The sequence below is a fragment of the Phycicoccus sp. Soil803 genome, from assembly GCF_001429685.1.
Taxonomy (GTDB): Bacteria; Actinomycetota; Actinomycetes; order Actinomycetales; family Dermatophilaceae; genus Pedococcus.
In genome coordinates this window covers 3533834-3590497 of the sequence record NZ_LMST01000001.1, presented here as the reverse complement: position 1 = coordinate 3590497, position 56664 = coordinate 3533834, and the positions used below count along the sequence as shown (strand labels likewise).

Annotated in this window: 59 protein-coding genes, 3 tRNA genes and 1 pseudogene (2 of these 63 only partly in view); 56 read left to right on the top strand and 7 right to left on the bottom strand. The window is 69.4% G+C overall.

The window, feature by feature from the left end:
• From ASG95_RS16720 to ASG95_RS16680, 9 genes are all read left to right on the top strand, one after another.
• On the top strand, positions 1-767 hold the 3' portion of the coding sequence (locus ASG95_RS16720) for an SRPBCC family protein (protein WP_057378167.1). The gene continues 31 nt to the left of window position 1, outside the view; the window shows 767 of its 798 coding nt (coding positions 32-798); its start codon lies off the left edge, out of view; its stop codon occupies positions 765-767.
• Between the two features lie 189 nt (positions 768-956).
• Positions 957-1406: a type II 3-dehydroquinate dehydratase gene (gene aroQ / locus ASG95_RS16715; RefSeq protein WP_056924032.1), complete on the top strand. Its 450-nt coding sequence runs from the start codon at positions 957-959 to the stop codon at positions 1404-1406.
• Positions 1407-1442: 36 nt separating this feature from the next.
• Positions 1443-2633, top strand: a complete 1191-nt coding sequence (locus tag ASG95_RS16710) for an acyl-CoA dehydrogenase family protein (RefSeq protein WP_056924031.1) — start codon at positions 1443-1445, stop codon at positions 2631-2633.
• Positions 2634-2783: 150 nt separating this feature from the next.
• Positions 2784-2856: transfer RNA gene (locus tag ASG95_RS16705), tRNA-Thr, on the top strand.
• A 32-nt stretch (positions 2857-2888) separates the two neighbouring features.
• A tRNA-Met gene (locus ASG95_RS16700) sits at positions 2889-2962 on the top strand.
• Between the two features lie 112 nt (positions 2963-3074).
• Positions 3075-3245, top strand: a complete 171-nt coding sequence (gene rpmG / locus ASG95_RS16695) for a 50S ribosomal protein L33 (RefSeq protein WP_056882210.1) — start codon at positions 3075-3077, stop codon at positions 3243-3245.
• Between the two features lie 84 nt (positions 3246-3329).
• Positions 3330-3776: a MaoC family dehydratase N-terminal domain-containing protein gene (locus ASG95_RS16690; RefSeq protein WP_057378166.1), complete on the top strand. Its 447-nt coding sequence runs from the start codon at positions 3330-3332 to the stop codon at positions 3774-3776.
• Positions 3777-3778: 2 nt separating this feature from the next.
• Positions 3779-4201: a MaoC family dehydratase gene (locus ASG95_RS16685; RefSeq protein ID WP_057378959.1), complete on the top strand. Its 423-nt coding sequence runs from the start codon at positions 3779-3781 to the stop codon at positions 4199-4201.
• Between the two features lie 11 nt (positions 4202-4212).
• The gene (locus ASG95_RS16680; RefSeq protein WP_057378165.1) at positions 4213-5289 is read left to right on the top strand and encodes a UDP-N-acetylmuramate dehydrogenase; all 1077 of its coding nucleotides are present in this window, start codon (positions 4213-4215) and stop codon (positions 5287-5289) included.
• A 63-nt stretch (positions 5290-5352) separates the two neighbouring features.
• Here ASG95_RS16680 and ASG95_RS16675 read toward each other — a convergent pair whose 3' ends face one another.
• The 5 genes from ASG95_RS16675 to ASG95_RS16655 form a co-directional block, all read right to left on the bottom strand.
• Complete coding sequence (locus ASG95_RS16675) at positions 5353-6408, bottom strand: adenosine deaminase (RefSeq protein ID WP_057378164.1); 1056 nt, start codon at positions 6406-6408, stop codon at positions 5353-5355.
• A gap of 49 nt (positions 6409-6457) precedes the next feature.
• On the bottom strand, positions 6458-7459 hold the full coding sequence (locus ASG95_RS16670) for a PD40 domain-containing protein (RefSeq protein WP_057378163.1): 1002 nt from the start codon (positions 7457-7459) through the stop codon (positions 6458-6460).
• Positions 7456-8739, bottom strand: coding sequence for an MFS transporter (locus tag ASG95_RS16665; protein WP_235543968.1), 1284 nt, complete (start codon positions 8737-8739; stop codon positions 7456-7458). The genes ASG95_RS16670 and ASG95_RS16665 overlap by 4 nt, the downstream gene beginning before the upstream one ends.
• Positions 8740-8910: 171 nt before the next feature.
• A complete protein-coding gene (locus ASG95_RS21855) occupies positions 8911-9345 on the bottom strand; it encodes a hypothetical protein (protein WP_057378162.1) in 435 nt (144 codons plus the stop codon).
• 167 nt (positions 9346-9512) lie between these two features.
• Complete coding sequence (locus ASG95_RS16655) at positions 9513-10811, bottom strand: aminotransferase class I/II-fold pyridoxal phosphate-dependent enzyme (protein ID WP_235543966.1); 1299 nt, start codon at positions 10809-10811, stop codon at positions 9513-9515.
• Between the two features lie 215 nt (positions 10812-11026).
• Here ASG95_RS16655 and ASG95_RS16650 point away from each other — a divergent pair, with 215 nt between their 5' ends.
• The 29 genes from ASG95_RS16650 (at position 11027) to ASG95_RS21850 (ending at position 45935) form a co-directional block, all read left to right on the top strand.
• Positions 11027-11332: a DUF4242 domain-containing protein gene (locus ASG95_RS16650; protein ID WP_056924024.1), complete on the top strand. Its 306-nt coding sequence runs from the start codon at positions 11027-11029 to the stop codon at positions 11330-11332.
• Positions 11329-11469: a hypothetical protein gene (locus ASG95_RS21460; RefSeq protein WP_157582196.1), complete on the top strand. Its 141-nt coding sequence runs from the start codon at positions 11329-11331 to the stop codon at positions 11467-11469. The genes ASG95_RS16650 and ASG95_RS21460 overlap by 4 nt, the downstream gene beginning before the upstream one ends.
• On the top strand, positions 11466-14129 hold the full coding sequence (locus ASG95_RS16645; protein ID WP_057378161.1) for a LuxR family transcriptional regulator: 2664 nt from the start codon (positions 11466-11468) through the stop codon (positions 14127-14129). The genes ASG95_RS21460 and ASG95_RS16645 overlap by 4 nt, the downstream gene beginning before the upstream one ends.
• A 140-nt stretch (positions 14130-14269) precedes the next feature.
• A tRNA-Trp gene (locus ASG95_RS16640) sits at positions 14270-14342 on the top strand.
• Between the two features lie 59 nt (positions 14343-14401).
• Positions 14402-14671, top strand: a complete 270-nt coding sequence (secE, locus tag ASG95_RS16635) for a preprotein translocase subunit SecE (protein ID WP_056924022.1) — start codon at positions 14402-14404, stop codon at positions 14669-14671.
• A gap of 65 nt (positions 14672-14736) precedes the next feature.
• On the top strand, positions 14737-15711 hold the full coding sequence (gene nusG, locus ASG95_RS16630) for a transcription termination/antitermination protein NusG (RefSeq protein ID WP_082592728.1): 975 nt from the start codon (positions 14737-14739) through the stop codon (positions 15709-15711).
• A 91-nt stretch (positions 15712-15802) separates the two neighbouring features.
• Positions 15803-16237, top strand: coding sequence for a 50S ribosomal protein L11 (rplK, locus tag ASG95_RS16625; protein ID WP_057378160.1), 435 nt, complete (start codon positions 15803-15805; stop codon positions 16235-16237).
• Positions 16238-16344: 107 nt separating this feature from the next.
• Positions 16345-17064 (top strand): 50S ribosomal protein L1, encoded by a 720-nt coding sequence (rplA, locus tag ASG95_RS16620; protein ID WP_056924020.1) that lies wholly within the window; start codon positions 16345-16347, stop codon positions 17062-17064.
• Positions 17065-17210: 146 nt separating this feature from the next.
• Positions 17211-17975, top strand: coding sequence for a hypothetical protein (locus tag ASG95_RS16615; RefSeq protein WP_056924019.1), 765 nt, complete (start codon positions 17211-17213; stop codon positions 17973-17975).
• A 283-nt stretch (positions 17976-18258) separates the two neighbouring features.
• Complete coding sequence (gene rplJ, locus ASG95_RS16610) at positions 18259-18918, top strand: 50S ribosomal protein L10 (RefSeq protein WP_057378159.1); 660 nt, start codon at positions 18259-18261, stop codon at positions 18916-18918.
• A 72-nt stretch (positions 18919-18990) separates the two neighbouring features.
• The gene (gene rplL / locus ASG95_RS16605) at positions 18991-19377 is read left to right on the top strand and encodes a 50S ribosomal protein L7/L12 (protein WP_056924017.1); all 387 of its coding nucleotides are present in this window, start codon (positions 18991-18993) and stop codon (positions 19375-19377) included.
• Between the two features lie 285 nt (positions 19378-19662).
• Entirely contained in the window at positions 19663-20730 is a 1068-nt protein-coding gene (locus ASG95_RS16600) for an ABC transporter ATP-binding protein (protein ID WP_235543957.1), read from the top strand.
• A gap of 76 nt (positions 20731-20806) precedes the next feature.
• Complete coding sequence (locus ASG95_RS16595) at positions 20807-21577, top strand: ABC transporter permease (protein WP_056924016.1); 771 nt, start codon at positions 20807-20809, stop codon at positions 21575-21577.
• Between the two features lie 16 nt (positions 21578-21593).
• On the top strand, positions 21594-22421 hold the full coding sequence (locus ASG95_RS16590; protein WP_056924015.1) for an ABC transporter permease: 828 nt from the start codon (positions 21594-21596) through the stop codon (positions 22419-22421).
• Positions 22422-22424: 3 nt separating this feature from the next.
• Positions 22425-23735, top strand: coding sequence for an MCE family protein (locus tag ASG95_RS16585; protein WP_057378158.1), 1311 nt, complete (start codon positions 22425-22427; stop codon positions 23733-23735).
• Positions 23732-24781: an MlaD family protein gene (locus ASG95_RS16580; RefSeq protein WP_057378157.1), complete on the top strand. Its 1050-nt coding sequence runs from the start codon at positions 23732-23734 to the stop codon at positions 24779-24781. Before ASG95_RS16585 ends, ASG95_RS16580 begins: the two co-directional genes overlap by 4 nt.
• The gene (locus ASG95_RS16575) at positions 24778-25749 is read left to right on the top strand and encodes an MCE family protein (protein WP_056924012.1); all 972 of its coding nucleotides are present in this window, start codon (positions 24778-24780) and stop codon (positions 25747-25749) included. The genes ASG95_RS16580 and ASG95_RS16575 overlap by 4 nt, the downstream gene beginning before the upstream one ends.
• A complete protein-coding gene (locus ASG95_RS16570; protein ID WP_082592726.1) occupies positions 25749-27026 on the top strand; it encodes an MCE family protein in 1278 nt (425 codons plus the stop codon). Before ASG95_RS16575 ends, ASG95_RS16570 begins: the two co-directional genes overlap by 1 nt.
• On the top strand, positions 27023-28318 hold the full coding sequence (locus ASG95_RS16565; RefSeq protein WP_235543947.1) for an MCE family protein: 1296 nt from the start codon (positions 27023-27025) through the stop codon (positions 28316-28318). Before ASG95_RS16570 ends, ASG95_RS16565 begins: the two co-directional genes overlap by 4 nt.
• Positions 28315-29586 (top strand): MlaD family protein, encoded by a 1272-nt coding sequence (locus ASG95_RS16560; protein WP_057378156.1) that lies wholly within the window; start codon positions 28315-28317, stop codon positions 29584-29586. The genes ASG95_RS16565 and ASG95_RS16560 overlap by 4 nt, the downstream gene beginning before the upstream one ends.
• Positions 29583-30137, top strand: a complete 555-nt coding sequence (locus ASG95_RS16555) for a hypothetical protein (protein WP_056924010.1) — start codon at positions 29583-29585, stop codon at positions 30135-30137. The genes ASG95_RS16560 and ASG95_RS16555 overlap by 4 nt, the downstream gene beginning before the upstream one ends.
• The gene (locus tag ASG95_RS16550) at positions 30121-30801 is read left to right on the top strand and encodes a hypothetical protein (protein ID WP_157582193.1); all 681 of its coding nucleotides are present in this window, start codon (positions 30121-30123) and stop codon (positions 30799-30801) included. Before ASG95_RS16555 ends, ASG95_RS16550 begins: the two co-directional genes overlap by 17 nt.
• Before the next feature lie 387 nt (positions 30802-31188).
• Positions 31189-34665: a DNA-directed RNA polymerase subunit beta gene (gene rpoB / locus ASG95_RS16545; protein WP_057378155.1), complete on the top strand. Its 3477-nt coding sequence runs from the start codon at positions 31189-31191 to the stop codon at positions 34663-34665.
• 100 nt (positions 34666-34765) lie between these two features.
• Positions 34766-38644, top strand: coding sequence for a DNA-directed RNA polymerase subunit beta' (locus tag ASG95_RS16540; protein ID WP_056924007.1), 3879 nt, complete (start codon positions 34766-34768; stop codon positions 38642-38644).
• A 541-nt stretch (positions 38645-39185) separates the two neighbouring features.
• Positions 39186-39560, top strand: a complete 375-nt coding sequence (gene rpsL / locus ASG95_RS16535) for a 30S ribosomal protein S12 (protein WP_056883290.1) — start codon at positions 39186-39188, stop codon at positions 39558-39560.
• Positions 39560-40030, top strand: a complete 471-nt coding sequence (gene rpsG / locus ASG95_RS16530; RefSeq protein WP_056915473.1) for a 30S ribosomal protein S7 — start codon at positions 39560-39562, stop codon at positions 40028-40030. Before rpsL ends, rpsG begins: the two co-directional genes overlap by 1 nt.
• Positions 40031-40149: 119 nt before the next feature.
• Positions 40150-42267, top strand: a complete 2118-nt coding sequence (gene fusA, locus ASG95_RS16525) for an elongation factor G (RefSeq protein WP_057378154.1) — start codon at positions 40150-40152, stop codon at positions 42265-42267.
• Positions 42268-42383: 116 nt separating this feature from the next.
• Positions 42384-43580: an elongation factor Tu gene (gene tuf / locus ASG95_RS16520; protein ID WP_056924005.1), complete on the top strand. Its 1197-nt coding sequence runs from the start codon at positions 42384-42386 to the stop codon at positions 43578-43580.
• Positions 43581-43757: 177 nt separating this feature from the next.
• Complete coding sequence (locus ASG95_RS21850; RefSeq protein WP_057378153.1) at positions 43758-45935, top strand: PKD domain-containing protein; 2178 nt, start codon at positions 43758-43760, stop codon at positions 45933-45935.
• Here the strand turns inward: ASG95_RS21850 and ASG95_RS16510 are convergent.
• Together ASG95_RS16510 and ASG95_RS16505 are read right to left on the bottom strand one after the other, a co-directional pair.
• On the bottom strand, positions 45913-46488 hold the full coding sequence (locus ASG95_RS16510) for a GNAT family N-acetyltransferase (RefSeq protein ID WP_057378152.1): 576 nt from the start codon (positions 46486-46488) through the stop codon (positions 45913-45915). The genes ASG95_RS21850 and ASG95_RS16510 overlap by 23 nt on opposite strands.
• Positions 46488-47798 carry an alpha-hydroxy-acid oxidizing protein gene (locus ASG95_RS16505; RefSeq protein ID WP_057378151.1) on the bottom strand — a complete coding sequence of 437 codons (1311 nt, stop codon included), beginning with the start codon at positions 47796-47798 and terminating at the stop codon, positions 46488-46490. The genes ASG95_RS16510 and ASG95_RS16505 overlap by 1 nt, the downstream gene beginning before the upstream one ends.
• A 163-nt stretch (positions 47799-47961) precedes the next feature.
• Between ASG95_RS16505 and ASG95_RS16500 the strand changes: the two genes are divergently transcribed.
• From ASG95_RS16500 to rplF, 18 genes and pseudogenes are all read left to right on the top strand, one after another.
• Complete coding sequence (locus ASG95_RS16500; protein ID WP_057378150.1) at positions 47962-48528, top strand: hypothetical protein; 567 nt, start codon at positions 47962-47964, stop codon at positions 48526-48528.
• A 497-nt stretch (positions 48529-49025) separates the two neighbouring features.
• A complete protein-coding gene (gene rpsJ / locus ASG95_RS16495; protein WP_009775966.1) occupies positions 49026-49334 on the top strand; it encodes a 30S ribosomal protein S10 in 309 nt (102 codons plus the stop codon).
• Positions 49335-49344: 10 nt separating this feature from the next.
• The gene (gene rplC / locus ASG95_RS16490) at positions 49345-50001 is read left to right on the top strand and encodes a 50S ribosomal protein L3 (RefSeq protein ID WP_056924000.1); all 657 of its coding nucleotides are present in this window, start codon (positions 49345-49347) and stop codon (positions 49999-50001) included.
• A 5-nt stretch (positions 50002-50006) separates the two neighbouring features.
• A pseudogene (rplD, locus tag ASG95_RS16485) lies at positions 50007-50645 on the top strand (50S ribosomal protein L4); the annotation flags it as partial.
• Between the two features lie 185 nt (positions 50646-50830).
• Complete coding sequence (rplW, locus tag ASG95_RS16480; protein ID WP_056923998.1) at positions 50831-51136, top strand: 50S ribosomal protein L23; 306 nt, start codon at positions 50831-50833, stop codon at positions 51134-51136.
• 35 nt (positions 51137-51171) lie between these two features.
• Positions 51172-52008 carry a 50S ribosomal protein L2 gene (rplB, locus tag ASG95_RS16475; protein WP_056923997.1) on the top strand — a complete coding sequence of 279 codons (837 nt, stop codon included), beginning with the start codon at positions 51172-51174 and terminating at the stop codon, positions 52006-52008.
• An 18-nt stretch (positions 52009-52026) separates the two neighbouring features.
• Entirely contained in the window at positions 52027-52308 is a 282-nt protein-coding gene (gene rpsS, locus ASG95_RS16470; protein ID WP_056923996.1) for a 30S ribosomal protein S19, read from the top strand.
• A gap of 32 nt (positions 52309-52340) precedes the next feature.
• Complete coding sequence (gene rplV, locus ASG95_RS16465) at positions 52341-52709, top strand: 50S ribosomal protein L22 (RefSeq protein ID WP_056924255.1); 369 nt, start codon at positions 52341-52343, stop codon at positions 52707-52709.
• The gene (gene rpsC, locus ASG95_RS16460; RefSeq protein WP_056923995.1) at positions 52709-53527 is read left to right on the top strand and encodes a 30S ribosomal protein S3; all 819 of its coding nucleotides are present in this window, start codon (positions 52709-52711) and stop codon (positions 53525-53527) included. The genes rplV and rpsC overlap by 1 nt, the downstream gene beginning before the upstream one ends.
• Before the next feature lies 1 nt (position 53528).
• Positions 53529-53948, top strand: a complete 420-nt coding sequence (gene rplP, locus ASG95_RS16455) for a 50S ribosomal protein L16 (protein ID WP_056883301.1) — start codon at positions 53529-53531, stop codon at positions 53946-53948.
• Positions 53948-54202: a 50S ribosomal protein L29 gene (gene rpmC / locus ASG95_RS16450; RefSeq protein ID WP_056923994.1), complete on the top strand. Its 255-nt coding sequence runs from the start codon at positions 53948-53950 to the stop codon at positions 54200-54202. Before rplP ends, rpmC begins: the two co-directional genes overlap by 1 nt.
• The gene (gene rpsQ / locus ASG95_RS16445; protein WP_056923993.1) at positions 54199-54489 is read left to right on the top strand and encodes a 30S ribosomal protein S17; all 291 of its coding nucleotides are present in this window, start codon (positions 54199-54201) and stop codon (positions 54487-54489) included. The genes rpmC and rpsQ overlap by 4 nt, the downstream gene beginning before the upstream one ends.
• Before the next feature lie 100 nt (positions 54490-54589).
• On the top strand, positions 54590-54958 hold the full coding sequence (gene rplN, locus ASG95_RS16440; RefSeq protein ID WP_056923992.1) for a 50S ribosomal protein L14: 369 nt from the start codon (positions 54590-54592) through the stop codon (positions 54956-54958).
• A 3-nt stretch (positions 54959-54961) separates the two neighbouring features.
• A complete protein-coding gene (rplX, locus tag ASG95_RS16435) occupies positions 54962-55321 on the top strand; it encodes a 50S ribosomal protein L24 (RefSeq protein ID WP_056923991.1) in 360 nt (119 codons plus the stop codon).
• A 5-nt stretch (positions 55322-55326) separates the two neighbouring features.
• Complete coding sequence (gene rplE / locus ASG95_RS16430) at positions 55327-55926, top strand: 50S ribosomal protein L5 (protein WP_056923990.1); 600 nt, start codon at positions 55327-55329, stop codon at positions 55924-55926.
• Position 55927: 1 nt separating this feature from the next.
• Complete coding sequence (locus ASG95_RS16425; RefSeq protein ID WP_035902511.1) at positions 55928-56113, top strand: type Z 30S ribosomal protein S14; 186 nt, start codon at positions 55928-55930, stop codon at positions 56111-56113.
• 78 nt (positions 56114-56191) lie between these two features.
• Positions 56192-56590 carry a 30S ribosomal protein S8 gene (gene rpsH / locus ASG95_RS16420; RefSeq protein WP_056923989.1) on the top strand — a complete coding sequence of 133 codons (399 nt, stop codon included), beginning with the start codon at positions 56192-56194 and terminating at the stop codon, positions 56588-56590.
• Positions 56591-56601: 11 nt separating this feature from the next.
• Positions 56602-56664 carry the beginning of a 50S ribosomal protein L6 gene (rplF, locus tag ASG95_RS16415; protein WP_056923988.1) on the top strand. 474 nt of this gene lie beyond the right edge of the window, so the window shows 63 of its 537 coding nt (coding positions 1-63); its start codon is at positions 56602-56604; its stop codon lies beyond the right edge, outside the window.

Below are 56664 nucleotides of genomic sequence, written 5' to 3'. Positions count from 1 at the left end.
CCACCGTCGACCAGACCTGGGCCACCTTCATGGACCTGCCCCTGGTCGGCGGCTGCTTCCCCGGGGCCACCGTCACCGAGGTGACCGACGAGGGTTTCGCCGGCACGGTGAAGGTCAAGCTCGGCCCGATCGCGCTGGTGTACTCCGGCACGGGCGCCTTCGTCGAGCGGGACGACGCCGCCCACCGGGCCGTGATCGAGGCCAAGGGCAAGGACAAGCGGGGCAACGGCACGGCCGGCGCCACCGTGACGATCCAGCTCGCCGAGGCCGGCAACGGGTCGACCCGCGCCGACGTGCAGACCGACCTGGCCGTGACCGGCAAGCCGGCGCAGTTCGGACGGGGGGTCATGCAGGACGTGTCCGACAAGCTGCTCGGCCAGTTCATCGCCTGCATCGAGGGCAAGGTGGGCGATGCCAACCCCCACGATGCTGCAGACCCCGGGCTGCAGGGATCTCACCCAAGTGGAACGAAACCTGCATCTGCCGCAGGGCCCGAGGTCCCCGCCCCGGCTGCCGAGGTCCCCGCCCCGGCTGCCGAGGTCCCCGCCCCGGCTGCCGAGGTTCCCACCCCGGCTGCCGAGGTCCCCGCCCCGGTCACGCTGGCCCCGGTCGCCCCGCAGCCGACCCCGCCGAAGGAGCAGGACCACGCGCTCGACCTGGGCTCCACCGTGCTGCCGATCCTGCTCAGGTCCTACGGCAAGCAGGTCGCCATCGGCGTCGTCGTCGTGGTCGCCGTCATCGTCATCTGGCGGGCGATGAGCGGCTAGCCCGCCCCACGGCATACCCACCGCACGGCCCATGGCCGCCGACCCGCCCAAACGGACGATGACGAGGTCGTCCGGACATGTGGACCTGCGGTGACCTACCCTGAAAGTGGTCGGTCGCGTGGAAGGGTGGCCGCAACCCCACACCGCCGCGGGCCACGCGGCACCCTGCCAGCACAGGAGCACGCCACGATGAGCCAGCAGACCGTCGTCGTCCTCAACGGACCGAACCTCAACCTGCTCGGCGAGCGCGAGCCCGAGATCTACGGGTCCGACACCCTCGCGGAGATCGAGGCCCTGTGCCGCAAGGCCGCCGGCCTGGCCGGGCTCGAGATCGACTTCCGCCAGAGCAACCACGAGGGCGTCCTCATCGATGCCATCCACGAGGTCCGCAAGTCGGCCGTGGGCCTGGTCATCAACGCCGGCGCCTACACGCACACCTCGATCGCGCTGCGCGACGCGCTCGCGGCGGTGAGCTTCCCCGTGTTCGAGGTGCACCTCAGCAACGTGCACCAGCGCGAGGAGTTCCGGCACCACTCGTACCTGTCCGCCGTCTCGAACGGCGTCATCACCGGGTGCGGCCCCAGCGGCTACGCCTACGCGATCGCCCGCATCTCCGAGCTGGTCGACCACCGGCACTAGCCCGCCTGCCCGACCGCGCCCTGCAAGACTGCGGGCATGACCCCGCAGTCACCACTCGACCCGATGGACCTCGCAGGGATCGACGACCTGCTCTCCGACGAGGAGAAGGCGATCCGCGGCACCGTCCGCGCCTTCCTCGACAAGCGGGTGGAGCCGTTCGTCGCCGACTGGTTCGAGCGGGGCGAGATCGACGACATCCGCGGCCTGACCAAGGAGCTCGGGGCGCTTGGGCTGCTCGGGATGCACCTGGAGGGCTACGGCTGCGCCGGGATGAGCGCGGTCGACTACGGCCTGGCCTGCCTCGAGCTCGAGGCCACTGACTCCGGCGTGCGGAGCCTGGTCTCGGTGCAGGGGTCGCTGGCGATGTTCGCGATCCACCGCTGGGGCACCGAGGAGCACCGGGGGCGCTGGCTGCCCTCGATGGCGACCGGTGAGGCGATCGGCTGCTTCGGCCTGACCGAGCCCGACCACGGCTCCGACCCCGCGTCGATGCGCACGAGGGCCCGCCGAGTCGGCGACGACTGGGTGCTCGACGGCGCGAAGATGTGGATCACGAACGGCTCGATCGCCGACGTCGCGGTCGTCTGGGCCAACGCGGGGGAGGAGCACGGCGGGATCCGTGGCTTCGTGGTCCCCACCGACAGCCCGGGGTTCTCGGCTCCCGAGATCAAGCACAAGCTGTCGCTGCGGGCCTCGGTGACCAGCGAGCTGGTGCTCGACGGCGTCCGGCTCCCGGGCGACGCGGTGTTCCCCGAGGTCCGGGGTCTCAAGGGTCCCCTCTCGTGTCTGTCCGAGGCCCGCTACGGCATCGTGTGGGGCTCGCTCGGGGCCGCCCGGTCCAGCCTCGACACCGCCCGTCGCTACTCCATCGAGCGCGAGCAGTTCGGCCGCCCGCTGGCCGGCTTCCAGCTGACCCAGCAGAAGCTCGCCGACATGGCGCTGGAGCTCGTCAAGGGCCAGCTCCTGGCCCTGCACCTGGGCCGTCGCAAGGACGCCGGGACGCTGCGGCCGGAGCAGGTCAGCCTGGGCAAGCTCAACAACATCCGCGAGGCGATCGACATCTGCCGGATGTCCCGAACCATCTTGGGGGCCAACGGAATCAGCCTCGAGTACCCGATCATCCGGCACATGAACAACCTCGAGTCGGTGCTCACCTACGAGGGCACCGTCGAGATGCACACCCTCGTGATCGGGCAGGCGATGACGGGCCAGCAGGCCTTCCGCTAGGGCCCCGCTCCGGGGTCATCTGAGGGCGACGCGGAATGCCGTCGCGCGGGCCCGGCCGCGCGGCATACCCTCGATTTTCGGTGGAGGCATCTGACCGTGTAGTCTCACCGTCGCACTTCCGCGCGGGTCCTGCCCGCGAGGTTCGTGCCCGCCCCCTTAGCTCAGTCGGCAGAGCGTTTCCATGGTAAGGAAAAGGTCGTCGGTTCGATTCCGACAGGGGGCTCTGGGAAGGGCGCCGCGAGGCGCACGCCCCATGGCGGGGTAGCTCAGCTGGTTAGAGCGCACGACTCATAATCGTGAGGTCGCGGGATCGAGCCCCGCTCCCGCTACAGCCGCGATTTCAGGATTCACCCTGGATTCGCGTATTCTGATGCGTCGTTGCCCGTGTATAGCGGGCCCACTCGATTTCACACCCAGTCAGTTCCGAGAGCAGGTTGCCCCGTGGCTAGCAAGAGCGCAGACGTCCGCCCCAAGATCACCTTGGCGTGCGTGGATTGCAAGGAGCGCAACTACATCACCAAGAAGAACCGTCGGAACAACCCCGACCGCCTGGAGATGAAGAAGTTCTGCCCCCGCGACGGCAAGCACACGGTCCACCGCGAGACCCGCTGACCTGACGCGTCCCGACAGCCGCCCCGGACCTCGGTCCAGGGCGGCTTTGTCATGCCCGGGCCGGTGCCCCATAGGGTGGGGAGCATGGCCGTCAACGCAGACTTCGCAGGGCGCAGCTACCCGCCCAGTGGCCCGTATGCCGTGGACGCGGCGATGCTCGCGGCGTTCGCCTCCGCGGTGGGTTCGCAGGACCCCGTGCACACCTCGACCGAGGCCGCGCAGGCCGCCGGCTACCGCGACGTGATCGCGCCGCCGACCTTCGCCGTGACGATCGCGCAGCAGTGCGACGCGGTGTTCGTCCAGGACCCCGAGGCCGGCATCGACTACAGCCGGGTGGTCCACGGCGAGCAGCGCTTCGTCCACCACCGCCCGATCACGGCCGGCGACTCCGTGCTGGGCACCCTCACGGTCGACGCCGTCCGCGAGGCGGGCGGCCACGCGATGGTCACCACCCGCACCGAGCTCACCACCGAGGAGGGCGAGGCGCTCTGCACCTCGACCTCCACCATCGTCATCCGAGGAGGGGAGTGACCGTGGCCGCACGGAGCCTGGCCCAGACCGCCGCAGGCGACACCATCGGACCGGTCACCATCGCCGTGGCCCGCGAGACCCTGGTCGCCTACGCGAACGCCTCCGGTGACCAGAACCCGATCCACCAGGACGAGGACTTCGCGAAGTCCGTCGGGCTGCCCGACGTCATCGCCCACGGCATGTGGACCCTGGGTGCGGCCGGTTCGGTGGTCGAGGAGTGGGCCGGCGACGGTGGCCGGGTCGTCGAGTTCGGCACCCGTTTCACCAAGCCCGTGGTCGTCCCACAGGGCGGTGGCGAGGTCGAGGTCTCCGGAGTCGTCAAGAGCGTCGACGAGGACTCCCGCCGAGCCACGGTCGAGCTGACCGCCACCAGCGAGGGCGCCAAGGTGCTCGGGCGCTGCATCGCCGTCGTCCAGCTCGACTGACCGGGGCGCGCATGCATGACGAGCACGACGTCGCCCTGGCGTCGCTCACGACGATGCGCGTCGGTGGACCCGCCGCGCGGCTGGTCACGGCCGAGACGATCGACGACGTGGTCGACGCCGTGCGCGAGGTCGACGACGCCGACGAGCCACTGCTGGTCCTCGGCGGCGGCTCCAACCTGGTCATCGCCGATGCCGGGTTCGCGGGCAGCGTGGTGCGCCTGGCGACCGACGGGGTCACCGTCGAGTCGGCCGACCTCTGCGGGGGAGTCATGGTCCGCGTCGCCGCCGGCGTCGTCTGGGACGAGTTCGTGGCCCGGGCCGTCGCCGAGGGCTGGTCCGGCGTGGAGGCGCTGTCCGGCATCCCCGGCTCGACCGGTGCGACGCCGGTGCAGAACGTGGGGGCCTACGGCCAGGAGGTGGCGCAGACCATCGCGTCCGTCCGGGTCTGGGACCGCGCCCAGCAGCAGGTGCGCACGATCAGCTCGCTCGACTGTGCCTTCACCTACCGGCACTCGATCTTCAAGGCGTCCTCGCGCCACGTGGTGCTGGACGTGCTCTTCCAGCTCATCCCCAGCGAGCTGAGCCAGCCAGTCGGCTACGCCGACCTGGCCCGCGAGCTCGGGGTCGAGGTGGGCGACCGGGTGCCGCTGACAGCTGCCCGCGAGGCGGTCCTGCACCAGCGGCGCAACCGAGGCATGGTGCTCGACGAGGCCGACCACGACACGTGGTCGTGCGGCTCCTTCTTCACCAACCCGATCCTGTCGGCCCGACGGTTCGCCGCGCTGGAGTCGCGGGCGGCCACCCGGCTGGGGGCCGAGGGGTCGACGCCGCCGCGGTTCGCCGATGCTGACGGCAACGTCAAGACCAGTGCCGCGTGGCTGATCGACCGGGCCGGGTTCGAGAAGGGCTTCGCCCTGCCGGGCAGCGGCGCGGCCCTGTCGAGCAAGCACACCCTGGCGATCACCAACCGCGGTGCCGCCACGGCCGCCGAGGTCGCCGAGCTGGCTCGTCACCTGCAGGCCGGGGTGCACGACGCGTTCGGTGTCACCCTGGTGAACGAGCCGGTGTTCGTCGGCCACGAGCTCTGACGCTCAGCCCCGAGCTCCAGCGAGTCTTTGATGGGTTGACCCCACCAGAGCGTGGGGGACCCATCAAAGACCCGGGTCGGGTCGGGCTGCGTCAGGTGGGGTCGCCAGCCAGGTGTCGATGTCGGCCAGGGCCGCGTCCCGCACCTCGGCGGGGGCGCGCGAGGCCGTGACCGAGCCCCGTGCGAGGGCGGCCAGCTCCTCGTCCGTGAAGCCGAGGGCGTCGCGGGCCAGCTGGTACTGCGCGGCCAACCGGGACCCGAACAGCAACGGGTCGTCGGCGCCCAGTGCCACCGGTATGCCGTGCTCGACGATCGTGCGCAGGGGCACCTCGGCGTTGCTGCCGTAGACCCCGAGGGCGACGTTGCTCCGAGGGCACACCTCGAGGGCGACGCCCGACTCGGCGACGAGCTCCAGGACTCGGGGGTCCTCCACGCTTCGCACGCCGTGGCCGATCCGGTCGGGCCGGATCGCCTCCAGCGTGGACTCGACCGCGGTGGGGCCGAGCAGCTCGCCGGCGTGGGGCACCAGGGCCAGGCCGGCCCGCCGGGCGATGGCGAAGGCCGGGGCGAAGTCGGCGGTCTGCCCGCGGCGCTCGTCGTTGCTGAGCCCGAACCCGACGACGGTCCCGGCACCTTCGCCGGCATGCTGGGCCGCCAGCCGGGCGAGGGTGCGGGCGTCGAGGGGGTGGCGGATGCGGCTGGCCGCCACGACCACGGCGACCTGCGTCGACCCCTCGCGGGACGCCGCGGCGGCCTCGTCGAGCACGATCTCGAGGGCGGGGGTGATGCCACCGACGAAGGGCGCGTAGGAGGTCGGGTCCACCTGGATCTCGAGCCACCGAGACCCTTCGCTCGCGTCGTCCAGCGCGGCCTCCCGGACGATGCGCCTCAGGTCGGCCTCGTCGCGCACACAGGCGCGGGCCGCGTCATACAACCGCTGGAAGCGGAACCACCCGCGCTCGTCGCGCGCACTCAGCTGCGGCGGGTACCCCGTGGTGAGGGCGTCGGGGAGGTGGAGGTGGTGCTTCTCGGCCAGCTCACGCACGGTCTCCACGCGCATCGAGCCGGTGAAGTGCAGGTGCAGGTGCGCCTTGGGCAGGTCGGTCACCGGGCGCGGCATGCGAGGCAGTCTTGCATCCGCTGTGACCGGACCGGTCCGGGGCCCGCCGCTAGCGGACGACCGACGCCGACCAGGCCTGCGGCACGAGGAGGCGCGGCGCACCGGCCCCGTCGGCGGGGACCGCCCAGAGGTCGGTCTCACCGCCTCGCTCGCCGGTCAGGGGGAGCCCGTAGAGGACGGTGGAGTCGTCGAGCCACTGCACCTGGTCGTCGACGCTGCGGGTCTCGGCCAGCAGCCGCTCGCTTCCCGTGGCCAGGTCGAGCACGGCGATCCGCCACCCCCGCGACGACGGCTGCAGCTTCTTGTAGGCCACCCGTCGCCCGTCCGGTGACAGCGACGGGCACTCCGCGCCCGAGCGCACCGTGGTGACCGACCGCTTCGACACGCTTCCCCGGGCCAGCCACGGCCGTCCGTCGAACGCGACGGTGAGGTAGAAGGTGTCGTCGTCGAGGAACGTCACCCCCCAGTAGTTGCGGTCGACCGGGGTGATCCGGCGGCCTTCGTGGGTGAGCGTGAAGTCCTCGAGGTGGACGGCGGTGCCCGCCGCCAGGTCGTGCACGTAGGTGCGGGTGGCGAAGCCGGCGCTGAGGTACGAGTCGCCGGCCACGAAGGCCGTGGTGGCAGCCAACCTGCCGTCGGGGGAGAGTCGCGCGCGACTGGGTATGCCGGGCAGGTTGCGCCGGTAGGTCACGTGGCCGATGCGGTCCCAGGCCGTGACCGAGCTGCCCAGCACCACCCCCGGTCGCGAGCGGAGGCAGAGCGTGGTCCCTCCTCGCTGGTCGACGCGCTCGCAGGCGTCCGCGGTGACGGCGCGCGGGCCGTCGGGGTCGGCCAGCGTGGACATCGCCACCTTGCCGAAGTCGGGACCCAGGGCCGTCGACCGGTAGACGAGGTGCGGCACGACCTCCACCTCGGCGAGCGAGGCGCTCGGGATGCTCGTGGGCGTGCGTGCGGCGGGCGCCGGCCGGCTCGACACGGCATACGCGACGACGCCGCCGACGCACAGCACCACGACCACGGCGAGGGCCACCACCCGGGAGCGCTGGCTCATCGCCGGGCTCCGGGCCCGGGCGCGGACCGCAGGAGCAGCCACGCCACCGGGACGACGACGGCCAGCAGGGCGGCCATCAGCAGGGCCGCGCGACCCGGCCCCACGAGCGTCCAGGTCCAGCCGAAGACGACCGCCGCCGCGAGCCGGGTGAGCGCCACCGCCGACTGCGCGGTGGCGATCGCGCTGCCCCGCACCTCCGGGCGGACCACCGATGCCGCCGCGGCGGCCAGCACCCCGTCGGTGGAGGCGTAGAAGGCGCCGAGCAGGAGCAGGCAGCCCGCGCCGACGACCAGGGAGCCGACCGGGCCGGAGGCGCAGACGTAGGCGCCGACGAGGAACAGGTGCCCCAGGACCATCACGCGGGCCCGCCCGAACCGGTCCGCCACCCGCCCGAACGGGACCGCGAGCGCGAGGTAGGCGAGGTTGGTCCCGACGAACAGCAACGGGAACCAGAGCGCGGCGAGGTCATTGCGGTCCTGCAGGACGAGGTAGACGAAGGCGTCGCTGAGGGTCAGCAGGCCGAGCAGGCCGGCCGCCCCCACGAGCCGGGCGAACCCGGGCTCGGCGAGCATCCGCACGGTGGGACGGGCCACGTCCACGGGTGCTCCGGTGGGCTGGTCCGCCGTCCTGGCCGCGCGGGCCGGTCGCAGGTCGGGCACGAGCAGGGCGAGCAGGGCGACCCCGATGACCGCCGCCGCCAGCGAGATCACGAAGACCAGCCGGTAGTCCTCGGGCACCGCCCAGAGGGCGAGGAAGGCGAGGAGCGGCCCGAGCATGGCCCCCGTGGTGTCCAGGGCACGGTGCACGCCGAACGAGCGGCCGAGCGACCCCGGGTCGCTGGAGGCGGCGATGAGGACGTCACGGGGGGCGGTGCGCAGCCCCTTGCCGAGGCGGTCGACACCCAGGACCCCCGCGACCACCGCGGCCCCCGGCAGCCACAGCAGCACGGTGCGGGCCAGGGCCGACACGGTGTAGCCGGTCAGCGCCACCTGCTTGGGTCGGTCCAGCCGGTCGGCCAGCCACCCGCCGAGGTAGCGCACCACCACGGAGGCTGCCGAGTACAGCCCGTCGACCAACCCGTAGGCCAGCGGCGACAACCCGAGACCGGCGGTGAGGTAGAGCGGCAGCACGGCCGCGGCGGACTCGGACGAGATGTCGGTGGCGAGGCTGACCAGCCCGAGCAGGATGACCGTCCGCGCGACCGGTGCACGCGCCGCCCTGCCCCCACGGGTGGCGGGCGCGCCCGGTGGAGCCGGGCGGTGCCGGTCGGCGAGGTACACGAGCGCCCCCTGGTGCCCGCGCGGGTCCGTGCGCGGTGCGGCCAGTCTACGAAGCGGGTCTTCCCGCGGGCGGGCGTTCAGGCAGATCAGCGCCGGTGAGCACCGCCGGCGCGCCGGCCGCTGGGGTCGGCAGCGCCGGTGGGCACCCGCCTGCGCCGCCGGCCCGCTGGGTCAGTCGTCGATGACGTGGATGGCTGCCGACTCGGGGCTGCCCGCCCCGGCCTCGGCGCCGCCGACCTCACCGTCGTCGACGAACTCGGTCGAGGGGTCCGGCTCGTCGTCGTCGGACGCGCCGGACTCGAAGTCGTCGCCGTCCACGGCACCGGAGTCCAGCCCGCCTTCGTCGTCGGGCGCGCCGTAGGCGGAGTCCGGGTCGGCCTCCTCCTGGCGGATCCGCTGCTCGATGGTCTCCTCCTGGCCCTGCTCCCAGGCGGTGGTGCCCCACTCGGTGTTGCGCGGCTGGCTGTCCGGCGGCGACCAGGGCTCGTTGTCACCCTCGCTGGCGTCGAGCAGGTCGTCCTGCCCGCTGCCCGAGTCGGTCGCGTCGTCGAGGCTGATGCTGCCGAGGTCGTCGTCGAAGCTCTCCGTGCCGGGTTGGTCGCTCATGCCTCCACCTTGCGGGACCCGCGATGCCCCCGCAAGGGGAGCCCGCGGCATACCCCGTCCGGACCCAGCTTTATCGGGTCAAGGGGGAAAGTTGACCTACGCACGGCTTCGGAAGCGGGGTGAAGGTCAAGGTTCTTGCCAGACCCGATAAAGCTGTGAGGAGCGGGTCAGGCGGCGCTGAGCTTCTCCGCCGCCGCCAGCAGGACGCACGTCGCGACGGCTTCCATCGCCTCGCTGACCTGGTCGAGCGGCGGGAAGGTGGGGGCGAGGCGGATGTTGCGGTCGCGCGGGTCGTCGCCGTGGGGGAACGAGGCGCCAGCCGGCGTGAGGGCGATGCCGGCCTCCTTGGCCAGCTGGACGACACGGGACGCCGTGCCGTCGAGGACGTCGAGGCTCACGAAGTAGCCGCCCGTCGGCTTCGTCCAGGTGGCGACCCCGAGGCCACCGAGGCGCTCGCTCAGGACCCGCTCGACCTCGGCGAACTTCGGGGCGATGATCGCCCGGTGCTTGACCATGTGGTCGCGCACGCCCTGCGGGGAGCCGAAGAACTGCGCGTGGCGCAGCTGGTTGACCTTGTCGGGTCCGATGGCGCCCTTGCCGAGGTGGGTGGTGTACCACTTCACCGTCTCGACCGACCCGGCCAGGAACGCGACGCCGGCGCCGGCCAGGGTGATCTTCGAGGTCGAGGCGAACAGGATCGGCCGGTGCGGGTGTCCCGACGCCGCCGCCAGCGTGAGGATGTCGGCGCTCTTGGCCTCCTCGTCGGTGAGGTGGTGGAAGGCGTAGGCGTTGTCCCAGAAGATCTTGAAGTCGGGGGCGGCGGTCGGCATCGAGGCCAGTCGCGCGGCGATCTCCTGCGTCACGACCGAGCCGGTGGGGTTGGCGTAGGTCGGCACCAGCCACATGCCCTTGATGCTCGGGTCGCTGGCGGCCAGCCGCTCGACCTCGTCCATGTCCGGGCCGTCGTCGTGCATGGGCACCGTCACCATGTCGATGCCGAACCACTCGAGCAGGGTGAAGTGCCGGTCGTACCCGGGCACCGGGCAGATGAAGGTGACCTTCTCCTCCTGGCTCCACGGGCGCTCGCTGTCGACCCCGCCGTGCAGCCAGAGGTCGACCAGCACCTCGCGCATCATCACGAGGCTGGAGTTGCCGCCGGCGACGACCTGCTCGGGCTCGACCCACAGCAGCTCGGCGAACATCTCGCGCAGCTCCTTGATGCCCTCGAGACCCCCGTAGTTGCGGGTGTCGACCCCGGCGGCGTCCTTGACGCCGTGGGGCAGGGACAGCAGGTCCGCGGACAGGTCGAGCTGGGCCGCGGCGGGCTTGCCTCGCGTGAGGTCGAGCGACAGGCCGCGCGCCTTCAGCGCGGCATACGCCTCCTGCTGCTCCTGGGCGAAGGCCTGGAGCTCCTGGGCGGAGCGCTCGGCGAGGGGGGTGCTGGCGGTGGCGGTCTGCTCGGTCACGGGCTCCATGCTCCCAGAGCCCCGGTATGCCGCGAAGTCGCCGTCCGCAGCCCGGTCACCCGGGCAGCGGTGTGGGCAGGTCGATGGGCAGCCAGCGGGCAGACAGATGGGCAGTGCCTACCGATGCCCGGGACCCACGGTCGACCGGACTCTTGGAGGGCGGCGGCACGCGGTCGTCGCACACCATCACCAACACCACCACAGAAGGAAATCCGATGAAGCTCTTCCTGATCGAACGCGAAGTCCAGGGCGCCAGCGAGCTCACCCACGAGCAGCTCGCCGAGATCTCCCGGACCTCCAACGCCGCCGTCGAGTCGCTCGGGGTCCAGTACAACTGGGTCCGCAGCTACGTCGCCGGCGACAAGATCTACTGCCTCCACGAGGCGTCCGACGCCGAGACCATCCGCGAGCACGCCCGCCGGGGCGGGTTCTCGTGCGAGGTCGTGGCCGAGGTCGTCGCCGAGTTCGGTCCGCACACCGCGACCGAGCTCGAGAGCGAACGGGCGGGGGCGACGGCATGATCGACGCCCAGATGCATGTCTTCCTCAACGAGACGGTCGCAGGGGGCCGGCTGGGAGCCCAGCGGCCGGTCGGGCCGCGCAGCGCGCGCCGGATCGTCCTCGACGTCCGCCGCCGTCGCCGGGCCGAATCCCGGTGACCTCCACGGCCGCCGACCGCGAGACCTTCCGGACCGCGGTCGGCGGCTCGTACCCTGTCGGGGTGGAGCTCGTGGAGCGGGAGCCGCAGCTGGAACACCTCCGCACGGCCCTGGAGCGCAGCCGCACCCAGGGGTGCTTCGTCGCCGTGTCCGGAGAGGCCGGCGCCGGCAAGTCCGCCCTCGTGCGGGTCGCCACCACCGGGCAGCAGTGGACCCGGGTGGCCCGCGGGCTGTGCGACCCACTGGAGACCCCGCGTCCGCTCGGGCCGGTCCGCGACGTGCTGGCCGACCTCGGCGTGAAGGTGGGGGCCGACCCCGGCGCGCCCGTGCCCCTGGCCGAACGCCTGCTCGACGCGGTCGGGAGCGAGCCGACCACCCTCGTCATCGAGGACGCCCAATGGGTCGACGAGGCGTCGGTGGAGGTGCTGCGCTTCGTCGCCCGTCGGGTCGAGGCCCTGCCGCTCGTCGTCCTGCTCACCTACCGGGACGGTGAGATCGGTCCCGACCACGTGCTCCGCCCGCTGCTCGGCGACATCGCCCGACTCGACGCAGGCACCAGCATCGGGCTCAAGGGTCTGTCGATCGGTGCCATCCGGACGGTTCTCGACGGCACCGGCATCGACGCGCCCTCGGTGCTCGCGCTGACCGGCGGGAACCCCTTCTTCGTCACCGAGATCGCCCGGCACCCCGCCGAGGCACTGCCGGCCTCGGTCCGAGACGCCGTCCTGGCCAGCACGAGTGCCGTCGGTGCCGCCGACCTCGAGGTGCTGCAGGTCATCGCCACGGCGCCCGACTCCCTCGACGACCGCCTGCTCCCGGCGCTGGCCATCGACGTGCCGCAGCTGCGCAGGCTCGAGGCCACCGGTCTGCTCCGACGCTCGCGTCGCGGGGTCGGCTACCGCCACGAGCTGGCCCGCAGGGCGGTCGAGGACTCCATCCCTCCGGGCGTGACCCCCCGTCTGCACGCCCGGATCCTCCTGGCCCTCGAGGGGGTTGGCGCAGACCCGGCGGTCCTGGCCCACCACGCCCACGCGGCCGGCGACGACGCGCGCACGCGGGCGTACGCCGACCGGGCCGCCGCGGAGGCCACCCAGGCCGGGTCGCACCGCGAGGCGGTCGCCTTCCTCGAGCTGGCGCTGGCCGCCCCCGGGGGTGAGCCGGTCCACCGGGCCGCGCTGCTCGAGCGGCTGAGCTTCCAGCAGTACATGGTGAGCCGACTGCCCGAGGCGGTGGAGTCGATCTCGGAGGCGACTCGGCTCTGGGCCGAAGCCCGGGACGACGACGGCCTGGCGGCGGCGCACAGCAGGCGGGCCCTGATCGAGTACTACTCGGCCCGGCGAGCGGCGTCCGAGCGGCACATCGCGCTGGCCCTGGCTCACCGCGACGCCCCTGCCTATGGCGCGGCGAAGTCCCTGGAGATGCTGCTGGCCTTCCGCCGCAACGACGCCGACGCCACGTCGGAGGGGCGGAAGGTGACTCGTTCGCTGGCCCAGGAGCGGTCGGACGACGAGCTCCTCGTGCGCTCGGAGATCCTCGGCACCGCCGGCGACGTGCTGATGGGCGACGACCTCGCCGCGCGCGACCGGCTGCTCATCCTGGTGCACGACGCGGCGGCCCGGCTGTTCGACGAGACGGCCTCGACCGGGTGGTCCCAGCTGGCCGCCATCGACGTGGAGCAGCGCCGGTTCCGTGACGCCGAGAGCCTGCTGGAGCAGTCACTGCCCTTCACCGTCGACCGGGACATCCCGATCTGCGAGCAGTGGCAGACCGGCGTGCGCTCGCGGCTCCAGTTCGAGCGGGGCCGGTGGGAGGCGGGACTCGAGGACGCCCAGACCGTCCTCGACGGCGGGGCGCCGATCGCCAGCCTGTGGCCGCACCTGGTGGCGGGACTCGTGGCCCTGCGACGGGGCGAGCCCGCGCTCGGGGGTGCCGACGACCACCTCGAGCACGCGTGGCGGCTCGCCGAGCAGATGGGGGAGCCGTTGGCGCGGCTGGCGGTCATGGCGGCGTTCGCCGAGCGAGCCTGGTTGCTCGACCTCCGCGACCCGCGGCTGGCCGGGGCAGCGGCCCTGCTTCGCGAGGTGGGTGGGCTGCCCGGGGTGCAGTGGTCCACGGGGCGGCTCGCGGTCTGGTTGCGGAGGCTGGAGACCGACCACGTGGACGGGGTGGGACACCTCAACGGCACGTCCGCGCACGACGGGCCGTCGCTGACGGTCGCCGAACCCAGTGCGCTCGAGCTCGAAGGTCGGTCCGACGAGGCGGCGCAGCGCTGGCGTGCCCTGGGGGCGCCCTACGAGGCGGCGCTGGCACGGGTCGGGTCGTCGGACGAGCAGGTGGCCGTCGCCGCGCTCGCCGACCTCGAGGCGATGGGCGCCTGGGCGGCTGCCGACCGCGCGCGGGGGGTGCTGCGTGAGCGCGGCCTGTCGCGGGTGCCCGCTCGGCGCCGCACGACCACGGTCGCCAACCCGTCCGGCCTCACCTCCCGGCAGCTCGACGTGGCCCGCCTGGTGGCCCTGGGGCTGACCAACGCCGAGCTGGCCCAGAAGCTGTACATCTCGCCGCGCACCGCCGACCACCACGTGTCCGCCGTGCTCACCAAGCTGGGCCTCGGGACGCGGCGCGAGGTGGTGCGTCGAGCATCCGAGCTCGGACTCGTCTAGACGGTGGCACCAGCGAGTTCGCGTTCGGCCCGGTGCCTCACGTATGCTTCTTCCTCGGTTGACTTGACCATGCTTTCGGCGTGCCCGGGCGCAGGTCGGCTCAGCCTCCCGGAACCCTCCGCCCCCGCGGTGAGTTCCGTAGGGCAGTGGCTCAATTGGTAGAGCTCCGGTCTCCAAAACCGGCGGTTGGGGGTTCGAGTCCCTCCTGCCCTGCGTAGCAGGACCTGTGACCGGACCCGGTCGCGGCACAGATGAGTGAAAGCAGAGGCATCGTGACGGACGTGAGCGCGGACACCCGCGGCTCTGGTCGTACCGGCCGCAAGAGTGACAAGGGCGGCAACCCCATCTCGCGGATGTTCCGCTCGATGTCCCTCTTCGTCAGCCAGATCCTCGACGAGCTGCGCAAGGTCGTGCGGCCGACTCGCTCCGAGCTGGTCAACTACACGATCGTCGTGATCGTGTTCGTGACCTTCGTGATGGCTCTCGTCTCGACCGTGGACTTCGGCTTCACCAAGCTCGTCCTGTGGGTCTTCGGCGGCTGACCGCCGCCCTGCCGCAGTCATCCCGGGGTCACCCGGCGAATACCAGAAGGAAGTAGGTCATCAGCGTGTCCGACCAGAGGACCACCGACAACGCCGAGCCCGGGACCGAAGAGGTCACGGTCGACGGTGCTGCCGCCGAGCTCGAGACCAGCGACATCCAGGCCGACACGGACGTCGAGGCCGTCGCTGACGACGCCGATGACGCCGATGACACCGACGCCGATGTCACCGACACCGACGCCGACACCGACGAGGCCGCCGCGGAGGAGGTCATCGTCGACGAGGTCGAGCGGGATGACAGCGAGGACCTCGACGACGAGCAGGTCCACCAGCCGCAGGTCTCGACGCTGACCTTCTCCGACGACGAGACCCCCGTGGTCGAGTCCGACGACGAGGACGCTGACGCGGCCGCCGACGTCGACGCCGCTCCCGGTGACCCGGTCCAGGAGTTCAAGGACGCGCTGGCCGCCAAGTACGGCGACTGGTACGTCGTGCACTCCTACGCCGGCTACGAGAACCGCGTGAAGGCCAACCTCGAGAACCGCACGACCTCGCTCAACATGGAGGACTTCATCTTCGAGGCCGAGGTGCCCATGGAAGAGGTCACCGAGATCAAGAACGGCCAGAAGAAGCTCGTGCGCCGCGTCCGGATGCCCGGATACGTGCTCGTCCGGATGGACCTCACCGACGAGTCGTGGGGCGCCGTGCGCCACACGCCGGGGGTCACCGGCTTCGTCGGCAACGCCCACCAGCCGGTGCCGCTGAGCCTCGACGAGGTCTTCACGATGCTGGCCCCCGCCGACCTCGAGAGCCCGGCCACGTCCGGCGCCGCCGGTGGCTCCTCGGGCAAGCCCAAGGAGGTCGCGGTCGTCGACTTCGAGGTGGGCGAGTCCGTCACCGTCATGGAAGGGCCCTTCGAGACCCTGCCCGCCACGATCTCCGAGATCAACCCCGACACCCAGAAGCTCAAGGTGCTCGTCTCCATCTTCGGCCGGGAGACCCCGGTCGAGCTGTCGTTCAACCAGGTCGCCAAGATCTGAGGGCACGGCAGCACCTGTTCCCGGCACCCCGGGAGCATGCAACCGGGTCATCGCCCACGGCGTAGGCCCACACAACCAAAGGAACACAGCAATGCCTCCCAAGAGCAAGAAGATCTCCGGCTTCATCAAGCTGCAGATCCAGGCCGGTGCGGCCACGCCCGCCCCGCCCGTGGGCCCCGCCCTCGGTCAGCACGGCGTCAACATCATGGAGTTCGTCAAGGCGTACAACGCTGCGACCGAGTCCCAGCGCGGCAACGTCATCCCCGTGGAGATCACGGTCTACGAAGACCGGTCCTTCACCTTCATCACCAAGACGCCGCCGGCCGCCGAGCTGATCAAGAAGGCCGCCGGGGTGCCCAAGGGCTCCGGTGAGCCGCACAAGACCAAGGTCGCCAAGCTGTCGGCCGACGAGGTCCGCGCCATCGCCGAGCAGAAGATGGAAGACCTGAACGCCAACGACATCGACCAGGCGATGAAGATCATCGCCGGCACCGCCCGCTCGATGGGCATCGACACCACCCTCTGACGAGGGTTCCCGGTATGCCGCCCACGCGGCATACCGGGGCACGTGGCAGGACCGCGCTGGTCCGTACCGACCACAACTCCACCGAAACACCCAGCACAGGAGCAGAAATGAAGCGCAGCAAGGCTTACCGCGAGGCCGCGGACAAGATCGATGTGACCAAGAGCTACGCCCCCCTCGAGGCCGTCCGCCTCGCGAAGGCGTCGGCGAAGGCCAAGTACGACGAGACCGTCGAGGTCGCCATGCGACTCGGCGTCGACCCCCGCAAGGCCGACCAGATGGTCCGTGGCACCGTCAACCTCCCGCACGGCACGGGCAAGGTGTCCCGCGTCCTGGTGTTCGCCAACGGCGACAAGGCCGAGGCCGCCCGTGAGGCCGGCGCCGACCACGTCGGGTCCGACGAGCTGCTCGAGAAGGTGGCCGGCGGCTGGCTCGACTTCGACGCCGTCGTCGCGACGCCGGACATGATGGGCAAGGTCGGTCGGCTCGGCAAGGTCCTGGGCCCGCGTGGTCTCATGCCCAACCCGAAGACCGGCACGGTCACGATGGACACGGCCAAGGCCGTGACCGACATCAAGGGCGGCAAGATCGAGTTCCGCGTCGACAAGCACGCGAACCTCCACTTCATCATCGGCAAGGCATCCTTCGACGAGAAGTCGCTCGTCGAGAACTACGCCACCGCGCTCGACGAGATCCTTCGCCTGAAGCCGTCCTCGTCCAAGGGCCGCTACATCGAGAAGGCCACCCTGTCGACGTCGATGGGCCCCGGCATCCCGCTGGACTACACCCGCACCCGCAACCTGCTGGTCGAGGACGAGGCCACCGCCTGAGTCCGGACCAACCGGTACGCATTCGCGTGGAGCCCGTCACCCCTCGGGGTGGCGGGCTCTCGCCGTTGCCCTCAGGTCGCCGGGTTACGATCGCAGGACCGCATGGCGCAGCACGCGCGCGGTGTGCCGTCGATGGGGGAGTTCTCGTGAAGACCACCAAGTCGTTCGCCGCGTTGGCGCTGGCCGCCGCTCTCGGCCTGAGTGCCTGCGGCGACGCCGGCGGCGACTCCACCGGCAAGACCCCCGCCAGCCCCTCGAGCTCGTCCAGCTCCACTCCCTCCGGTCTCCAGCCCGGCGCCACCGTCGACGGTGGTGAGCTCGCCACGAAGATGACCGCGGCGATGGTCAAGGCCGGCTCGGGCACCATCGCGCTGGACCTTGGCACCGAGGGCAAGGCCACCGGCTCGTTCTCGATGAAGGGCGGGGTCATGGAGCAGCAGATGACCATGCCGATCGAGGGACAGAGCATGGAGATCGTCTCGACCGGCGGGGTGATCTACCTGAAGGGCCTGCCGGGGTCGAAGAAGCCGTGGGTCAAGATCGACCCCAGGGCCGACGACCCGGTGAGCCAGATGCTCGCCGGGATGGCCGGTGACATGGGCGACCCGCGCCAGCTCGCCAAGGCGCTCGAGGGCTCGAAGGCCACCGTGGTGAGCTCGACCGCCGACTCCAGCACCTACGACGTGACGATCGACCCCAAGGCGCTCCTCGGGGGAGCAGCGTCGTCGGTGCCGTCGACCGAGCCGGTCAAGGCCCGGTACACCCTCGACGCCGAGGACCGGCCCACCGTGATGACGGTCGAGGTCCAGGGGCAGAGCATCACGATCACCTTCGGCGACTGGGGCAAGCCGGTCACCATCACGGCCCCGCCGGCTGACCAGGTCGGCACCTTCCAGCTCCCCACCGGCTGAGCGGCACCGCCGTCTCCCCGCGGCTTCCGCACCGATTTGGTGGGGACGCCGCGGACCCGTACGCTGGACCCTGACCAAAGACCGCTCGGTTGTCACGTGCCACCGCAAGAGGCAGCACGTGACCGAAGGTTCCACTGTGGTGGACGTCCAGCGCAGGCCACGATTCACCCGCAGTGCCGGCTCCCAGAGCCTGCCCGCGTGCGAGCCCCGTGCCCTGTGCACGGGGCTTCTTCCATGTGGGGCCCTCACCTCCGGCCGGTCGAACACACGGAAGGGAGGCCCCATGGCCAAGGCTGACAAGGCTGCCGCCATCGCCGAGCTGTCGGACAAGTTCCGCAACTCCGGCGCGGCCGTGCTGACCGAGTACCGCGGGCTGTCGGTGAAGCAGATCACCGATCTCCGCAACTCGCTGCGCGGAAACGCCACCTTCGCCGTCGTGAAGAACACGCTCACCGAGCTTGCTGCCAAGGACGCCGGAGTCACGGCGTTCGACGGCCAGCTCGTCGGACCGTCCGCCATCGCGTTCGTCGATGGTGACCCGGTCGAGGCCGCAAAGGGCCTGCGTGACTTCGCCAAGGCGAACCCCCTCCTCGTGATCAAGGGCGGCGTCCTCGACGGCAAGGCCCTGACTCCCGCGGAGATCACGAAGCTCGCGGACCTCGAGTCCCGCGAGGTTCTCCTGGCCAAGCTGGCCGGTGCCCTTCAGGCGTCGCTCAGCCAGGCTGTCTACCTCTTCGCCGCACCGCTGTCGCAGACCGCTCGGGTCGTCGACGCACTGCGCGCCAAGGTCGAGGCCGAGGGCCCGGTGGCAGCTGCCGCCGCTCCCGCCGCCGAGGCCGAGGTTGCCGAGGCTCCGGCCGAGGTAGCTGCTGAGGAGACCCCCGCCGAGGCCCCCGCGGCCGAGGCAACCGCAGACGTCGCCGAGGGTGGCGACGAGAGCTGAGTCCTCCGGGACCCCAGCTCGCACACCAAACCGCCACTCACGGCATACGAAGAAATAGAAAGGACGCCCATCATGGCGAAGCTCTCCACCGACGAGCTCCTTGAGGCTTTCAAGGAAATGACCCTCATCGAGCTCTCTGAGTTCGTGAAGCAGTTCGAGGACACCTTCAACGTCACCGCTGCTGCCCCCGTGGCCGTTGCTGCGGCCGGCGCCCCGGCTGGCGGCGGCGCCGCCGAGGTCGAGGAGCAGGACGAGTTCGACGTCGTCCTCGAGTCCGCTGGTGACAAGAAGATCCAGGTCATCAAGGAGGTCCGCGCGCTGACCTCCCTCGGCCTCAAGGAGGCCAAGGACCTCGTCGACGGCGCCCCCAAGCCCGTCCTCGAGAAGGTTGACAAGGCTGCGGCCGACAAGGCCAAGGAGGCCCTCGAGGGCGCCGGGGCCACCGTCACCCTCAAGTGATCTGAGCTCCCTCGGGAGCACCAGCACTGCTGCGAAGCGGGCCCGACCTCACGGTCGGGCCCGCTTCCGCGTCCCCTGACCGACGAGGTTGATGCTGACCACCCACGCCGAGATCCCAGCTTTCGGGCTTCATCCAGGTCGGGAAGCCCGAAAGCTGGGATCTCGGCGGGGCGGGCCCGGTGCCGTGGCGTACCCAGCCGTAACTTCGTCCCCCCTGCCTCGTTGAGCCATGCGAACCGGGGCCTGTCAGCAGTGACGGGCGTGGACTTCACGACGAGGTGAGCTGTGGGCGTTGAGATCAAGGTCGAAGGCCTGACCAAGCGATTTGGGTCGCAGGTCATCTGGAACGACGTCTCCCTCACCCTCCCTGCAGGTGAGATCTCGGTGATGCTGGGCCCCTCGGGCACCGGCAAGTCGGTCTTCCTCAAGACCCTGGTCGGGCTGCTCAAGCCGGATGCCGGCTCGATCATGATCGAGGGCCGCGACCTGACCCGGCTGCGCGAGCACGACCTCTACGAGATCCGCAAGCTGTTCGGGGTGCTGTTCCAGGACGGCGCGCTCTTCGGCTCGATGAACCTCTACGACAACGTCGCCTTCCCGCTGCGCGAGCACACCCGGAAGTCCGAGTCCGAGGTCCGCAGCATCGTGATGGAGAAGATGGACCTGGTCGGCCTCACCGGCGCCGAGTCCAAGCTGCCCGGCGAGATCTCCGGTGGGATGCGCAAGCGCGCCGGGCTCGCCCGCGCCCTGGTGCTCGACCCCGAGATCCTGCTGATCGACGAGCCGGACTCCGGCCTCGACCCGGTGCGCACGTCCTACATCAACCAGCTCTTCATCGACCTGAACGCCCAGATCGACGCGACCTTCCTCATCGTCACGCACGACATCAACTCGACCCGCACCGTGCCGGACAACATCGGGCTGCTCTACCACAAGCACCTGGCCATGTTCGGGCCGCGCGAGATGCTGCTCAGCTCGGAGGAGCCGGTCGTGCGCCAGTTCCTCAACGCGCAGACCATCGGCCCGATCGGCATGTCCGAGGAGAAGGACGCCGACGAGCTCGCAGCCGAGGCGCGGTCCGGCCAGGAGCTGCCGCCCCTGCCGCCGATCCCGCTGCAGCTGGGGACCAGTGACGGTGCGCCCCGCCGCGGTGAGCGTCCCGCCGGCCAGTGGTGCCGCGACAACGGCATCACCCCGCCGCCCGGCTCGTTCCACTCGCACAACGCCGGCGTCCCCGGCGTGCGCCACACCGAGCCCACCGTGCCCACCGAGCCCGCGCCCACTGAGCCCGTGCCCACCGAGCCCGCGCCCACTGAGCCCGCGCCCACCGCCGAGGCGGTGCGATCGTCGTGAGACTGAATCTCTGCTCACGCTCCTCGACCTTCCGGGCCTCGCTCCTTCGTCGCTCGTGTCCTCAGGATGTCGTCGCATGAGCAACCCAGCCATCGGTGCGCTGCGCCAGAGCGGGTCGCTCTTCGCGCTGGTGCTCGACGTCATCCGGTCGCTGCCGAAGCGGCCGTTCCAGACCAAGGAGTTCATCCAGCAGTGCTGGTTCATCGCCTCGGTCACGATCGTCCCGACCGCGCTGGTCTCGATCCCGTTCGGGGCCGTCATCGCCCTCCAGCTCGGCACCCTGACCCGTCAGCTCGGGGCGCAGTCCTTCACGGGTGCGGCCTCGGTCCTCGCTGTCATCCGTGAGGCCTCCCCGATCGTCACCGCGCTGCTCATCGCCGGAGCCGGTGGCTCGGCGATCTGTGCCGACCTCGGCTCGCGCAAGATCCGCGAGGAGATCGACGCGATGGAGGTGCTCGGCATCAGCCCGATCCAGCGCCTCGTCGTGCCCCGGGTGCTCGCGGCGATGCTCGTCGCGCTGCTCCTCAACGGGCTGGTGTCGGTCGTCGGTGTCGCGGGTGGCTACTTCTTCAACGTGATCATCCAGGGCGGCACGCCGGGTGCGTACATCGCCTCGTTCACCGCGCTCGCCCAGCTGGCCGACCTGTGGACCAGCGAGATCAAGGCGGTCATCTTCGGCTTCATCGCCGCCGTGGTCGCGTCCTACAAGGGCCTCACGGCCGGCGGTGGACCCAAGGGGGTGGGCGACGCGGTCAACCAGAGCGTCGTCATCACCTTCATGTTCCTGTTCGTCGTGAACTTCGTCGCGAGCGCCGTCTACTTCCAAGTCGTCCCCCAGAAGATCTGAAGGAGGTGCAGAAGCCGTGAGCAAGGTCCTCGATCTCGCCGGTCGTCCCGTGGAGGCGCTCGACAGCCTCGGCGAGCAGCTGCGGTTCTACGTCCGCTCGCTCGCCTGGAGCCCGCGCACCCTGCGCCGCTACAAGAAGGAGGTGCTGCGCCTCCTCGCCGAGGTCTCCCTCGGCTCCGGCGCCCTCTCGGTGATCGGCGGCACCGTCGGCGTCATCGCCTTCCTCGCCTTCTTCACCGGCAGCCAGGTCGGTCTGCAGGGCTACTCCTCGCTCAACCAGCTCGGCACCGGCGCGTTCACCGGCTTCGTCTCGGCCTACCTGAACACCCGTGAGATCGCGCCCCTGGTTGCGGGTCTGGCCCTCGCGGCCACCGTCGGCTGCGGGTTCACCGCCCAGCTCGGGGCGATGCGGATCTCCGAGGAGGTCGACGCCCTCGAGGTGATGGGGGTCCCGTCGCTGCCGTTCCTCGTGACCACCCGCATGATCGCCGGCTTCGTGGCCGTCGTGCCCCTCTACGTGCTGGGGCTGTTGTCGTCCTACGGCGCCACGCGGTTCATCGTCGTGCACTACTTCGGGCAGTCGGCCGGCACCTACGACCACTACTTCCACCTGTTCCTGCCGCCGATCGACGTGCTGTTCTCCTTCCTCAAGGTGATGGTGTTCGCCGTCGTGATCATCCTGATCCACTGCTACTACGGCTACAACGCCTCGGGCGGCCCGGCTGGCGTGGGCGTGGCCGTGGGCAAGGCCGTGCGGACCTCGATCGTGGCCATCAACATCGTCGACTTCTTCTTCTCGCTCGCAGTGTGGGGCGCCACGACGACGGTACGGATCGCGGGTTGAACCATGGCTGACTCATCCACCGGAGCACTCTCACGCCTGGGCAACCGTGCCTACGGGGTCGGGTTCATCCTCGTCGTCGGGCTGCTGGTCGGCCTGTCGGTGGCGTCGTTCCAGAAGCGGTTCACCCCCGTCGTCATGGTCAACCTGCTGACCGACCGCATCGGGTCACAGCTGCAGACCTCCTCCGACGTGAAGATCCGCGGCCTGATCGTGGGAGAGGTCCGCTCGATCGAGACCACTGGCAACGGCGCGCGGCTGGAGCTGGCCCTGAAGCCGGAGATGGTCGACCTGATCCCGGCCAACGTGTCGGCGCGGCTGCTGCCCAAGACGCTGTTCGGTGAGCGGTTCGTCGACCTCGTGGCCCCGGCCGAGGCGAGTGGTCGCCACATCGCCAAGGGCGACACGATCGGGCAGGACCGGACCTCGGTGGCGATCGAGCTGGAGCGGGTGTTCGAGGACCTCCTGCCGCTGCTGCGCACCGTCCAGCCGGAGAAGCTGTCCGCCACGCTGAACGCCCTGGCCACCGCGCTGGAGGGCAGGGGCACCCAGCTGGGCCAGAACCTCGTCCTCGTCGACTCCTACTTCAAGCAGATCAACCCCAAGCTGCCGGTCATCAAGGCGGACATCAGTGGTCTCGCCGACCTCGCGAGCACGTATGCCGTGGCGGCACCGGATCTCGTGCGCGCGGCCAAGGCGCTGATCACCACCTCGACGACGATCGTGGAGAAGAAGGACGCCCTGTCGGGCTTCCTCGCGGGGACCGCGGGCTTCGCCAACACCACCGCCGACTTCCTCGACGCGAACGGCCAGCGGATCATCCGCGTCGGCGCCGTGCAGCGCCCCACCGTCGAGGTGTTCGCGAAGTACTCACCGCAGTACCCGTGCATCGCGACCGCCATGACCAACTGGATCCCGCGGATCGACGAGGCCTGGCGCGACAAGACCTTCCACATCACCCTTGAGGTCACCCAGCAGCGCCAGGGCTACCACCCCGGTGAGGAGCCGCGCTGGGGCGAGCGCCGCGCCCCCAGCTGCCAGGGACTGCCGGGTCGCTTCGGCACCCAGGCGCACCCGTGGCGGGGCAACCACTTCGACGACGGCACCAACCACTCGAGCTCGGCCGGCAGTGCCCTGCCGTCGATGTTCTCCGGCACCTCGGGTCAGGCCATCGTCGGCGCCGACTCCGGCCTGGCCGGCACGGAGGCCGAGCAGGACGTCGTGGCGGCGCTGCTCTCCCCGGACGGGAAGCGCTCGGCCATCACCACGCTCCTGGCCGGCCCCATGCTGCGCGGAACGGTGGTGAACCAACGATGAGCACCCGATCCAGCCTCGTGAAGTTCATCCTCTTCGTCGTGGCGACCCTCCTCGCCACGGGCACGCTGGCGGCCACCATCGCCAACACCCAGTTCGGCGACAAGGCCACCTACCGCGCCGTCTTCGAGGACGTCACCGGTCTCGCCCCCGGACAGGAGGTCCGGATCGCCGGTGTGCGGGTCGGTGAGGTGAAGTCGATCGCGGTGGCCTCCGACCGGGTGCACGCCACGGTCGACTTCCAAGTGCTGAAGACCAGCGTCCTCACCCAGGGCACCAAGGCCACGATCAAGTACCGGAACCTCGTGGGGGAGCGCTACATCGCCCTCACCCAGGACGTCGGTGGCGCGACCCCGCTCAAGGACGGCGCCACCCTCGGGCTCGACCACACCCAGTCGGCCCTCGACCTGACGGTGCTGTTCAACGGGTTCAAGCCGCTCTTCGCGGCGCTCTCGCCCAAGGACGTGAACGAGCTGTCGACCAACATCATCAGCGTCCTGCAGGGGGAGGGCGGCAACATCAACTCGCTGCTGTCCAAGACCGCGTCGCTGACCTCGACCCTGGCCGACCGCGACGAGGTCATCGGTCGCACGATCGCCAACCTCAACACCGTGCTCGGCACCGTGGACGCCCACGACGCCGCCCTCAAGGAGCTGATCGACCAGCTCCAGCGGTTCATCTCGGGGCTGGCGGCCGACCGGACGACGATCGGTGCCTCCCTGACCAACATCAACTCGCTGACCGCCGAGACCGCTGACCTGCTCAAGGTCACCCGGCCCTCGATCAAGGCGGACATCGCGCACCTCCACGACCTCAGCGCCAACCTGAACAAGCCGTCGAACACCGCGACCTTCGAGAAGTTCCTGTCGAACTCGCCGGGCAAGATCAACACGATCACCCGGACCGCCACCTACGGCTCGTGGTTCAACTTCTACCTCTGCGACTTCAGCGGCACCATCGTCGTCCCGTCGCCGGTGAAGGGTGCGCCGGCCGTGAAGATCCCGGTCGACAAGCCCGCGGGCCTGTCCGGAGCGAGGTGCTCGTCATGAGCATCCCCTTCCGCGAGCGCAACCCGGTCCCGATCGGGGCCGCCGGCCTGCTGGCCATCGGTCTGGTGCTCTTCCTCGCCTTCAACATCCAGAGCATCCCGTTCGTGGGCGGCGGCGACCACTACCGCGCGGCCTTCAGCGAGGCCGGTGGCCTGATCAAGGGTGACGACGTCCGGATCGCCGGGGTCAAGGTCGGCAAGGTCGAGAAGGTCGACCTCGCCGGCGACCACGTCCTGGTCGACTTCAGGGTCACCGAGCCCGTGGCGTTCGGCACCCGCACCGGCGCCAGCGTGCGGATGAAGACCCTGCTGGGTGCGAAGTACCTGGCGCTCGAGCCGGGCGGCGCCGGGCAGCTCAAGGAGGACAGCGAGATCCCCCTCGAGCGCACCGTCTCGTCCTACGACATCGTCAACGCCTTCACCGACCTTGCGACCACCTCCGAGCGGATCGACACCGACCAGCTCGCGAAGTCGCTGACCGTCCTCGCCACCGAGTTCAAGGACAGCCCGCCCGACGTGAAGGCCGCGCTCGACGGACTGAGCCGGCTCTCGAACACGATCGCCTCCCGGGACGACGAGCTGCGCCACCTGCTGGCGTCGGCCAACAGCGTCAGCGGCACGATCGCGCAGCGCAACCAGGCGGTCGAGTCGATCATCAAGAACGCGGACCTGCTGATGGTCGAGCTGAACGCCCGTCGCGACGCCATCCACACGTTGTTCACGAACACCTCGGCGATGGCCCAGCAGATCACCGGCCTGGTGCGCGACAACCGCACCGAGCTCAAGCCGGCGCTCGACCAGCTCACCAAGGTCCTCGCCGTGCTCCAGAAGCACGACCAGGACCTCAGCGCCACGATCGCCGCGATGGGGCCGTTCACCCGGCTGTTCTCCAACGTGCTGGGCAACGGCCGCTGGTTCGACACCTACATCGCGAACCTCACCACCCCCGTCTCCCCGGGAGGCAACTGATGAAGCGCTCCGACCGTCGGTCCGCCGGGGAAGGCCGTTCCGTCCTGCCCGCGCTGCCCCGGCTCGGGCTCATCCCCAGGATCGTCGGCGCGCTCGTGGTGGTCGCCCTCGTCGCCGGCGCCTACGCCTTCTGGCCGCGCCAGGACAAGGTCCACGTCACCGGTGAGTTCACCCGCGCCGTCGGCCTCTTCCCGGGCTCCGACGTCCGCATCCTCGGCGTCGCCGTGGGCAAGGTCACCGAGGTGACGCCGATGGGTGACAAGGTCGAGGTGAAGTTCGAGTTCGACCGCAAGTACAAGGTGCCCGCGGACGCCAAGGCCGCCGTCGTGGCCCCCTCGTTGGTGAGCGACCGCTACGTCCAGCTGCTCCCGGCCTACACGGCCGGTCCGGTGCTGCGGGACAACGCCCAGATCGGCCTGGACCGCACCGCGGTCCCGGTGGAGCTGGACCGCATCTCCTCGAGCCTCGACGACCTGCTGGTCGCGCTCGGCCCGACCGGCGCCAACAAGAACGGTGCCTTCGCCGACGTGCTCGACACCGGTGCCAAGAACCTCGGCGGCCAGGGCCAGAAGCTGCACGACACCAACCGCGACCTGTCCAAGGCGCTGGAGACCCTCTCCGGTGGCCGCAACGACCTGTTCGGCACGGTGAAGAACCTGCAGGCCTTCACGACGATGCTGGCCACCAACGACGACCAGGTGCGCCGACTCAACAGCGACCTCGCCAACGTCTCCGAGCAGCTCGACGGCGAGCGCGACGACCTCGCGGCCGCCTTGAAGAACCTCGCGGTCGCACTGAGCGAGGTCAGCTCGTTCGTGCACGACAACCGCGCCGGCCTGACGACCAACCTCAAGCAGCTCGCCTCGGTCACCGGCACGATCGCCGAGCAGCGCGACGCACTCGCCGAGACGCTGACCAACGCCCCCGTGGCCATCAGCAACCTGCAGAACGCCTACAACCCCGACACCGGCACCCTCGACACCCGTGCCAACGTCAACGAGAACCTCAAGCTCCAGAACCTGCTCTGCAGCTTCATCACCGAGGGCGGTCAGCCAGCGTCCCTGTGCACGACGGTCAACGGGGCGCTCAAGCCGATCGAGGACCTGCTCGACCAGGCCGACAAGCTCGGCGTGAAGCTGCCGCTCGACCTGCTGTCGGCGCTGCCGCAGTCCCAGACCACCGGCGCCGCTGGACCGACCACGGACGCCGGGGCCGACACGGTGCAGATGCGCGGCGCCGACCCCACCCTCGGCGGCCTGCTGGAGGGATCCCGATGAACAACCTGATGAACAGCCCGATGAACAGCCCGATGAACCACGGACCAGAGACCACCGGTATGCCGCGGGCCCGGCGCCTGCTCTCCGGCGTCGTCGTCGTCGCCACCCTCCTCGGGGTCTCGGGGTGCCAGGGCGCGTTCGACCTCCCGCTTCCCGGCGGGGCCGCGAACCGCGGCGACATCTTCCGCGTCACCGCGGAGTTCGCCGACGTGCTCGACCTCGTGCCCCAGTCGTCGGTCAAGGTCGACCAGGTCACCGTCGGCTCGGTCGAGAAGATCGAGCTGAACGGCTGGACGGCCCGGGTGACGCTGCGACTGCCCAAGAACATCGACCTGCCGGACAACGCGGTCGCGGAGCTCAAGCAGACCTCGCTGCTCGGCGAGAAGTACGTCCAGCTCTCGGCGCCCTCCTCGGCGGCGCCCGAGGGCCACCTCGGCGACGGCGACAACATCCCCCTCGCGCGGACCGGTCGCAACCCCGAGGTCGAGGAGGTCCTGAGCGCCCTGTCGCTGCTGCTCAACGGTGGTGGCGTGGCCCAGCTCAAGGTGATCGAGAGCGAGCTCAACAACGCCATGCGGGGCAACCAGGCCCAGATCAAGGACGTCATCAAGCAGCTCGACATCTTCGTCGGGGGGCTGGACGACCAGAAGGCCGAGATCGTCCGCGCCATCGACAACATCGACAAGCTCGCCGGCAAGCTGGCCGCCCAGAAGGACGACATCGCGGCCGCGCTCGAGGCACTGCCGGGCGGCCTGAAGGTCCTGGCCGACCAGCGCACCCAGCTCGTCCAGATGCTCCAGGCGCTCGGCCGGCTCGGCGCCATCGGCACCCAGGTCATCCAGCAGAGCAAGGCCGACACCGCGGCGAACCTCAAGGCCCTCGCCCCGATCCTGGCCCAGTTGACCAAGGCCGGCGACGACCTGCCGAAGTCGCTGCAGCTGCTGCTGACCTACCCGTTCTCCGATGCGACGACCGGCGCGATGAAGGGCGACTTCACCAACATGTCGGTCGACATGGACCTGAACCTGAAGAACCTTGCCGGCAACCTCGGCGTCCCGACCACGCCGCCCGGTGGCGGCGGCCTGCCGACCGGCACCCCCACCCTGCCCCTGCCCACCCTGCCGCCGGTGCCGAGCGTGACCATCCCCCCGGTGCTGCCGGGCGGGCCCACCCCCACGAGCACCAGCTGCCCGCCGATCGTCGGCTGCCCGCTGGGCGCCCCGGCCCAGCAGTCCGGGTCCTCGGGCGACGACCAGTCGTGGCGCTCGCTCTACGACGGGGGTGCGGCATGATCCGCCGGTCCGTCAAGGTGCAGCTGGCCGCGTTCCTGCTGATCACCCTGTTCACGGTCTCGCTGCTGTCCGCACGCTACGTCGGCCTCTACGACCGGGTCGCCGGTGGGCAGATCCACGTGACGGCTGACTTCGAGCAGTCCGGCGGCATCTTCGTCGGGTCCGAGGTCTCCTACCGCGGGGTCACCGTGGGACGGGTCGACGACCTGCGGCTGTCGAAGGACGGGGTCATCGTCGATGCGAAGATCCAGCGCGGGGTGAAGATCCCGAAGGACACCAAGGTCGTCGTCGAGAACCGGTCCGCCGTGGGGGAGCAGTACCTCGACTTCCAGCCGCGCAGCGACACGGGGCCCGACCTCGCCGACGGCGACGCGATCCCGCGCAAGGACACGGCATACCCGTTGCGGGTGGACACGCTCCTCCTGGACCTGGACCAGACGGTGAACTCGGTGGACAAGCAGGACCTGTCCACCGTGGTCGACGAGCTGGGCAAGGGCTTCGCCGATGGTGGGGAGGACCTCCAGCGCCTGATCGACAGCGGCGACGCCCTGACCAAGTCGGCCACCGAGGCGCTCCCCGAGACGATCAAGCTGATCGACGACGGCCGGATCGTGCTCGACACCCAGCGCGACACCGCCGGCGACGTCAAGGTGTTCGCGAGCAACTTCGCCGACCTGTCCGAGACCCTCAAGTCCTCTGACGGCGACCTGAGGCTGATCCTCGACCGCGGCGCGGTGGCCTCCAAGGAGCTCGACACCCTGGTCAGGGACAACCGGGGCAACCTCGCGGCCCTGCTCGCCAACCTGATCACCATCGGCCAGGTGACCACCTCGCGGGTCGACGGGATCCAGCAGCTGCTGGTCACCTACCCCGACGTCGTGGCCGGTGGCTACACGGTGGTGCCGGGCGACGGTTCGGCCCACTTCGGGCTGGCCCTCGCGCACGACCCGCCGGTCTGCACCCAGGGCTACCAGGGCACCAAGCGGCGCAGCCCGAGCGTCACCACCGACGCCAAGGCGAACACCGCCGCCCGGTGCACCGCGGCCCGCGGGTCGGGCACCAGCGTGCGCGGCGCGCAGAACGCCCCCGGCCCGTCGTCGAGCACGAACTCGACGGTTCCCTTCGCTTTCGGCGACCAACCCGTATCCCCGGGCCTGGCTGCCTCGTTGGGCATGGCAACACCACAGGTGTCGGTGCCCCTGCCTCCGTCCGGAGGTAAGAGCAGCGAGTCCTCGTGGTTGTGGATCATGAAGGAGGCTGCTCGATGAGCACCATCACCACCGTCGCCGACCCGATGCCGGCGCGCCTGACCCCCGGCGACCGCGCCCGGGCGCTGCGCCTCACCCCCCGCATGCTGTGGGTCGTGGTGGCCGTGGCGCTCGTGGCGAGCCTCGCGCTCGGGGCGACCCGCGGTCGCGACTGGTATGCCGCGCGGCAGACCGAGGCGGCCAACGCCGCCGCCGTGGCCGCCGCGAAGCAGCTGGCCATCAACTTCGTCACGGTCGACTACACCAAGGTCGACGCCGACGTGGCACGGGTCAAGGCGGGGGCGACGGGGGAGTTCCTCAAGAGCTACTCGACCTCGGCGGCCGACCTGAGCAAGGTCCTGGTCGCCAACAAGACCGTGTCGTCCGTCGCGCGCACCGAGGCCGCCCTGGTCTCCGGTGACCAGGACTCGGCGGTCGCGCTCGTCGGGGTCGTCGCGCCGACCAGGAACACCGCCGTCCCCAACGGCGAGACCAAGACCTACCGGATGCGGCTCGACCTGCGGATGGTTGGCGACGAGTGGAAGGTGGAGAACCTTGAGTTCGTCGGTTGAGACCAGGCCCAGGACCCGTCCCAAGGTGGCGGGGGAGCGGTCCCGCGTCCGGGCCCCGCAGCAAGCCCCGCTGCGCGCCCCTGAACCCGTCGCCGTCACGGCCACCGAGCGGACCCGGCCACGACTGCCCAAGCTGCCCACGCGGCGCACCCAGGGGGCGAGGCGGGCGGCCACCGAGCCGGCCCACGACCGCCGTCGCTGGCTGGCACCGGTCGTCGCGCTCGTCGCGGTGCTGGCGCTGCTCGGCACGGTCGCCGGCATCAGCCTGCACGACCCCGCCGCCCAGGCCCGCACCGACCGGGCCGCGGCCAGCCAGGCCCGCACCTCGATCGAGCAGATGCTCAGCTACAACTACAAGACCATCGACGCCCAGGCGGCCCAGATCGAGGGCCTCCTGACCGGGTCGTTCAAGGGCGAGTTCAGCGCCGCCATGGCCAAGGACATCAAGCCGCTCGCGGTCAAGAACCAGACCGTCGTGCAGGCCAAGGTCTCCGACATCGGCGTGATGAGCTCCTCCGACACCACGGTCAAGGTGCTCGCCTTCGTCAACCAGGCCCGCGTCGGCACCGACCAGAAGCAGCCTGTCATCGACCAGAACCGCGTCATCGCGACGATGTCGAAGGTCGGCGACCGCTGGCTGATCAGCAAGGTCGAGGCCTTCTAGAGCCCCTCTGACCTGCGGCGATGCACCCCACTCGGGTGCATCGCCGTCGTCCGTTCGGCGACGCGCGCGGAGATTGTCTTGACGTGGGGGGTTTGGCGCGTCATCCTCATCTGCGTCGGATCAGCCCGCGGCTTGTGGCCCGGGCCTGACCCCCGTCGACAGTTCGTGGCGCGAGCCCGCTGGACACGGTTGGACGAGGCTGCCCTCTTTCGTGTATGGTAACCCTTTGCGCTGCCCTCTTCCTGACCTCACCTCAGACCTCAGCCCTTCGTCGTGCCCTGCGGCACGGATTCGTGGCCCAGTCTCCTGCGTGGTCCGGCTGGCGGCTGGCGCTGCACCGGTTTCGAACCATCAGTTTTAAGACAAGGCCCGTGGAAGGACCCCTCCTTGGCTGCCTCGCGCAACGCGACTCAGACTGTGTCCACCGCACGGACGGCTTCCGGCCGTCTGTCGTTCGCGAAGATCCGCGAACCCCTCGAGGTCCCCGACCTCCTGGCGCTGCAAACGGAAAGCTTCGACTGGCTGCTCGGTAACGAGCGCTGGCAGGCCCGTGTCGCAGAGGCCAAGGCCGCTGGCCGTGGGGATGTGCCGGATCGCTCCGGCCTCGAGGAGATCTTCGAGGAAATCTCTCCCATCGAGGACTTCAGCGGCTCCATGTCGCTGTCGTTCCGCGACCACCGCTTCGAGGAGGTCAAGTACTCCATCGAGGACTGCAAGGAGCGCGACCAGACCTACTCGGCGCCCCTGTTCGTCACCGCGGAGTTCATGAACACCACGACTGGCGAGATCAAGAGCCAGACGGTCTTCATGGGCGACTTCCCGCTCATGACCGAGCGCGGCACCTTCGTGATCAACGGCACCGAGCGTGTCGTCGTCTCGCAGCTGGTCCGCAGCCCGGGCGTCTACTTCGAGCGCACGCCCGACAAGACGTCCGACAAGGACATCTACACCGCCAAGGTCATCCCGAGCCGCGGTGCCTGGCTGGAGTTCGAGATCGACAAGCGCGACATGGTCGGCGTCCGCGTCGACCGCAAGCGCAAGCAGTCGGTCACGGTGCTCCTCAAGGCCCTCGGCATGTCCGAGGCCGACATCCTCGAGGAGTTCGGCGACTTCGAGTCGATGCGCCTCACCCTGGAGAAGGACCACACGGCCGGCCAGGACGACGCGCTGCTCGACATCTACCGCAAGCTGCGCCCGGGCGAACCGCCGACCCGTGAGGCCGCCCAGACCCTCCTGGACAACCTCTACTTCAACCCGAAGCGCTACGACCTGGCCAAGGTCGGTCGCTACAAGATCGACCGCAAGCTGGGCGTCGCCGCCGAGCTCAGCGCCTCGGTGCTGTCCGTGGACGACATCGTCGCCACGATCAAGTACATCGTCGCGCTGCACGCCGGGGAGTCCACCCTCGCCGGCAAGAACGGCGACGAGGTGCCGGTCGAGGTCGACGACATCGACCACTTCGGCAACCGTCGCCTGCGCAACGTGGGTGAGCTGATCCAGAACCAGGTCCGCACCGGCCTGTCCCGCATGGAGCGCGTCGTCCGCGAGCGCATGACCACGCAGGACGTCGAGGCGATCACGCCGCAGACCCTGATCAACATCCGCCCCGTGGTGGCCTCGATCAAGGAGTTCTTCGGCACCTCCCAGCTGTCGCAGTTCATGGACCAGAACAACCCGCTCGCGGGCCTGACGCACAAGCGGCGTCTGTCGGCCCTCGGCCCGGGTGGTCTGTCCCGTGACCGCGCCGGCATGGAGGTCCGTGACGTCCACCCGTCGCACTACGGCCGGATGTGCCCGATCGAGACCCCTGAAGGCCCGAACATCGGCCTGATCGGCTCGCTCGCGTCCTACGGGCGGATCAACGCCTTCGGCTTCATCGAGACGCCGTACCGCAAGGTCGTCAAGGGCAAGGTCACCGACAAGGTCGACTACCTGTCCGCCGACGAGGAGGACCGGCACGTCATCGCGCAGGCCAACGCCGTCATCAACAACGAGGGCCTGTTCACCGAGGACCGCGTGCTCGTCCGCACCAAGGGCGGCGAGATCGACTACATCCCCGGCGCCGACGTCGACTACATGGACGTCTCGCCGCGCCAGATGGTGTCGGCCGCGACCGCGCTGATCCCGTTCCTCGAGCACGACGACGCCAACCGCGCCCTGATGGGCTCGAACATGCAGCGCCAGGCGGTGCCGCTGGTCAAGTCCGAGGCTCCGCTGGTCGGCACCGGCATGGAGTACCGCGCCGCCCTCGACTCGGGCGACGTCGTCCGGGCCGAGACCGCTGGTGTGGTCACCGAGGTGTCCGCCGACCTCGTCACCGTCGCCGGTGACGACGGCTCGACGCGCACCTACCGGATCGCCAAGTTCGCGCGCTCCAACCAGGGCACGTCCTACAACCAGGTCGTCGTCGTCAACGAGGGCGACCGGGTCGAGGCCGGCGGCGTCATCGCCGACGGTCCCGCGACCGACGGTGGCGAGATGGCCCTGGGCCGCAACCTGCTCGTGGCGTTCATGCCGTGGGAGGGCCACAACTACGAGGACGCGATCATCCTCAGCCAGCGTCTGGTGCAGGACGACGTCCTCTCCTCGATCCACATCGAGGAGCACGAGGTCGACGCCCGCGACACCAAGCTCGGGCCGGAGGAGATCACCCGGGACATCCCGAACGTCTCCGAGGAGGTCCTGGCCGACCTCGACGAGCGCGGCATCATCCGCATCGGTGCCGAGGTCCGCGACGGCGACCTGCTCGTCGGCAAGGTCACGCCCAAGGGTGAGACCGAGCTGACCCCGGAGGAGCGCCTGCTGCGCGCCATCTTCGGTGAGAAGGCCCGCGAGGTCCGCGACACGTCGCTCAAGGTGCCCCACGGCGAGACCGGCACGGTCATCGGCGTCAAGGTGTTCGACAAGGACGAGGGCGACGACCTGCCCCCGGGCGTCAACCAGCTCGTCCGCGTCTACGTCGCCAACAAGCGCAAGATCACCGACGGTGACAAGCTCGCCGGCCGCCACGGCAACAAGGGCGTCATCTCGAAGATCCTGCCCGTCGAGGACATGCCGTTCCTCGAGGACGGCACCCCGGTGGATGTCGTGCTCAACCCGCTCGGTGTCCCCGGTCGTATGAACGTCGGCCAGATCCTCGAGCTGCACCTCGGCTGGGCCGCCTCGCGTGGTTGGGAGATCGCGGGCAACCCGGACTGGGCCAAGCTCATCCCCGAGGACGCCCGCTCGGCTCCGGCCGGCACGCGAGTCGCCTCGCCGGTGTTCGACGGCGTGCGCGAGGACGAGATCGTGGGTCTGCTCGACTCCACGACCAAGACCCGCGACGACGTCCGGCTCATCGACGGCTCCGGCAAGTCCCGGCTCTTCGACGGTCGCTCCGGCGAGCCGTTCCCCGAGCCGGTGTCCGTGGGCTACATGTACATCCTCAAGCTGCACCACCTCGTGGACGACAAGATCCACGCCCGCAGCACCGGCCCCTACAGCATGATCACCCAGCAGCCGCTGGGTGGTAAGGCTCAGTTCGGTGGCCAGCGCTTCGGTGAGATGGAGGTGTGGGCACTGGAGGCCTACGGCGCCGCGTACGCGCTGCAGGAGCTGCTCACGATCAAGTCCGACGACGTCCAGGGCCGCGTGAAGGTCTACGAGGCGATCGTCAAGGGCGACAACATCCCGGAGCCCGGCATCCCCGAGTCCTTCAAGGTGCTCATCAAGGAGATGCAGTCGCTGTGCCTGAACGTCGAGGTGCTCAACAGCGAGGGCACCTCCATCGAGCTGAAGGAGTCCGACGAGGACGTCTTCCGCGCGGCGGAGGAGCTCGGCATCGACCTGTCCCGGCGCGAGCCCAGTTCGGTCGAAGAGGTCTGACGGTGTGCCGCGTGGTCACCGCCACGGTGACCACGCGGCAATACCTCCCCTCACGACCAACCCCTTAGTTTCAAGCAAGAGACACGGAAGAAGGAACCACGTGCTCGACGTCAACTTCTTTGACGAACTGCGCATCGGCCTGGCCACGGCGGAAGACATCCGCCAGTGGAGCCACGGCGAGGTGAAGAAGCCCGAGACGATCAACTACCGCACGCTCAAGCCCGAGAAGGAGGGCCTGTTCTGCGAGCGCATCTTCGGCCCCACCCGGGACTGGGAGTGCAACTGCGGCAAGTACAAGCGGGTCCGCTTCAAGGGCATCATCTGTGAGCGCTGTGGCGTCGAGGTCACCCGCGCCAAGGTGCGTCGTGAGCGGATGGGCCACATCGAGCTCGCCGCCCCCGTCACCCACATCTGGTACTTCAAGGGCGTCCCGTCGCGCCTGGGCTACCTGCTCGACCTCGCCCCCAAGGACCTCGAGAAGGTCATCTACTTCGCGGCCTACATGATCACGTCGGTCGACGAGGAGCAGCGTCACAAGGACCTGCCCTCGCTCGAGGCGCAGATCGAGGTGGAGAAGAAGGAGTACGAGAACAAGCGTGACTCCGAGGTCGACACCCGGGCCAAGCGGCTCGAGTCCGACATCGCCGAGCTCGAGGCCGAGGGTGCCAAGGCCGACGCCCGGCGCAAGGTCCGTGAGTCCGCCGAGCGCGAGATGAACCAGATCCGCAAGCGCGCCGACATGCAGATCGAGCGCATCGAGCAGGTCTGGGACCGGTTCAAGAACCTCAAGGTCCAGGACCTCGAGGGCGACGAGATCCTCTACCGCGAGATGCGTGACCGCTTCGGTCTGTACTTCGAGGGTGGCATGGGCGCCGCGGCGATCCAGAAGCGCCTCGAGGACTTCGACCTGGTGGCCGAGGCCGAGCTGCTGCGCGAGATCATCGCCACCGGCAAGGGCCAGAAGAAGACCCGTGCCCTCAAGCGGCTCAAGGTCGTGACCGCCTTCCAGGCGACGACCAACAAGCCGTCCGGCATGGTCCTCGACGCCGTCCCGGTCATCCCGCCGGACCTGCGCCCGATGGTGCAGCTCGACGGTGGCCGGTTCGCGACCTCGGACCTCAACGACCTCTACCGTCGTGTGATCAACCGCAACAACCGACTCAAGCGACTGCTCGACCTCGGTGCGCCGGAGATCATCGTCAACAACGAGAAGCGGATGCTCCAGGAGGCTGTCGACAGCCTCTTCGACAACGGCCGTCGCGGTCGCCCGGTCACGGGCCCCGGCAACCGTCCGCTCAAGTCGCTGTCCGACATGCTCAAGGGCAAGCAGGGCCGGTTCCGCCAGAACCTGCTCGGCAAGCGCGTCGACTACTCCGGCCGTTCGGTCATCGTCGTCGGCCCGCAGCTCAAGCTGCACCAGTGCGGTCTGCCCAAGCAGATGGCGCTCGAGCTCTTCAAGCCGTTCGTGATGAAGCGCCTGGTCGACCTCGACCACGCGCAGAACATCAAGTCGGCCAAGCGCATGGTGGAGCGGGCCCGCCCGGTCGTGTGGGACGTCCTCGAAGAGGTCATCACCGAGCACCCCGTGCTGCTCAACCGCGCACCCACCCTGCACCGCCTCGGCATCCAGGCCTTCGAGCCGCAGCTGGTCGAGGGCAAGGCCATCCAGATCCACCCGCTCGTCTGCTCGGCCTTCAACGCCGACTTCGACGGTGACCAGATGGCCGTGCACGTGCCGCTGAGCACGGAGGCGCAGGCCGAGGCCCGCATCCTCATGCTCTCGAGCAACAACATCCTCAAGCCGGCCGACGGTCGTCCGGTGACCATGCCCACCCAGGACATGATCATCGGGCTCTACCACCTCACCTCCGAGGTGGAGAACGGCAAGGGCTCCGGCCGCGCGTTCTCGTCAGTCTCCGAGGCCCGGATGGCGTTCGACGCCGGCGAGCTGGAGCTCGGCAGCAAGGTCAAGATCCGTCTGCTCGACGTCGTGCCGATCCCCGGCACGGAGCTGGGCGAGGGTGTCGAGACGAACGAGCAGGGCCAGGTGGCCTCGCTCATCGTCGAGACCAGCCTCGGTCGGGCGCTGTTCAACCAGACCCTGCCGGTCGACTACCCGTTCGTGGACGCGGTCGTCGACAAGAAGCGCCTCTCGACCATCGTCAACGACCTGGCCGAGCGCTACAGCAAGGTCCAGGTGGCTGCGTCCCTCGACGCGCTCAAGGAGTACGGCTTCCACTGGGCGACCCGCTCGGGCACCACGGTCGCCATCTCCGACGTCGTGACCCCGCCGCGCAAGCTCGAGATCCTCGAGGGCTACGAGACCAAGGCCACCAAGGTCCAGGTCCAGTACGAGCGCGGTCTGATCACCGACGACGAGCGTCGCCAGGAGCTCATCGAGATCTGGACCCAGGCCACCAACGAGGTCGCCAAGGAGATGGAGGCCAACCTCCCGAAGACCAACACCATCTACAAGATGGTGTCCTCGGGTGCGCGTGGTAACTGGATGCAGCTGCGGCAGATCGCCGGTATGCGTGGTCTGGTGTCCAACCCGAAGGGCGACATCATCCCGCGACCGATCCGCGCGAACTTCCGCGAGGGCCTGTCCGTGCTCGAGTTCTTCATCTCGACGCACGGTTCGCGTAAGGGTCTTGCCGACACCGCGCTGCGTACCGCCGACTCGGGTTACCTGACCCGTCGTCTGGTGGACGTCTCGCAGGACGTCATCATCCGCGAGGACGACTGTGGCACCGAGCGTGGCCTGACCATGCCGATCGCGCAGAAGAACGCGGCCGGCGCCCTGGTCGAGCACGACGACGTGGAGACCTCGGTCTACGCGCGCACGCTCGCCGCCGACGTCGAGAAGGACGGCTCCGTCCTCGCCGAGGCCGGTATCGACCTCGGTGACGTGGTCATCGACGCACTCGTCGCCGCTGGCGTCGAGGAGGTCAAGGTCCGCTCGGTCCTCACCTGCGAGTCGCACGTCGGCACCTGTGCCCTCTGCTACGGCCGGTCGCTCGCGACCGGCAAGCTGGTCGACATCGGCGAGGCCGTCGGCATCATCGCGGCCCAGTCGATCGGTGAGCCCGGCACCCAGCTGACGATGCGTACCTTCCACACCGGTGGTGTGGCTGGTGACGACATCACGCAGGGTCTGCCCCGTGTCGTCGAGCTGTTCGAGGCGCGCACCCCCAAGGGTGTCGCCCCGATCGCCGAGGCGTCCGGTCGGGTGGCCATCGAGGACACCGACAAGACCCGTCGCATCATGCTCACCCCGGACGACGGCTCCGAGGAGCACGCCTACCCGGTGAGCAAGCGCGCGCGTCTGCTGATCGCCGACGGCGACCATGTCGAGGTCGGGCACCGGATGACGCAGGGTTCGATCGACCCCAAGCAGGTCCTTCGCATCCTCGGCCCGCGTGCGGTGCAGATGCACCTCGTCGACGAGGTGCAGCACGTCTACCGCCAGCAGGGTGTGTCGATCCACGACAAGCACATCGAGGTCATCGTCCGCCAGATGCTGCGCCGGATCACGATCATCGAGTCCGCCGACGCCGACCTGCTCCCGGGTGAGCTGGCCGAGCGTGGTCGGTTCGAGACCGAGAACCGTCGCGTCGTCGCCGAAGGTGGCCGCCCGGCCTCGGGTCGCCCCGAGCTGATGGGTATCACCAAGGCGTCGCTGGCCACGGACTCCTGGCTCTCGGCCGCCTCCTTCCAGGAGACGACCCGCGTGCTGACCGAGGCCGCGATGAACGCCAAGTCGGACCCGCTGCTGGGTCTGAAGGAGAACGTCATCCTCGGAAAGCTGATCCCGGCCGGCACGGGTCTCCCGCGCTACCGGAACGTCAAGGTCGAGGCCACCGAGGAGGCCAAGGCCGCGATGTACTCGATGCCCAGCTACGAGTACGACTACCCGGTGTTCGGCCCCGGCTCCGGCGAGGCCATCCGCCTCGACGACGCCGAGCTCGGCCTGGACTGAGCGACCGGCGCCACCCGCTGAGGGCGGGTATGCCGCGTGGTCACCACGCGGCATACCCGCCCTCCGCTCGTGTGTCCCCTCGACTTCTGGCCACTGGTGCCGCACCGGATCCCCGCTGGGGTGGCACCCGTGCCACCCCCGTGGCCAGAAGTGCGGGGGAGGGTGGCCCGGCATACGGGAACGACCTGCGGCGTTGTACCGTCCGGTGCCGCGTGGGGCCGGGGGTAACCGATTTGGTCGGGTACCACGCAGGCGGTATCTTTGAACACTGTGTCTGAGGTCTGCCTCAGTCATGCGCTGGAGTCGGAGCCGACCACATCACGACCAACACCGTGAGCATGTCGGCCGCTGGACCAGCACCCCTCTCGCCGGGCACTCCGCAACCGAACCGCCATGGTTCGTGCGTGGAGGGTGCAGGGGAGAGCGCCGAGCACGACACACCCGAGTGCGGGGGTCGGGCAAGGCACCACACCAAGGAGTGCCAGCAGGACCGCAGCCGCGGCCCGGCGGCACAGAACATCAACTACGTACGGAGAACAGGTTGCCTACGATCAACCAGCTTGTGCGCAAGGGGCGTCAGGACAAGGTCACCAAGACCAAGACTCCTGCCCTCAAGGGCTCGCCCCAGCGCCGTGGCGTGTGCACGCGTGTGTACACCACCACCCCGAAGAAGCCGAACTCTGCCCTGCGCAAGGTCGCCCGTGTGCGCCTCACCAGCGGCATCGAGGTCACGGCCTACATCCCGGGCGTCGGCCACAACCTGCAGGAGCACTCGATCGTGCTCGTGCGTGGCGGTCGAGTGAAGGACCTCCCGGGTGTCCGTTACAAGATCGTCCGCGGCTCGCTCGACACCCAGGGTGTCAAGAACCGCAAGCAGGCCCGCTCCCGTTACGGCGCGAAGATGGAGAAGAAGTAATGCCTCGCAAGGGACCCGCGCCCAAGCGCCCCCTCGTCGTCGACCCGGTCCACAACTCCCCGTTGGTGACCCAGCTGGTCAACAAGATCCTCCTCGATGGCAAGAAGTCCATCGCCGAGACGATCGTCTACGGCGCCCTCGAGGGCGTCAAGGAGAAGACCGGCTCCGACCCCGTCGTGACCCTCAAGCGCGCCCTGGACAACATCCGTCCGACGCTCGAGGTCAAGTCGCGTCGGGTCGGTGGCGCCACCTACCAGGTGCCGATCGAGGTCAAGCCCAACCGCGCGACCACGCTGGCCCTGCGCTGGATGGTCGGCTACTCGCGGCAGCGCCGTGAGAAGACCATGACCGAGCGGCTCATGAACGAGATCCTCGACGCGTCCAACGGCCTCGGCGCCGCAGTGAAGCGTCGCGAGGACACCCACAAGATGGCCGAGTCCAACAAGGCCTTCGCGCACTACCGCTGGTAACAGCGACCGGTATGCCGCGTGCCACCGCGCGCACGCGGCATACCGGAGGTGCGTGGTCGAGGCCCCGCCCCCACGCACCACCACGAACTTTTTCTAACGAGCGAGATGAGACGATCACATTGGCACTCGACGTCCTGACGGACCTGACCAAGGTCCGCAACATCGGGATCATGGCGCACATCGACGCCGGCAAGACGACGACGACTGAGCGCATCCTCTTCTACACCGGGGTCAACCACAAGATCGGTGAGACCCACGACGGTGCGTCGACCACCGACTGGATGGAGCAGGAGAAGGAGCGCGGCATCACGATCACGTCTGCCGCCGTGACCTCCTTCTGGGAGGGCACCCAGATCAACATCATCGACACCCCCGGTCACGTGGACTTCACGGTCGAGGTGGAGCGCTCGCTGCGCGTCCTCGACGGTGCCGTCGCCGTTTTCGACGGCAAGGAGGGCGTCGAGCCCCAGTCCGAGACCGTGTGGCGTCAGGCCGACAAGTACGACGTCCCCCGCATCGCGTTCGTCAACAAGATGGACAAGCTCGGCGCGGACTTCTACTTCACGGTCCAGACCATCAAGGACCGCCTCGGCGCGGAGCCCCTCGTGCTCCAGCTGCCGATCGGCACCGAGAGCGAGTTCGTCGGCGTCGTCGACCTCATCTACCGTCGTGCCCTCGTGTGGCCCGGTGACGCCAAGGGTGACGTCACCATGGGTGCCAAGTACGAGATCCAGGAGATCCCGGCCGACATGCTCGAGAAGGTGGAGGAGTACCGCCACGCCCTCGTCGAGCGCGTCGCCGAGTCCGACGACGTCCTCATGGAGAAGTACCTCGGTGGCGAGGACCTCACCCCGGAGGAGATCAAGGGCGCGATCCGCAAGCTCACGGTCAACTCCGAGCTCTACCCGATCCTGTGTGGCTCCGCGTTCAAGAACCGCGGTGTGCAGCCGATGCTCGACGCCGTCGTCGACTACCTGCCGTCGCCGCTCGACGTCCCCCCGATGGTCGGCCACAAGCCGAACCACGAGGAGGTCGAGATGACGCGCAAGCCCGACACCAGCGAGCCGTTCTCGGCGCTGGCCTTCAAGGTCGCGACGCACCCGTTCTTCGGCACGCTGACCTTCATCCGGGTCTACTCCGGCCAGATCTCCTCCGGCTCCGCGGTCGTCAACACGACCAAGGGCCGCAAGGAGCGCATCGGCAAGCTCTTCCAGATGCACGCCAACAAGGAGAACCCCGTGGACGAGGCCCTCGCGGGTCACATCTACGCGGCGATCGGCCTGAAGGACACCACGACCGGTGACACCCTGAGCGACCCGAACGAGCAGATCGTGCTCGAGTCGATGACGTTCCCGGACCCGGTCATCCAGGTGGCCATCGAGCCGAAGACCAAGGGTGACCAGGAGAAGCTCTCCACGGCCATCCAGAAGCTCTCCGCCGAGGACCCGACCTTCCAGGTCCACCACGACGAGGAGACCGGCCAGACGATCATCGCCGGCATGGGCGAGCTCCACCTCGACATCCTCGTGGACCGCATGAAGCGCGAGTTCAAGGTCGAGGCCAACGTCGGCAAGCCGCAGGTGGCCTACCGCGAGACGATCCGTCGCACGGTGGAGAAGTTCGACTACACCCACAAGAAGCAGACGGGTGGCTCCGGCCAGTTCGCCAAGATCCAGATCAGCATCGAGCCCCTCGACACCACCGAGTCGGGCGAGCTGTACGAGTTCGAGAACAAGGTCACCGGTGGCCGTGTCCCGCGCGAGTACATCCCGTCGGTCGACGCCGGTATCCAGGACGCCATGCAGTACGGCGTGCTCGCGGGCTACCCGCTAGTCGGCATCAAGGCGACGCTGCTCGATGGCGCCTACCACGACGTCGACTCCTCCGAGATGGCGTTCAAGATCGCCGGCTCGATGGCGCTCAAGGAGGCCGTCCGCAAGGCCGACCCCGTGCTCCTCGAGCCGATGATGGCCGTCGAGGTGCGCACGCCCGAGGACTACATGGGCGACGTCATCGGTGACATCAACTCCCGCCGTGGCCAGATCCAGGCCATGGAGGACATCAGTGGTGCCAAGGTCGTTCGCGGCCTGGTCCCCCTCTCGGAGATGTTCGGCTACGTCGGCGACCTGCGGTCCAAGACCCAGGGTCGGGCGAACTACTCGATGGAGTTTGACTCCTACGCCGAGGTCCCCAAGGCTGTGGCCGAGGAGATCATCAAGAAGACCCGTGGTGAGTGACCGGTAGCATTACCGGTCGCACCACGGACTGCAGAGCTCCACAACCCCCAATCCGCGCCACGTCCCGCCTGGGAACACGGCGTTCAACCAAAGAAGAGTCCTGAGGAGGACATCAAGTGGCGAAGGCAAAGTTCGAGCGGACTAAGCCGCACGTCAACATCGGCACCATTGGTCACATCGACCACGGTAAGACGACGCTGACGGCTGCGATTTCCAAGGTCCTGCACGACAAGTACCCGGACCTGAACCCGCAGTTCGCGTTCGACGACATCGACAAGGCACCCGAAGAGAAGCAGCGCGGTATCACGATCTCGATCGCGCACATCGAGTACCAGACGGAGAGCCGTCACTACGCCCACGTCGACTGCCCCGGACACGCTGACTACGTGAAGAACATGATCACGGGTGCGGCGCAGATGGACGGTGCGATCCTCGTTGTCGCGGCCACCGACGGTCCGATGCCGCAGACGAAGGAGCACGTCCTCCTGGCCCGCCAGGTCGGCGTCCCCTACATCGTCGTGGCGCTCAACAAGGCCGACATGGTCGACGACGAGGAGATCCTCGAGCTCGTCGAGATGGAGGTCCGTGAGCTGCTGTCCGACTACGAGTTCCCGGGCGACGACCTGCCGGTCGTCAAGGTCTCGGCGCTGAAGGCGCTCGAGGGCGACGCCGAGTGGGGCAAGTCGGTCCTGGAGCTGATGGACGCTGTTGACAGCGCCATCCCGGAGCCGGAGCGCGAGGTCGACAAGCCGTTCCTCATGCCCGTCGAGGACGTCTTCACGATCACCGGTCGTGGCACCGTCGTCACCGGTCGTATCGAGCGCGGCATCCTCAACGTCAACGAGGAGATCGAGATCGTCGGCATCCACGAGGGTCCGCCTGCCAAGACCACCGTCACCGGCATCGAGATGTTCCGCAAGCTGCTCGACGAGGGTCGTGCGGGCGAGAACGTCGGCCTGCTGCTGCGTGGCACCAAGCGCGAGGACGTCGAGCGCGGGCAGGTCATCTGCAAGCCGGGCTCGATCACCCCGCACACGGACTTCGAGGCGAACGTCTACATCCTCTCGAAGGACGAGGGCGGCCGTCACACGCCGTTCTACGACAACTACCGCCCGCAGTTCTACTTCCGTACCACCGACGTGACCGGCGTGGTGCACCTCCCCGAGGGCACCGAGATGGTCATGCCCGGTGACAACACGGAGATGAACGTCGAGCTCATCCAGCCGATCGCCATGGAGGAGGGCCTGCGCTTCGCCATCCGCGAGGGCGGCCGTACCGTCGGCGCCGGCCGCGTCACCAAGATCACCAAGTAGTCACAGGAACACCGCGGTCCAGCACCACGGTGGTCTGACGCACCCAGCTCCACCGACAGGGCCCCGCAGCTACGGCTGCGGGGCCCTGTTGCTTTTGCCCGGTATGCCGGATGTGCCCGTTCCCGGGTACGGCTGGTGGGGGAGGTGGCCGGGCCGGTCCGGGGTTAGTTTCGGGCCATGACCGGACGGTTCCGCCGCGTGGCGCTGGCGACTGCGGTGCTGCTCACCGTGCTCGCGGCTCCGGTGGCGTCGGCACCCGGTGACCCGACGGTGCGGTTCAGCGCCGCGGGCGACTTCTCCGCGGGCGGAAACGCGACCAGCGTCTTCAACCTGATCGGATCGCTGGACAACGACTTCCACGCCGCGCTCGGTGACATGTCCTACGGCGCCACCGGCGCCGAGGACGCGTGGTGCAACGCGGTCAAGGCCGGGGTGGGCGAGGGCTATCCCTTCGAGCTGGTCTCCGGCAACCACGAGAGCAACGGGCAGAACGGCAACATCAACGACTTCTCGGCGTGCCTGCCCAACCAGCTGCCCGGCCTGAAGGGCACCTACGGCCGCCAGTACTACGTCGACGTGCCCGCCAACGCGCCCCTGGTGCGCTACATCGCCGTGGCGGCCGGGATCCCGTTCACCACCGGCACGCTGAGCTACGCGGTCGGCACCCCGCAGTACACCTGGACCGCCGCGGCGATCGACTCCGCTCGGGCGGCGGGCATCCCTTGGGTCGTCGTCGGCAACCACACGCCGTGCCTGAGCCTGGGGCAGTACGCCTGCGAGATGGGCTCCGACCTGGCCAACCTGCTGCTCACCAAGAAGGTCGACCTCGTCCTCGGTGGTCACGAGCACCTCTACCAGCGCACCAAGCAGCTCACCACCCGAGCGGGGTGCACCCAGCTCGTGCCCGGCACGTTCAACGCCTCGTGCGTCGTCGACTCCGACAACGACCTCGCAGCCGGCGCGGGGACCGTCTTCGCGACGGTCGGCACCGGCGGGATCAACCAGCGCGACGTCAACACCACCGACCCCGAGGCCGGCTACTTCGCCGCCTACGCGGGGCTCAACATCAACCCCACCTTCGGCGTGCTCGACTTCTCGGTCACGGCCGACGTCCTCACCGCGAACTTCCGCCGGGCTGCGGGCCTCACCTTCACCGACGCGTTCACCATCACGCGTGGTGCGGCGCCGCCCAACCAGCCGCCGGTGGCCGACTTCACGCCGAGCTGCACCCAGCTCGCCTGCACCGTGAACGCCGCGGCCAGCAGCGACCCCGACGGCACGATCAGCTCCTACGCCTGGCAGTTCGGCGACGGTGGCACCGGCACCGGCGTCACGTCGAGCCGGACGTATGCCGCGGCCGGCACCTACACGATCACCCTCACCGTGACCGACGACGACGGTGCCACCGGCAGCACCACCCGGTCGGTGACGGTCGCCCCGACGCCCAACCAGCCGCCCACGGCGAGCTTCACGAACAGCTGCACGGACCTGGCCTGCACCTTCAACGGCACGGGCTCGAACGACCCGGACGGCAGCATCGCGTCGTACGCGTGGAACTGGGGTGACGCGACCGCCGACGGCAGTGGTGCGACCCCCAGCCACACGTTCTCCGCGGCCGGCACCTACCCGGTGCGGCTCACCGTCACCGACAACAACGGGGCCACCGGGACCACGACGACCTCGGTCACGGTCACCGCGCCGCCCCCGCCGACCGTCCTCGCGGCCGATGCGTTCGGGCGCACCCTGGCCAGCGGCTGGGGGAACGCCGACACGGGCGGGGCGTGGACCTTCAGCGGGTCCGCCACGAACCTGTCCGTCGGCTCAGGGGTCGGTCAGGTGCGGCTCGCTGCGGGATCCGGTCCGTGGCTCGCGCTGGCCGGTGTCTCCTCCTCGGGCACCGACCTGAGCGCCACCATCGCCCTCGACAAGGTCGCCAGCGGCAGCGGGGCCTACGCCTCGCTCAACGGCCGGCGGGTGGCCGGCGTGGGCGACTACCGGGCGAAGGTGCACTACACGTCGAACGGTGGCGTCTGGTTGTCCCTGCAGCGGGCCACCGCGGCCAACGCAGAGACCGTCCTGGCCGCCGAGACCCAGATCCCGGGGATCACGATGGCGGCGGGCGAGAAGCTGCTCGCCCGGGTCCAGGTCACCGGCACCTCACCCACGACGATTCGGGCGCGGGTCTGGAAGTCCGGGACGACCGAGCCCACGACGTGGCAGAAGACGGCGACGGACTCGACGGCAGGGTTCCAGGTGGCCGGTGGCGTCGGCCTCTACCTCTACCTGTCGGGCAGCGCGACCAACGCCCCCATCACGATGTCGTTCGACGACCTCAAGGCCGTTCCGGCGCCCTGACTGGGCCGGTCCGCGCCTGCTCGAACTCCTGCGCGGTCAGCTCGTAGACGACCTCGCCGAGCTCGGCCCCGGGCAGGGGGTCGTCCCACTGCCGCACGTCGGTGCTGACGTGCCGCAGGCCGAGCCGCTCGAGGACGGCTCGCGAGCGCACGTTCACCGCCATCGTCTCGGCCCAGATGCGCCGCAGCCGCGCGGTCACGAACCCGTGCTCGAGCAGGCGCAGGGCTCCCTCGCTGGCCAGGCCACGACCCCAGGCCCGCTGGCGGAGTCGGTACCCCAGCTCGGCCTCGCCGTCGCCGGTGGGCGTCAGGCAGAACCACCCGACGAACTCACCGTCCTCGAAGCCCGACCAGTAGCCGAGCCCGAGTGCGTCGTGCGCCGGGTCGGTGCGTTGCGGCATCCACACCTCGATGACCTCGTCCGGCGGGGTCTCGCGACCGCTGAGGAACTCCATGACCGCGCGGTCGCCGTCGAGCTCGACGAGCAGGTCGCTGTCATCGGCAGTCAGTGGTCGCAGCTCCAGTCGGGCCGTGCTGAGGCGCGGCCTGGCCATCAGGGCGCCGCCGCCAGCAGCTCGGGTCCGAGCTCGGACACCGACCCCACCCCGGACAGGCCCATCGTCAGGTCGAGCTCGGCCACGATGTTGGACAGGACGTCCCGCACCCCGTCGCGCCCGGCCAGCGCCAGCCCGTAGACGTAGGGGCGCCCGATCGCGACGGCGTCGGCGCCGAGGGCGATCGCCTTGACGACGTCGCTGCCGGTGCGCACCCCGCTGTCGAGCACGAGGGGGAGCTCGGGACCCACCGCGGCCCGCACGGCGGGCAGGGCGTCGAGGGAGGCGATGGCGCCGTCCACCTGACGGCCGCCGTGGTTGCTCACGACGATGCCGCTCGCGCCGACCTCGACCGCGCGCCGCGCGTCGTCCGGGTGGATCACGCCCTTGACGAGGAACGGCAGTGACGTGCGGTCGCGCAGCGTCGCGAGCTGCTCCCAGGTGAGGCCGGGGTTGGAGTAGATGTCGAGGAACGTCTCGACGGCCGCGCGCGGGGTGGGGGAGCGCAGGTTGGACCGCAGGTCGCCAGGGTGCTCCCGGCTGATGGACAGCAGCGACCGCAGCGCACCGAGGGTGACCTTGACGTCGTCCGAGGCGCCCTTCTGCTCCTGCTTGGCCGCCACCCGCTCGGCGACGACCTGCTGGAAGCGCGGGTCCGAGGTGTACTGCGCGATCCCGATCCCCTGCGAGAACGGCAGCGACCCGAGGTTGAGGTCCTGCGGTCGCCAGCCGAGCATCGTGGTGTCCAGCGTGACGACGACCGCCTCGGCCCCGCTGGCCTCGGCCCGGGCCAGCAGGCTGTCGACCAGCAGCTCGTCCTTCGACCAGTAGAGCTGGAACCACCGCGGGCCCGAGCCCATGGCCGCGGCGACGTCCTCCATGGGGGAGCACCCCTGGTTCGAGATGATGTAGGGCAGCCCCAGCTGCGCCGCGGCCGCGCCGATCTCGGTGTCGCTGTCGCGATGGACCAGCCCGGCCGCGCCCACCGGTGCGAGCAGCACCGGCGCCGGCAGCCGGCGGCCCAGCAGCTCGGTGGACAGGTCGCGGGTGGCCCGGCCGGGCAGCATGCGGGGGACGATCCGGTGCCGGTCGAACGCCGCCCGGTTGGCCCGTGCCGTCGCGCCCTCGCCGGCCGAGCCCGCGACGTAGGCCCAGGCGCGGGGCGACATGGCCGCCTGCGCACGCCGCTCCAGCTCGGCGGCGTCGGTGGGGACGGTGGGCCGGTGCCCGAGGACGCCGGCGCGGTAGACCAGCCCCTGGCGGGTGCGGCCGGGCCCTTCCGGGGGCGGCACTGCTGATGGGTCCGACATGGCTCGATCCTGCCAGTCGGTCGACCGCTGTGGCTGTGAACGCGGGGCCGACCTGACAGCGTGGTGACAGGTTCGCCACGGCCTCCTACCAGCCCGGCGGCGCAGCCTCGGTGGGAGAGGGGCGCACCGCGGCGCCCCGTCAACGAGAGGAAGTGCGCCCCCGATGCCCACCGTCAGCAAGTCCATGAAGCTCGCCGCCGCCGGAGGCGTGGCTGCGGTCGCCGCCGGGATCGGCGCCAGCGCCGCGATGGCCGACAGCACCGCCACGCCGACGCCCAGTGGCACGTCCACGTCGGCCCCGTCCCAGGCGTCGCCCGGCCGGGGCGGACCCGGCGGTGGAGGCCACCGCGGCGGCCCCGGCGGCCTGGACACTGCAGCGCTGGCCACCAAGCTCGGCCTCACCGAGGCCAAGGTGACCGCCGCGCTGGAGAAGGTGCGGGCGGCGCAGCAGCCGAGCACCCCGCCGGCGCAGGGCAGCAAGCCGACCGACGCCGAGCGCCAAGCCCGCGAGAAGGCCCGCGTCACCGCGCTGGCCAAGGAGCTCGGGGTGAGCCAGGCCAAGGTCCAGGCCGCCCTCGACGCCATCAGGGCCGACCGGGAGGCGAGCCGCAGGACCGAGCTGACCACCCGGCTCGACGCGGCGGTGCAGGCCGGCACGCTGTCCGCCGCGGACCGGGCCTCGGTCCTCAAGGCCTTCGACGCCGGCGTCCTCGGCGGCGGTCGCCCCTGAGCGACCAGCCCCTCCTGCACCGCCCTGGCCGCCCCGGCCGCGTCCATCCCCGTGGGCGCGGCCGGGGCTTCGGTCGGCCCGGGCGGTCGGTGGGTGCGTCTGCCGCGCAGGTGAGCCCGCGGCATACTCGGGCCGGCCCCGTGGGGACGTCGCGGACGGCGCGCGACGCGCCACCGGTGCGGGTATGCCGGGTGCCACCGCCTCGATTTGGTAGGTCGCCGCCCGCTCTGGCACACTGGACCGGTTGCTTGACGCGCGCCGTTGACCCATGTCGACGCCGCCACCCCCGGTGACACACCTCGAACCGTGCGTTCAGCACGGGGCGACACTCCAGGGAAGCGCAAGCCCCGGCTCTGCCGGTCAATCCGAACCGCACGACTGCGTGAAAACGCGTGTCGTCCGGCCGCGAAGCGGGTGCGACACACCCGACCGCGGGGGTCGGAGATGGCCAAGAGCCGGCCAAGCTAGATGTTCGGCGAGAGAGAGACGTAACGGAGATGGCGGGACAGAAGATCCGCATCCGCTTGAAGTCGTATGACCACGAGGTCATCGACAACTCGGCGCGCAAGATTGTCGACACGGTGACCCGTGCTGGCGCGACGGTGGTCGGCCCTGTGCCGCTGCCCACGGAGAAGAACGTCTTCGTGGTCATCCGTTCGCCCCACAAGTACAAGGACAGCCGCGAGCACTTCGAGATGCGCACCCACAAGCGCTTGATCGACATCATCGACCCGACGCCGAAGGCCGTCGACTCGCTGATGCGTCTCGACCTGCCGGCTGACGTCAACATCGAGATCAAGCTCTGAGGCTGGCGAAATGACCACCACTGCTACCAAGACCGTGAAGGGTGTGCTGGGCAAGAAGCTCGGCATGACCCAGGTGTGGGATGCCGAGAACCGGCTCATCCCCGTCACCGTCATCGAGGCGGGCCCCTGCGTCGTGACGCAGGTGCGCGACGCCGCGACGGATGGCTACGACGCCGTCCAGATCGCGTTCGGCGCCATCGACCCCCGCAAGGTAACCAAGCCCCTGACCGGGCACTTCGAGAAGGCCGGCGTGACCCCGCGTCGCCACCTCGTGGAGCTCCGTACCGCTGACGCCGCCGAGTACACGCTCGGCCAGGAAGTCACGGTCGAGACCTTCGAGGCCGGCCAGGACGTCGACGTCACCGGCACCACCAAGGGCAAGGGCTTTGCCGGCGTCATGAAGCGGCACGGCTTCCACGGCGTCAGCTCCTCCCACGGCTCCCACAAGAACCACCGCAAGCCGGGCTCGATCGGTGGCTGCGCCACCCCGGGCCGCGTCTTCAAGGGCATGCGGATGGCCGGCCGGATGGGCGGCGAGCGCCAGACCACCCAGAACCTCACGATCCACGCCGTGGACGCTGAGCGAGGCCTGTTGCTCGTGAAGGGTGCCGTTCCCGGCCCCCGCAACGGCACGGTCCTCGTCCGCACGGCCGCGAAGGGAGCCTGACCCACATGGCTACCAAGACTGTCGTTGCCGACCTGCCCGCCGAGATCTTCGACGTCCAGGTCAACGTCCCGCTGATCCACCAGGTCGTCGTGGCCCAGCTGGCCGCTGCGCGTCAGGGCACGCACTCCACCAAGACCCGCGGCGAAGTCCGCGGTGGTGGCCGCAAGCCCTACCGCCAGAAGGGCACCGGCCGCGCCCGTCAGGGCTCGACCCGCGCCCCGCAGTTCGCCGGTGGTGGCGTCGTCCACGGCCCGCAGCCGCGTGACTACGCCCAGCGGACCCCCAAGAAGATGAAGGCCGCCGCCCTGCGTGGCGCCCTCTCCGACCGGGCCCGCCACGACCGCGTGCACGTCGTCGAGTCGCTGGTGACGGGCTCCGCCCCGTCCACCAAGGACGCGCTCGCCCTGCTCGCCGGCCTGACCGACCGTCCCAACCTGCTCGTGGTGCTCGACCGCAGCGACCTGGTGTCGCTGAAGTCGGTGCGCAACCTCGAGGGCGTGCACGTGCTCGCCGCCGACCAGCTCAACACGTACGACGTGCTGTGCTCGGACGACGTCGTCTTCACCAAGGCCGCCCTGGAGGCTTTCGTCACCAAGGCGCAGCCCGTGGGTGGCGTCGAGGTCACGATCGTCGACGAGACGGACGAGACCGCCACGGCCGAGCAGGCTGCGAAGGCAGACAAGCCCGCCAAGGCCACCAAGACCGCCGCGAAGGCCGAGAAGCCCGCCAAGGCTGAGAAGGCCGAGAAGGCTGACAAGGCTGACAAGCCCGCGAAGGCCGCGAAGACGGCCAAGGCCGCCAAGGCCAGCGCGGACGAGGAGGAGACCAAGTGAGCACCCTCGCTGCAGGCAAGGACCCGCGCGACATCCTGATCGCACCGGTCGTTTCCGAGAAGTCGTACTCGCTGCTCGACCAGGGCAAGTACACCTTCATCGTCGACCCGCGGGCGAACAAGACGGAGATCAAGATCGCCGTCGAGCGCGTCTTCAACGTCAAGGTTGACTCCGTCCACACCCTCAACCGTGTCGGCAAGACCCGCCGCACCCGGTTCGGCATCGGCAAGCGCAAGGACACCAAGCGTGCGATCGTCACCCTCCGCGAGGGCTCGATCGACATCTTCGGTGCCGGCGCCTGACGGAATCGCTGAAGAGACGTAAGGGATTACGAACAATGGGTATCCGCAAGTACAAGCCGACCACGCCTGGCCGCCGAGGCTCCAGCGTCGCCGACTTCGTCGAGGTCACACGCTCCACGCCTGAGAAGTCGCTGGTGCGCCCCCTCACGAAGTCCGGTGGCCGCAACAGCAACGGCCGCATCACCACCCGTCACATCGGTGGTGGACACAAGCGCGCCTACCGCGTCATCGACTTCCGTCGCCATGACAAGGACGGTGTGCCGGCCAAGGTCGCTCACATCGAGTACGACCCCAACCGCACGGCGCGCATCGCGCTGCTGCACTACGCCGACGGTGAGAAGCGCTACATCCTGGCCCCCAAGGGCCTCGAGCAGGGCGCCAACATCGAGAACGGCCCCTCGGCCGACATCAAGCCCGGCAACAGCCTGCCGCTGCGCAACATCCCGACCGGTACGGTCATCCACGCCGTCGAGCTCAAGCCCGGTGGCGGCGCGAAGATCGCCCGTTCGGCTGGTGTGCGCGTGCAGCTCGTCGCCAAGGACGGCCCCTACGCCCAGCTGCGCATGCCGTCCGGTGAGATCCGCAACGTCGACCTGCGCTGCCGCGCCACGGTCGGCGAGGTGGGCAACGCCGAGCAGTCCAACATCAACTGGGGCAAGGCCGGCCGCATGCGGTGGAAGGGCAAGCGCCCGACCGTCCGTGGTGTCGCCATGAACCCGGTCGACCACCCGCACGGTGGTGGTGAGGGCAAGACGTCCGGTGGACGTCACCCCGTCAGCCCGTGGGGTCAGGCCGAGGGCCGCACCCGTCGCCCCGGCAAGCCGAGCGACAAGATGATCGTTCGCCGCCGCCGTACTGGCAAGAAGCGCTGAGAAGGAGCCTGAGAAACCATGCCTCGTAGCTTGAAGAAGGGCCCTTTCATCGACGGCCACCTTCAGAAGAAGGTCGACGTCCAGAACGAAGCGGGCACCAAGAACGTCATCAAGACCTGGTCACGTCGTTCGGTCGTGAGCCCGGACATGCTGGGTCACACCCTCGCCGTGCACGACGGCCGCAAGCACGTCCCGGTGTTCGTCACCGAGTCGATGGTCGGCCACAAGCTCGGTGAGTTCGCGCCGACCCGCACGTTCAAGGGTCACGTGAAGGATGACAAGAAGGGGCGGCGTCGCTGATGGCTGCCTCCACCGACAACAAGGACAACGTGATGGAAGCCAAGGCGAGCGGACGCAACATCCGCGTCACGCCCCAGAAGGCGCGCCGCATCGTGGACCTGATCCGCGGGAAGCAGGCCGTCGAGGCGATTGCCGTGCTGCGGTTCGCCCCGCAGTCCGCGTCCGACCCGGTCCAGAAGGTGCTCGAGAGCGCCATCGCCAACGCTCGGGTCAAGGCTGACAAGGCCTCCGAGGCCTTCGACGAGCGCGACCTGGTCATAAGCGCCGCTTTCGTCGACGAGGGTCCGACCATGAAGCGATTCCGTCCGCGGGCCCAGGGCCGCGCGGCGCGCATCAACAAGCGGACCAGCCACATCACCGTGGTCGTCACGCCGAAGACCACCAAGGGAGGCACCCGCTAATGGGTCAGAAGGTCAACCCGCACGGCTTCCGCCTCGGTATCACCACCGAGCACAAGAGCCGCTGGTTCGCTGACTCCACCAAGGAGGGTCAGCGGTACCGCGACTACGTCAAGGAAGACGTCGCCATCCGCAAGCTCATGTCCGAGGGCATGGAGCGGGCCGGCATCTCCCGCGTCGAGATCGAGCGCACCCGTGACCGCGTCCGTGTGGACATCCACACCGCGCGTCCCGGCATCGTGATCGGTCGCCGCGGCGCCGAGGCCGACCGCATCCGCGGCGAGCTCGAGAAGCTCACCGGCAAGCAGGTCCAGCTGAACATCCTCGAGGTCAAGAACCCCGAGGTCGACAGCCAGCTCGTCGCGCAGGGCATCGCCGAGCAGCTCTCTGCTCGCGTCTCGTTCCGTCGCGCGATGCGCAAGGGCATGCAGTCCGCCACCCGCGCCGGCGCCAAGGGCATCCGTGTCCAGGTGTCCGGTCGCCTCGGCGGCGCCGAGATGTCTCGCACCGAGTTCTACCGCGAGGGTCGCGTCCCGCTGCACACCCTGCGTGCGCAGATCGACTACGGCTTCTACGAGGCCCGCACCACCTTCGGTCGCATCGGCGTCAAGGTGTGGATCTACAAGGGTGACGTCACCGCTCGTGAGCTGGCCCAGCAGCAGGCTGCTGCGCCGCGCCCGAGCCGTGGCCCCCGTCGTGACGGCGCCGACCGTCCGGCCCGCGCTCGTCGCGAGCGTCCGGAGGCCGCCGCCACCGAGACCGCTGCTGAGGCTCCCGCCGTCGAGGCGACCGCAGCCAGCACTGAGGGAGAGCAGTCCTGACATGTTGATTCCTCGTCGAGTCAAGCACCGCAAGCAGCACCACCCGGGTCGCTCGGGCGCTGCGAAGGGTGGCACCAAGATCGCGTTCGGCGACTACGGCATCCAGGCCCTCGAGCCCGCCTACGTCACCAACCGTCAGATCGAGTCCGCTCGTATTGCGATGACGCGTTACATGAAGCGTGGTGGAAAGGTGTGGATCAACATCTACCCCGACCGCCCGCTGACCAAGAAGCCCGCCGAGACCCGCATGGGTTCCGGTAAGGGCTCCCCCGAGTGGTGGATCGCCAACATCAAGCCTGGTCGCGTGATGTTCGAGGTGTCCGGTGTGTCCGAAGAGGTCGCCCGTGAGGCCATGCGTCTGGCGATGCACAAGCTCCCCATGAAGTGCCGCTTCGTTCGGCGTGAGGGTGGTGACATCTGATGGCAGTCGGATCCAAGGACCTGGTGTCGGAGAACCTGCGTGGTCTCGACGACGACCGTCTGGTCGACGAGCTCCGCAAGGCCAAGGAGGAGCTGTTCAACCTCCGTTTCCAGTCGGCCACCGGCCAGCTGGACAACCACGGCCGTCTGCGCGCCGTCCGCAAGGACATCGCCCGCATCTACACCGAGCTCCGTGAGCGTGAGCTGGGTATCGGGCAGAGCCCGAGTGCTTCGGCCAAGGAGGAGTCGGCATGACCAAGAACGTGAAGGATGAGGCCGTGACGGCGCAGGACCGCAACTACCGCAAGACCCGCCAGGGTTACGTGGTGAGCGACAAGATGGACAAGACCGTCGTGGTCGAGGTCGAGGACCGCGTGAAGCACGCGCTCTACGGCAAGGTCCTGCGGCGCTCGAGCAAGGTCAAGGCCCACGACGAGGACAACGCTGCCGGTATCGGCGACCGCGTCTCGATCATGGAGACCCGTCCCCTCTCGGCCACCAAGCGCTGGCGCGTGGTGGAGATCCTCGAGAAGGCCAAGTAAGCCACCTGCCGCCTCGGCAAGCCCATCTGTCATCAGACAGTCAAGTTCGGCCAGGCTCGCCCGCGAGGGTGAGAACCAGCACGACGAGTAGGAGTTAGAAGTGATCCAGCAGGAGTCGCGACTGCGCGTCGCCGACAACACTGGTGCAAAGGAAATCCTCTGCATCCGTGTCCTCGGTGGCTCGGGTCGTCGTTACGCCGGCATCGGTGACGTCATCGTCGCCGCAGTCAAGGACGCCATCCCTGGCGGCAACGTCAAGAAGGGCGACGTCGTCAAGGCTGTCATCGTGCGCACCACCAAGGAGCGCCGTCGCGGTGACGGGTCGTACATCAAGTTCGACGAGAACGCCGCCGTCATCCTCAAGGCCGACGGGGACCCCCGTGGCACCCGCATCTTCGGCCCGGTGGGCCGCGAGCTGCGTGAGAAGAAGTTCATGAAGATCATCTCGTTGGCGCCGGAGGTGCTCTGACCCATGGCTGACAAGAAGAAGATGAAGATCAAGAAGGGTGACACCGTCAAGGTGCTCACCGGCAAGGACCGCAACAGCATCGGCAAGGTCATCGCCGTCTACCCCGAGACCGAGCGCGTGCTCGTCGAGGGCGTCAACCGCGTGACCCGCCACACCAAGGCCGGCCAGACCGCTCGCGGCAGCCGCACCGGTGGCCTGGTCGTCCAGGAAGCTGCGATCCACGTCAGCAACGTCGCGGTCGTCGACCCGGACGACAAGAAGGTCGGCACCCGGATCAAGACCCGCGTCGAGACCGTCGAGCGCAACGGCCGCACCAAGACCGTCCGCACCCGTGTCGCGGTGCGCTCGGGCAAGGACCTGTGAGAGACATGACCGAAACCGCAATCACCTCAAGCAAGCCCCAGACCGAAGTTTCCGCAGCGGTGACGCCGCGCCTGAAGCAGCGCTACGCGGACGAGATCAAGGGCCAGCTGTTCACGCAGTTCGGCTACGAGAACGTCATGCAGGTGCCCGGCGTGGTCAAGGTCGTCGTCAACATGGGTGTTGGTGACGCCGCCAAGGACGCCAAGCTCATCGAGGGCGCGATCAAGGACCTCTCGGCCATCACCGGCCAGAAGCCCCTGGTCACCAAGGCCCGCAAGTCCATCGCGCAGTTCAAGCTGCGCGAGGGCATGCCGATCGGTGCGCACACCACGCTGCGCGGCGACCGGATGTGGGAGTTCCTCGACCGCCTCGTGTCGGTGGGCCTGCCCCGTATCCGTGACTTCCGCGGCCTGTCGCCCAAGCAGTTCGACGGCAAGGGCAACTACACCTTCGGCCTCACGGAGCAGTCGATGTTCCACGAGATCGACCAGGACCGGATCGACCGCGTGCGTGGCATGGACATCACCGTCGTGACGACCGCCACCAACGACGACGAGGGCCGCGCACTGCTCAAGGCGCTCGGCTTCCCCTTCAAGGAGAACTGACATGGCGAAGACCGCCCTGGTCAACAAGGCCAACAAGAAGCCGAAGTTCAAGGTGCGTGGCTACACCCGTTGCCAGCGCTGCGGCCGACCGCACTCGGTCTACCGCAAGTTCGGGCTCTGCCGCATCTGCCTTCGCGAGATGGCACACCGCGGCGAGCTGCCCGGCGTCACCAAGAGCTCCTGGTAATACCCACCGATTTCATCCTTACATCGCAGGTCGCTGCAGACGCAGTGAAACCACGGTGAGAGAGGGCCGGAGAAGCCCATGACCATGACTGACCCGATTGCGGACATGTTGACCCGCGTCCGGAACGCCAACTCGGCGCACCACGACGCAGTCTCCATGCCGTTTTCCAAGCTGAAGTCCCACATCGCCGAGATCCTCCAGGCCGAGGGCTACATCGCCTCCTGGAAGGTCGAGGACGCCGAGGTCGGCAAGACGCTGACCATCGAGCTGAAGTACGGCCCCAACCGCGAGCGTTCCATCGCTGGCGTGCGCCGTGTCTCCAAGCCCGGTCTGCGTGTCTACGCCAAGTCGACGAACCTGCCCAAGGTTCTCGGCGGTCTCGGCGTGGCGATCCTTTCCACCTCGTCTGGTCTCCTCACGGACCGCCAGGCCAAAGCCAAGGGCGTGGGCGGGGAAGTCCTCGCCTACGTCTGGTAAGGGGATTCGACATGTCGCGTATCGGACGACTCCCAGTTGCCATCCCGAGCGGTGTCGAGGTCACCATCGACGGC

Bases quoted from the DNA above. Each gene is read 5' to 3' on its own strand.
- aroQ (WP_056924032.1), top strand. From the start codon at position 957: ATGAGCCAGCAGACCGTCGTCGTCCTCAACGGACCGAACCTCAACCTG.
- ASG95_RS16710 (WP_056924031.1), top strand. From the start codon at position 1,443: ATGACCCCGCAGTCACCACTCGACCCGATGGACCTCGCAGGGATCGAC.
- ASG95_RS16690 (WP_057378166.1), top strand. From the start codon at position 3,330: ATGGCCGTCAACGCAGACTTCGCAGGGCGCAGCTACCCGCCCAGTGGC.
- ASG95_RS16680 (WP_057378165.1), top strand. From the start codon at position 4,213: ATGCATGACGAGCACGACGTCGCCCTGGCGTCGCTCACGACGATGCGC.
- ASG95_RS16675 (WP_057378164.1), bottom strand. From the start codon at position 6,408: ATGCCGCGCCCGGTGACCGACCTGCCCAAGGCGCACCTGCACCTGCAC.
- ASG95_RS16670 (WP_057378163.1), bottom strand. From the start codon at position 7,459: ATGAGCCAGCGCTCCCGGGTGGTGGCCCTCGCCGTGGTCGTGGTGCTG.
- ASG95_RS21855 (WP_057378162.1), bottom strand. From the start codon at position 9,345: ATGAGCGACCAACCCGGCACGGAGAGCTTCGACGACGACCTCGGCAGC.
- ASG95_RS16650 (WP_056924024.1), top strand. From the start codon at position 11,027: ATGAAGCTCTTCCTGATCGAACGCGAAGTCCAGGGCGCCAGCGAGCTC.
- ASG95_RS21460 (WP_157582196.1), top strand. From the start codon at position 11,329: ATGATCGACGCCCAGATGCATGTCTTCCTCAACGAGACGGTCGCAGGG.
- rplK (WP_057378160.1), top strand. From the start codon at position 15,803: ATGCCTCCCAAGAGCAAGAAGATCTCCGGCTTCATCAAGCTGCAGATC.
- rplA (WP_056924020.1), top strand. From the start codon at position 16,345: ATGAAGCGCAGCAAGGCTTACCGCGAGGCCGCGGACAAGATCGATGTG.
- rplJ (WP_057378159.1), top strand. From the start codon at position 18,259: ATGGCCAAGGCTGACAAGGCTGCCGCCATCGCCGAGCTGTCGGACAAG.
- rplL (WP_056924017.1), top strand. From the start codon at position 18,991: ATGGCGAAGCTCTCCACCGACGAGCTCCTTGAGGCTTTCAAGGAAATG.
- ASG95_RS16595 (WP_056924016.1), top strand. From the start codon at position 20,807: ATGAGCAACCCAGCCATCGGTGCGCTGCGCCAGAGCGGGTCGCTCTTC.
- ASG95_RS16585 (WP_057378158.1), top strand. From the start codon at position 22,425: ATGGCTGACTCATCCACCGGAGCACTCTCACGCCTGGGCAACCGTGCC.
- ASG95_RS16580 (WP_057378157.1), top strand. From the start codon at position 23,732: ATGAGCACCCGATCCAGCCTCGTGAAGTTCATCCTCTTCGTCGTGGCG.
- ASG95_RS16575 (WP_056924012.1), top strand. From the start codon at position 24,778: ATGAGCATCCCCTTCCGCGAGCGCAACCCGGTCCCGATCGGGGCCGCC.
- ASG95_RS16570 (WP_082592726.1), top strand. From the start codon at position 25,749: ATGAAGCGCTCCGACCGTCGGTCCGCCGGGGAAGGCCGTTCCGTCCTG.
- ASG95_RS16565 (WP_235543947.1), top strand. From the start codon at position 27,023: ATGAACAACCTGATGAACAGCCCGATGAACAGCCCGATGAACCACGGA.
- ASG95_RS16560 (WP_057378156.1), top strand. From the start codon at position 28,315: ATGATCCGCCGGTCCGTCAAGGTGCAGCTGGCCGCGTTCCTGCTGATC.
- ASG95_RS16555 (WP_056924010.1), top strand. From the start codon at position 29,583: ATGAGCACCATCACCACCGTCGCCGACCCGATGCCGGCGCGCCTGACC.
- rpsG (WP_056915473.1), top strand. From the start codon at position 39,560: ATGCCTCGCAAGGGACCCGCGCCCAAGCGCCCCCTCGTCGTCGACCCG.
- ASG95_RS21850 (WP_057378153.1), top strand. From the start codon at position 43,758: ATGACCGGACGGTTCCGCCGCGTGGCGCTGGCGACTGCGGTGCTGCTC.
- ASG95_RS16510 (WP_057378152.1), bottom strand. From the start codon at position 46,488: ATGGCCAGGCCGCGCCTCAGCACGGCCCGACTGGAGCTGCGACCACTG.
- ASG95_RS16505 (WP_057378151.1), bottom strand. From the start codon at position 47,798: ATGTCGGACCCATCAGCAGTGCCGCCCCCGGAAGGGCCCGGCCGCACC.
- ASG95_RS16500 (WP_057378150.1), top strand. From the start codon at position 47,962: ATGCCCACCGTCAGCAAGTCCATGAAGCTCGCCGCCGCCGGAGGCGTG.
- rpsJ (WP_009775966.1), top strand. From the start codon at position 49,026: ATGGCGGGACAGAAGATCCGCATCCGCTTGAAGTCGTATGACCACGAG.
- rplC (WP_056924000.1), top strand. From the start codon at position 49,345: ATGACCACCACTGCTACCAAGACCGTGAAGGGTGTGCTGGGCAAGAAG.
- rplB (WP_056923997.1), top strand. From the start codon at position 51,172: ATGGGTATCCGCAAGTACAAGCCGACCACGCCTGGCCGCCGAGGCTCC.
- rpsS (WP_056923996.1), top strand. From the start codon at position 52,027: ATGCCTCGTAGCTTGAAGAAGGGCCCTTTCATCGACGGCCACCTTCAG.
- rplV (WP_056924255.1), top strand. From the start codon at position 52,341: ATGGAAGCCAAGGCGAGCGGACGCAACATCCGCGTCACGCCCCAGAAG.
- rpsC (WP_056923995.1), top strand. From the start codon at position 52,709: ATGGGTCAGAAGGTCAACCCGCACGGCTTCCGCCTCGGTATCACCACC.
- rplP (WP_056883301.1), top strand. From the start codon at position 53,529: ATGTTGATTCCTCGTCGAGTCAAGCACCGCAAGCAGCACCACCCGGGT.
- rpmC (WP_056923994.1), top strand. From the start codon at position 53,948: ATGGCAGTCGGATCCAAGGACCTGGTGTCGGAGAACCTGCGTGGTCTC.
- rpsQ (WP_056923993.1), top strand. From the start codon at position 54,199: ATGACCAAGAACGTGAAGGATGAGGCCGTGACGGCGCAGGACCGCAAC.
- rplX (WP_056923991.1), top strand. From the start codon at position 54,962: ATGGCTGACAAGAAGAAGATGAAGATCAAGAAGGGTGACACCGTCAAG.
- rplE (WP_056923990.1), top strand. From the start codon at position 55,327: ATGACCGAAACCGCAATCACCTCAAGCAAGCCCCAGACCGAAGTTTCC.
- ASG95_RS16425 (WP_035902511.1), top strand. From the start codon at position 55,928: ATGGCGAAGACCGCCCTGGTCAACAAGGCCAACAAGAAGCCGAAGTTC.
- rpsH (WP_056923989.1), top strand. From the start codon at position 56,192: ATGACCATGACTGACCCGATTGCGGACATGTTGACCCGCGTCCGGAAC.